Source organism: Collinsella aerofaciens (genome assembly GCF_020709435.1).
Lineage (GTDB): Bacteria > Actinomycetota > Coriobacteriia > Coriobacteriales > Coriobacteriaceae > Collinsella > Collinsella aerofaciens_AU.
The window spans coordinates 57,672-115,342 of the sequence record NZ_JAJFDP010000005.1 but is presented as its reverse complement, the minus strand read 5'-3'; the positions used below and the strand labels follow the sequence as shown (position 1 = coordinate 115,342).

44 protein-coding genes and 1 tRNA gene (2 of these 45 cut by a window edge) are annotated in these 57,671 nt (G+C 61.5%); 35 read left to right on the top strand and 10 right to left on the bottom strand.

What is annotated here, in order from left to right; translation table 11 throughout:
- The 7 genes from pknB to LK493_RS04890 all read right to left on the bottom strand — a co-directional run.
- Positions 1-1,451: the 5' portion of a Stk1 family PASTA domain-containing Ser/Thr kinase gene (pknB, locus tag LK493_RS04920; RefSeq protein ID WP_227790325.1), read on the bottom strand. Its footprint begins 511 nt before the window's first position; the window shows 1,451 of its 1,962 coding nt (coding positions 1-1,451); its start codon is at positions 1,449-1,451; its stop codon lies off the left edge, out of view.
- A 132-nt stretch (positions 1,452-1,583) separates the two neighbouring features.
- Positions 1,584-4,454, bottom strand: a complete 2,871-nt coding sequence (locus LK493_RS04915; protein WP_227790324.1) for an FtsW/RodA/SpoVE family cell cycle protein — start codon at positions 4,452-4,454, stop codon at positions 1,584-1,586.
- 16 nt (positions 4,455-4,470) lie between these two features.
- Positions 4,471-6,270 carry a Stp1/IreP family PP2C-type Ser/Thr phosphatase gene (locus LK493_RS04910; RefSeq protein ID WP_227790323.1) on the bottom strand — a complete coding sequence of 600 codons (1,800 nt, stop codon included), beginning with the start codon at positions 6,268-6,270 and terminating at the stop codon, positions 4,471-4,473.
- The gene (locus LK493_RS04905) at positions 6,267-6,683 is read right to left on the bottom strand and encodes an FHA domain-containing protein (RefSeq protein WP_006235180.1); all 417 of its coding nucleotides are present in this window, start codon (positions 6,681-6,683) and stop codon (positions 6,267-6,269) included. Before LK493_RS04905 ends, LK493_RS04910 begins: the two co-directional genes overlap by 4 nt.
- Positions 6,684-6,689: 6 nt before the next feature.
- Positions 6,690-7,703, bottom strand: a complete 1,014-nt coding sequence (locus LK493_RS04900; RefSeq protein WP_227790322.1) for an FhaA domain-containing protein — start codon at positions 7,701-7,703, stop codon at positions 6,690-6,692.
- The gene (locus tag LK493_RS04895) at positions 7,700-9,553 is read right to left on the bottom strand and encodes a serine/threonine-protein kinase (RefSeq protein ID WP_227790321.1); all 1,854 of its coding nucleotides are present in this window, start codon (positions 9,551-9,553) and stop codon (positions 7,700-7,702) included. Before LK493_RS04895 ends, LK493_RS04900 begins: the two co-directional genes overlap by 4 nt.
- A 144-nt stretch (positions 9,554-9,697) precedes the next feature.
- On the bottom strand, positions 9,698-10,414 hold the full coding sequence (locus tag LK493_RS04890; RefSeq protein WP_227790320.1) for a hypothetical protein: 717 nt from the start codon (positions 10,412-10,414) through the stop codon (positions 9,698-9,700).
- Between the two features lie 115 nt (positions 10,415-10,529).
- Here LK493_RS04890 and dnaX point away from each other — a divergent pair, with 115 nt between their 5' ends.
- Positions 10,530-12,998, top strand: coding sequence for a DNA polymerase III subunit gamma/tau (gene dnaX / locus LK493_RS04885; protein WP_227790319.1), 2,469 nt, complete (start codon positions 10,530-10,532; stop codon positions 12,996-12,998).
- A 21-nt stretch (positions 12,999-13,019) separates the two neighbouring features.
- On the opposite strand, the gene LK493_RS04880 is transcribed toward dnaX, so the two are convergent.
- Positions 13,020-13,493 (bottom strand): hypothetical protein, encoded by a 474-nt coding sequence (locus tag LK493_RS04880; RefSeq protein ID WP_227790318.1) that lies wholly within the window; start codon positions 13,491-13,493, stop codon positions 13,020-13,022.
- Positions 13,494-13,833: 340 nt separating this feature from the next.
- Between LK493_RS04880 and LK493_RS04875 the strand changes: the two genes are divergently transcribed.
- From LK493_RS04875 to arcC, 7 genes are all read left to right on the top strand, one after another.
- Positions 13,834-14,154, top strand: a complete 321-nt coding sequence (locus LK493_RS04875; RefSeq protein ID WP_006235174.1) for a YbaB/EbfC family nucleoid-associated protein — start codon at positions 13,834-13,836, stop codon at positions 14,152-14,154.
- Between the two features lie 13 nt (positions 14,155-14,167).
- Complete coding sequence (recR, locus tag LK493_RS04870) at positions 14,168-14,764, top strand: recombination mediator RecR (protein ID WP_006235173.1); 597 nt, start codon at positions 14,168-14,170, stop codon at positions 14,762-14,764.
- 243 nt (positions 14,765-15,007) lie between these two features.
- Positions 15,008-15,913, top strand: coding sequence for a hypothetical protein (locus tag LK493_RS04865; protein ID WP_227790317.1), 906 nt, complete (start codon positions 15,008-15,010; stop codon positions 15,911-15,913).
- Positions 15,910-17,751, top strand: a complete 1,842-nt coding sequence (locus LK493_RS04860; RefSeq protein WP_227790316.1) for a serine/threonine protein kinase — start codon at positions 15,910-15,912, stop codon at positions 17,749-17,751. The genes LK493_RS04865 and LK493_RS04860 overlap by 4 nt, the downstream gene beginning before the upstream one ends.
- Before the next feature lie 3 nt (positions 17,752-17,754).
- Positions 17,755-18,693, top strand: coding sequence for an FHA domain-containing protein (locus LK493_RS04855; RefSeq protein WP_227790315.1), 939 nt, complete (start codon positions 17,755-17,757; stop codon positions 18,691-18,693).
- 479 nt (positions 18,694-19,172) lie between these two features.
- Positions 19,173-22,712, top strand: coding sequence for a pyruvate:ferredoxin (flavodoxin) oxidoreductase (gene nifJ, locus LK493_RS04850; protein WP_148345449.1), 3,540 nt, complete (start codon positions 19,173-19,175; stop codon positions 22,710-22,712).
- A gap of 655 nt (positions 22,713-23,367) precedes the next feature.
- Positions 23,368-24,330: a carbamate kinase gene (arcC, locus tag LK493_RS04845; protein WP_006235166.1), complete on the top strand. Its 963-nt coding sequence runs from the start codon at positions 23,368-23,370 to the stop codon at positions 24,328-24,330.
- Positions 24,331-24,609: 279 nt separating this feature from the next.
- Here the strand turns inward: arcC and LK493_RS04840 are convergent, their stop codons facing one another.
- Entirely contained in the window at positions 24,610-25,611 is a 1,002-nt protein-coding gene (locus LK493_RS04840) for a C39 family peptidase (protein WP_227790314.1), read from the bottom strand.
- Between the two features lie 355 nt (positions 25,612-25,966).
- Here LK493_RS04840 and LK493_RS04835 point away from each other — a divergent pair, with 355 nt between their 5' ends.
- The 25 genes from LK493_RS04835 to LK493_RS04715 all read left to right on the top strand — a co-directional run bounded on the left by LK493_RS04835 (position 25,967) and on the right by LK493_RS04715 (position 53,997).
- The gene (locus tag LK493_RS04835; RefSeq protein ID WP_227790313.1) at positions 25,967-27,418 is read left to right on the top strand and encodes an APC family permease; all 1,452 of its coding nucleotides are present in this window, start codon (positions 25,967-25,969) and stop codon (positions 27,416-27,418) included.
- A 131-nt stretch (positions 27,419-27,549) separates the two neighbouring features.
- The gene (locus LK493_RS04830) at positions 27,550-28,827 is read left to right on the top strand and encodes a metal-dependent hydrolase family protein (RefSeq protein WP_117633809.1); all 1,278 of its coding nucleotides are present in this window, start codon (positions 27,550-27,552) and stop codon (positions 28,825-28,827) included.
- 112 nt (positions 28,828-28,939) lie between these two features.
- Positions 28,940-30,331: a sensor histidine kinase gene (locus LK493_RS04825; protein ID WP_227790312.1), complete on the top strand. Its 1,392-nt coding sequence runs from the start codon at positions 28,940-28,942 to the stop codon at positions 30,329-30,331.
- Between the two features lie 38 nt (positions 30,332-30,369).
- Positions 30,370-31,104 (top strand): LytR/AlgR family response regulator transcription factor, encoded by a 735-nt coding sequence (locus LK493_RS04820; protein ID WP_227790311.1) that lies wholly within the window; start codon positions 30,370-30,372, stop codon positions 31,102-31,104.
- Between the two features lie 92 nt (positions 31,105-31,196).
- Positions 31,197-32,141: a zinc dependent phospholipase C family protein gene (locus LK493_RS04815; RefSeq protein WP_227790310.1), complete on the top strand. Its 945-nt coding sequence runs from the start codon at positions 31,197-31,199 to the stop codon at positions 32,139-32,141.
- A gap of 101 nt (positions 32,142-32,242) precedes the next feature.
- Positions 32,243-33,502, top strand: a complete 1,260-nt coding sequence (locus LK493_RS04810) for an MFS transporter (RefSeq protein ID WP_227790309.1) — start codon at positions 32,243-32,245, stop codon at positions 33,500-33,502.
- Between the two features lie 171 nt (positions 33,503-33,673).
- Positions 33,674-34,861 (top strand): glycosyltransferase, encoded by a 1,188-nt coding sequence (locus tag LK493_RS04805; RefSeq protein WP_117803913.1) that lies wholly within the window; start codon positions 33,674-33,676, stop codon positions 34,859-34,861.
- On the top strand, positions 34,858-36,201 hold the full coding sequence (locus tag LK493_RS04800; protein WP_006235157.1) for a histidine kinase: 1,344 nt from the start codon (positions 34,858-34,860) through the stop codon (positions 36,199-36,201). The genes LK493_RS04805 and LK493_RS04800 overlap by 4 nt, the downstream gene beginning before the upstream one ends.
- 72 nt (positions 36,202-36,273) lie before the next feature.
- Positions 36,274-36,990 (top strand): LytR/AlgR family response regulator transcription factor, encoded by a 717-nt coding sequence (locus LK493_RS04795; RefSeq protein ID WP_006235156.1) that lies wholly within the window; start codon positions 36,274-36,276, stop codon positions 36,988-36,990.
- A gap of 97 nt (positions 36,991-37,087) precedes the next feature.
- A complete protein-coding gene (locus LK493_RS04790) occupies positions 37,088-37,555 on the top strand; it encodes a YfcE family phosphodiesterase (RefSeq protein WP_117584170.1) in 468 nt (155 codons plus the stop codon).
- Between the two features lie 410 nt (positions 37,556-37,965).
- Positions 37,966-38,043, top strand: a tRNA-Asp gene (locus LK493_RS04785).
- A 359-nt stretch (positions 38,044-38,402) separates the two neighbouring features.
- Entirely contained in the window at positions 38,403-38,888 is a 486-nt protein-coding gene (locus LK493_RS04780) for an RrF2 family transcriptional regulator (protein WP_227790308.1), read from the top strand.
- Positions 38,889-38,909: 21 nt separating this feature from the next.
- The gene (locus LK493_RS04775; RefSeq protein WP_227790307.1) at positions 38,910-39,815 is read left to right on the top strand and encodes an HhH-GPD family protein; all 906 of its coding nucleotides are present in this window, start codon (positions 38,910-38,912) and stop codon (positions 39,813-39,815) included.
- 114 nt (positions 39,816-39,929) lie between these two features.
- Positions 39,930-40,469, top strand: a complete 540-nt coding sequence (gene rbr / locus LK493_RS04770) for a rubrerythrin (protein ID WP_117746791.1) — start codon at positions 39,930-39,932, stop codon at positions 40,467-40,469.
- Between the two features lie 272 nt (positions 40,470-40,741).
- Positions 40,742-41,374, top strand: a complete 633-nt coding sequence (locus LK493_RS04765) for a hypothetical protein (RefSeq protein WP_217750331.1) — start codon at positions 40,742-40,744, stop codon at positions 41,372-41,374.
- 433 nt (positions 41,375-41,807) lie between these two features.
- Entirely contained in the window at positions 41,808-42,242 is a 435-nt protein-coding gene (locus LK493_RS04760) for a hypothetical protein (protein WP_195364160.1), read from the top strand.
- Positions 42,243-42,365: 123 nt separating this feature from the next.
- Positions 42,366-42,896 carry a DUF6036 family nucleotidyltransferase gene (locus LK493_RS04755; RefSeq protein ID WP_195235013.1) on the top strand — a complete coding sequence of 177 codons (531 nt, stop codon included), beginning with the start codon at positions 42,366-42,368 and terminating at the stop codon, positions 42,894-42,896.
- Entirely contained in the window at positions 42,893-43,456 is a 564-nt protein-coding gene (locus LK493_RS04750) for a transcriptional regulator (protein ID WP_195235012.1), read from the top strand. Before LK493_RS04755 ends, LK493_RS04750 begins: the two co-directional genes overlap by 4 nt.
- Before the next feature lie 51 nt (positions 43,457-43,507).
- A complete protein-coding gene (gene rmuC / locus LK493_RS04745) occupies positions 43,508-44,863 on the top strand; it encodes a DNA recombination protein RmuC (RefSeq protein ID WP_022095168.1) in 1,356 nt (451 codons plus the stop codon).
- A gap of 127 nt (positions 44,864-44,990) precedes the next feature.
- The gene (locus tag LK493_RS04740; RefSeq protein ID WP_227790306.1) at positions 44,991-46,793 is read left to right on the top strand and encodes an ABC transporter ATP-binding protein; all 1,803 of its coding nucleotides are present in this window, start codon (positions 44,991-44,993) and stop codon (positions 46,791-46,793) included.
- Between the two features lie 63 nt (positions 46,794-46,856).
- Positions 46,857-47,522 (top strand): endonuclease III, encoded by a 666-nt coding sequence (gene nth, locus LK493_RS04735; RefSeq protein WP_227790305.1) that lies wholly within the window; start codon positions 46,857-46,859, stop codon positions 47,520-47,522.
- A 158-nt stretch (positions 47,523-47,680) separates the two neighbouring features.
- Positions 47,681-51,313 (top strand): transcription-repair coupling factor, encoded by a 3,633-nt coding sequence (gene mfd, locus LK493_RS04730; RefSeq protein ID WP_227790304.1) that lies wholly within the window; start codon positions 47,681-47,683, stop codon positions 51,311-51,313.
- Between the two features lie 80 nt (positions 51,314-51,393).
- A complete protein-coding gene (locus LK493_RS04725) occupies positions 51,394-52,257 on the top strand; it encodes a phosphatase PAP2 family protein (protein ID WP_227790303.1) in 864 nt (287 codons plus the stop codon).
- A gap of 45 nt (positions 52,258-52,302) precedes the next feature.
- Entirely contained in the window at positions 52,303-53,328 is a 1,026-nt protein-coding gene (locus LK493_RS04720) for a threonine aldolase family protein (protein WP_227790302.1), read from the top strand.
- Between the two features lie 78 nt (positions 53,329-53,406).
- The gene (locus tag LK493_RS04715; RefSeq protein WP_227790301.1) at positions 53,407-53,997 is read left to right on the top strand and encodes a GNAT family N-acetyltransferase; all 591 of its coding nucleotides are present in this window, start codon (positions 53,407-53,409) and stop codon (positions 53,995-53,997) included.
- Between the two features lie 396 nt (positions 53,998-54,393).
- Here the strand turns inward: LK493_RS04715 and LK493_RS04710 are convergent, their stop codons facing one another.
- On the bottom strand, positions 54,394-55,116 hold the full coding sequence (locus tag LK493_RS04710) for a GntR family transcriptional regulator (RefSeq protein WP_138341685.1): 723 nt from the start codon (positions 55,114-55,116) through the stop codon (positions 54,394-54,396).
- A gap of 205 nt (positions 55,117-55,321) precedes the next feature.
- Here LK493_RS04710 and LK493_RS04705 point away from each other — a divergent pair, with 205 nt between their 5' ends.
- Both LK493_RS04705 and LK493_RS04700 read left to right on the top strand, forming a co-directional pair.
- Complete coding sequence (locus tag LK493_RS04705; protein ID WP_227790300.1) at positions 55,322-56,314, top strand: SIS domain-containing protein; 993 nt, start codon at positions 55,322-55,324, stop codon at positions 56,312-56,314.
- Between the two features lie 342 nt (positions 56,315-56,656).
- On the top strand, positions 56,657-57,671 hold the 5' portion of the coding sequence (locus LK493_RS04700; RefSeq protein ID WP_227790299.1) for a DMT family transporter. Its footprint extends 68 nt past the window's final position; 1,015 of the gene's 1,083 nt are visible here — the first part of the coding sequence; the start codon lies at positions 56,657-56,659; its stop codon lies beyond the right edge, outside the window.

Sequence of the window (57,671 nt, the reverse complement as noted above, 5' to 3'; positions counted from 1 at the left end):
CCGGCTTCGGTGCCCTGCTCAAAGACCTGGCCCTCATCGGCCTCGTTGGCCTCCTCGGAGGCGTTGCCCTTCAGGCCAACGCTTGCCAGCGCGGCTTCTGCCTGGTCCTTGGTCAGGCCGAGAAGCTGGGGAACCTCAACCTTCTCGGAGGGCTTGGGGCCCTTGGAGATTACCAGGTTCACCTTGGTGCCCTTGGCCTTCTTGGTGTTGCCGTTGGGCGTCTGCTCGGCGACCTTGCCCTCGTCGACATCGTCGTTGTAGCTTTGGTCGATGGTGCCGACCTCGAGGCCGGCTTCCTTGATCAGCTCGACGGCAGTCTGCTGGTCCTTGCCGAGCACATCGGGCACGGTGACCTGCTCGCCGCCAAAGAGTCCCGTGGCAAAAGCCACCACGATGCCGATGACGGCAACCGCTGCCACCACGGCGGCGATGATCTTGTTCTTGTTGGATTTGGGCTCTTCGACCTCGTAGGAGCCGGTGGAGCCCGAAACCGAGCTACGGGCGGTATTCTGGCCGCTCACGCCCGAGACGGGACGCACCATGGCGCGCGTCTGATCGGAAAGCTCGCGAGTCTTGGTGGCGCCCAGCTCACCGGGGGCACCGATGATGCGCGTGGGCTCCGAGACGTTGACGGCTCGGCCCGACAGGTAGCTGTTGAGCACCTGACGCAGCTCGTCGGCGGTCTGGAAGCGGTTTGCCGGGTCTTTCTCCATGCACTTGAGGATGATGCGCTCAAGGTCGGCGTCGACACCGGAGTTGATCTGGCTCGGCGGAATAGGCAGCTCGTTGACCTGCTTGAGTGCGACCGAGATAGCGTCGTCACCGTCAAAGGGAACGCGGCCGGTGGCGCATTCATACATCACGACGCCCAGCGAGTAGATATCCGAGGTGGGGCCGAGGTCCTGACCACGGGTCTGCTCGGGGCTGACGTAGTGGGCGGTTCCCAGCACGTTGTTGTCTTGCGTGAGGTGGCTGTTCTTGGCGCGCGCGATGCCAAAGTCCATCACCTTGATGTTGCCGTCGGGCAGCACCATGATGTTCTGCGGCTTAATGTCGCGGTGGATGATCTCGTGCTTGTGGGCGACCGAAAGCGCGGAGCTGATCTGCGAGCCGATCTGGGCGACCTTCTTGGGGTCGAGGGCGCCGTGGCTCTTGATGCCGCTCTTGAGGTCGGTGCCGCGCAGGTACTCCATGACGATGTAATAGGTGTCGCCGTCCTTGCCCCAATCGTAGACGCCCACGATATAGGGGGAGGAGAGACCGGCTGCTGCCTGGGCCTCCTGCTTAAAGCGTGCGGCGAAGGTTGCGTCGCCAGCATACTGCGGCAGCATGATCTTGACGGCAACCGTGCGGTCGAGGACCTGGTCCTGTGCACGGTAGACGGTCGCCATGCCGCCTGTTCCCACCTTATCCTTGAGGAGGTATCTTCCCCCGAGGACCCTCTGTTCCATTCCTGCTCCTAACATAACTATTCGCTCAACGATGTGTGTAGTACCTACGATGTGGCCGCTAAGGCCGTGTGGCGCGTTGCCGCTAGCTCTTCGGCCGCGGCGCGCCTCGGGTGTCCGATTCGATCATGGGCATCACGCTCCCTGTGCAGCAAGCGCCGCGGTCAGGACGATGCCGGCGATCTTGGCGGCCTTGACGTCATGCTTGTCGAAATCCTCCAAGGCCACCGAGATGGCGACCGTGGGTGAATCGTAAGGTGCAAAGCCAACGAACATCGAGTTGACGTTGGTGCCGCCGATCTCGGCCGAGCCGGTCTTGCCGGCGACCTTTACGCCGGGGATCTGGGCATCGGTGCCGGTGCCGGACTGGACGACGGCAAGCATGGCCTGCTTGACCTGGTCGGCCGTGGCGGAGCTGACGGCCTGCCCCAGCGAGCGGGACTGCGTGGTCTTGACCACGGTTCCGTCCGGGGCAAGTACCTGGGCTACAAAGTACGGGTCCATGACCACGCCACTGTTAGCGATGGCGGCGGCAATCACGGCGTTTTGCATGACGGTGGTTTGCGGGCCGGGCGTGTGGTCCATGCCGACAGGCTGGCCGGCGCCGGCCCAGGCGGTCTCCCATTCGGTCATGAGCGACGGGTCGGCCATGATGGAGGCCGCGGAGGTCAGGTCCTGGCCGAGCTTTTGGCCGTAGCCAAAGGCGTTGGCAAACTGCACGAGCGTGTTTGCGCCAACTTCGTTTGCCACCTGGCCAAAGACGACGTTGGAGGACACGGCAAAGGCCTGCTGCAGGCTGATGGTGCCGTAGCTCTCGTTGGCATAGTTGGTGACCGGTGCGTTGCCGATGTCCATGGAGCCGGGCGCCTGGTAGGTGCTGGTAAGGCTAGCGGTACCGGTCTCGAGTGCCGCGGAAAGCGTAACGACCTTAAACGTTGAGCCCGGCGTGTACAGCGCGTCCATGGCGCGATTGTACATGGAGCCGTCCTCGCCGCCGCCCGTCTGCAGCAGGGCATCGATGTTGGTGTTGTCGTAGGTGGGCGAGCTGGCACATGCGAGCACCGCGCCGGTACGCGGGTCGATGACCACTACAGCGCCCTTAAAGCCCTTGAGCGCCTGCTCAGCAGCCGTCTGGATGCGCGAGTCGATGGTGAGCTTGGCGGTGTTGCCCGGCTGGGTCTGGCCCGCGAGCGACGCGATGGCGTTGTTCCAGCTGGAGTAGTCCTTAGAGCCGGTGAGCGTGTCGTTCATGACGCTCTCGATGGCGGTGGTGCCATACTGCTGGCTCACGTAGCCAACCACGTGCGCTGCTAGGTTACCGTTGGGGTAGGAGCGTACGTAGGTGCCGTCCTCCTGCTGCAGCGACTCGGCCAGCGTCACGCCGTCGGACGTGATGATGGAACCGCGCTGGATGTACTTGGAGCGGGCGATGGTGTGGTTGTTGGTCGGCATGTCCTGATAGTCCTTGGCCTTAATGACCTGGACATAGGTGAGGTTGCCGATAAGGATGGCGAACAGCGCCGTAAAGGCGAGCACCGCGCGGGTTAGACGGTTGGCGAGCGCAACGCGGCCGAGCACGCCGGATTCAGGCGTGTCGAGCAGGCGACGGCGCATGCGCGAGCCGACGGAATGGCTACCGCTGCCGTAGGAAGACGAGGTGGCAAAGCGTGTGCCCGTCGGGGCAGCGGCCGATGCGACCTGATCATCGGTGATGGCGGCCATGGTGCCGGTGCCGGTAAGCTCTGCCTCGCGTCCGGTCGCCTCGTCACCGGCGCGTAGCAGGAGCGCGACGATGATAAAGCTTGCCAGCAGCGAGGAGCCGCCCTGGCTCATAAAGGGCAGAGTGACGCCGGTCAGCGGGATCAGGCGGGTGACGCCGCCCACGATCAAAAAGGCCTGGAAGCTGATGGCTGCCGTAAGACCGGTGGCGCTAAAGGCGGCGAGGTCGGATTTAGCGCGGGCAGCTGTGGTGAGGCCACGCACGGCAAAGAGCATAAACAGGATGAGCACGGCGCCGCCGCCCAAAAGGCCCATCTCCTCGCCGATAGCCGAGAAGATAAAGTCGGACTCGACGACAGGGATGTTGTTGGCCATGCCGTTGCCGATGCCAACACCGACCAGACCGCCATCGGCAAGCGAGAAGAGCGACTGGACGATCTGGTAGCCCTGACCCTGGGCGTCCTTAAACGGATCGAGCCAAACCTGGAAACGCACCTGAACGTGAGACAGGAACTTGTAGGCGCCCACGGCTCCAACAGCTAAGAGCGCAAGGCCGATAACGACATACGAAAAGCGCCCCGTGGCAACGTAGAGCATCAGCAAGAAGATGGTGTAGAACAGCACGGCCGAACCCAGATCGCGTTCGAAGACGACGACGAGCAGGCACACACCCCACACGGCAAACAGCGGCAGCAGCAGTCGCAGGCGAGGGATCTTAAAGCCCAGGATCTTGCGGTTGGAGATGGAGAGCAGCTCGCGGTTCTCGGCCAGGTACCCGGCCAGGAACAGCACGATAAAGACCTTGGCGAACTCGCCGGGCTGGATGGTAAAGCCCGCGATGCGAATCCACAGCTTGGAGCCCGAGATCGTGGTGCCGATAAAGATGGGCAGCATCAGCAGGATGATGCCGATAATGCCAAAGGTGTACTTGTAGCGCATGACCACGTCGAGGTTTTTGACCAGTGCGAGCGTTCCCACCATCAGGGCCACCGAGACAAACAGGATGATGAGCTGTGAGATGGCGAGAGCGGGGGCGAGACGCGTCACGAACGTGATGCCGATGCCCGAAAGCACAAAGACAATGGGCAGGATGGCGGGGTCGGCACCGGGCGCCAAGATGCGCACGGCAATGTGGGCCGCGGCAAAGGCGGCAAAGAGGCCGATCGGTACGGCGAGCGTCTCAAAGGAGATGGCAGCGCCCGCGGTGAGGACGTACATCGCATACAGCAGGATGACGGGGAACGCCGAGGCGATGAGCAAGAGCAGCTCGGTGTTGCGGCGACTCATAAGCGGCACTCCCTTTCTAATTCTTATCGGAGGCTTCGGCCTCGGCGGACTGTTCGGCGGTTTTCTCGGAATCTGATTCGGAGGTCGATCCCTGATTGGTGTTGTCGCGAATCGTTTGCGCGTCGATTACCTGGCGGGTCTGCTCCTCGTCGATCTGGTGGCGGTACTTGGATATCGTGTCCTGCGCATCGTCGACACTTGTTTGCGGAATGCCCGCCTTGAGGCGGTTTTGCGTGTCTTCGGGCAGGTCGGACAGCTTGATGCTGGTTTCGCTTTCGAGCCAGTGGAGCTTGAGTCCGAGTGGCTTGCCGGGCAGGCCGCGCCAGACGGCGACATTGCCCTGGTAGGTACCAAGGTAGTACGAGCCGGTGATGCCCGCGTAGGCCCAAATTGCCGCTGCCAGCACAAAGACGATGCCCAGGACCACGCCGATGGTGATATTGCGGCGACGCACGCGTTGCGCCTCGCGCATGACGCCATCGTCGACCAGGTCGACTACTACTACGGTCACGTTGTCGTGGCCACCGGCGGCAAGCGCGGCGTCCACCAGGTTGTCGACGCAGATCTGCGCGGTCGAGGACTGCGTGGCAATGTTCTCGATATCGCTATCGGGAATCATGCTCGAAAGGCCGTCGGAGCACAGGATCAGGCGGTCGCCCTCCTCGATATGCAGGGTAAAGTGGTCGGCGTACATGGCAGGGTCCGAGCCCAGCGCGCGGGTGATGACCGAGCGGTTGGGATGGACGCGGGCCTCGTCGGCCGTAATCTCGCCGGCGTCCACGAGCTCTTCCACATAGGAGTGGTCGCGGGTCACGCGAATCAGCGTGCCCTCGTGGAGCAGGTAGGCGCGCGAGTCGCCCACGTGGGCGATGGCGAGCGTGTCGTTTTCGATATAGGCGCAGGTGGCCGTGCAACCCATGCCGGGCTTGCCCAGGCCATTCAAGGCGGCCTCGATCACAGCGGCGTTGGCGGCCTCGACAGCTGCAGCCAGGCGTGCCGCATCGGCAGACTGCGGGGCTGTCTTGGCGATGGTCTCGACGGCGATGGAGGATGCCACCTCACCGGCGGCGTGGCCGCCCATGCCATCGCACACGCAAAAGAGCGGCGACTGCACCAGGTAGGAATCCTCATTGTGCGGGCGCACGCAGCCAACGTCGGAGCGGGCGCCCCACATGAGCTGCGTGGTGGTGCCGGCATCATAGGTCGAGTCGGTTTCGATGCGCTCCTCGGCCAGGGGCTCAAAGCTCATGGTCGAGCCGGGGTCTTTGAGCTTGGCCTCAACGGCGGCAACGTCGATTTCGGCGGTGTCACCGGGAGAGACGGTGTCGGTCACGGCGTTTGATTCGGAATCGCCGGTGTCCGGGGAGTCGGGCTCCTCGGAAACGCGGGCGGTCGACTCGTCGTCTTGCGGGCTGACGTCTATAGGCTCGGGCGCCGACGTAGACGCGGGCGCAACCTCGGATGCCGGGGCTATGGGAAACGCCGGCGCGGCGGGCTCGGGTGCCGCAAACACCGCAGCGCTCTCGTTGATTGCCGCGGCGACGGGCTCTGCAAAGTGAGCCGGCGCCGGGGTTGCTTCGGGCGCTGTGGGCTGTTCCGCAACATGTGCGCCGATGGGCGCCGCTGCGGCATCCTCTTCGTCCTCGTTATCGGCTAGATCCGAAATATCATGCGTTACATGCGAAAGAGGCAGGGAGAACACGGTGTCCTCGGGCTCCACGGGTTTGGAGCCCGCCGGAGCGGCGTGGGCCGGCACAGCTGTGGCGGCAGCCGGTGCCTCGGTCATAGTTGCGGACTTGCTCTCCTCGTCGATCATCGACGGTTCACCTTCATGACCACGTCGCCAATCTGGACTTCGTCGCCCTCACGCAGCGTCGCGGGCTCCACGAGCTGGCGGCCGTTGACGAGCGTGCCGTTAAGCGAGTTGAGGTCCTCGATGATGAGCGCCGGGCCCTGCAGCGAAAAGCGCGCATGCGAGGCCGAGACGAACGGTTCGTTGATGCAGATGTCCGAAGATGGCGAGCGACCGACGATGACGGGGCCGAGCATGTCTACGTGGATGCCGCGGATACCGCGCGGACCCTTGTCCACATCAATCGTCCAGATAGCCGAGTCGCGGCGCTGCCCGCGCACAAGTCCCACGCCGGTCTTCATGACGGCGAACAGGAAGATATAGAGCAGGGCGACCAGGACGATGCGGCCTGCAAAAAGGACGATATCGATGTTCATAAGCGACTATCCCCTAAATTCAAAGGTGCTCAGGCCAAACGTCAGCAGATCGCCGTTGCGCAGCGGGCAGCGCGTAATGCGGCGGTTGTTGACGAGCGTGCCGTTGGTGGAATTGAGGTCCTCGATCGACCAATCCGAGCCCGTAAAGGTGAGCTGGGCGTGGCGGCGCGACACGTTGGGGTCGCGCAGGGCAATGTCGGAAACTGAGCGCTCGCGACCGATGGTCACCTGTGCGGAGGTGATGCTATGGCTCTCGCCGCTCACGACGTCGACGAGCTGGGCGAGCGGGAGCTGCGGGGCGCGAGTGCTCGCCATGTTGGAGGCGATGCCGGCTGCGGCGCCTAGGCCCACGGCGGCACCGGTCGCGGCGGCTCCGCCCATGCCGGCAAGCGCGTCGCGCGAGACGGTCTGCGGCACCGGGATGGGTGCGGCGGCGGGGTCGGGGACGCTAGGCGCGAAGGGGTCTGCCACGGCAAGCGGGTCGGGAGCGGCGGCGCGAGGCGTCGGCTGCTGCTGGGGCATGGCGGCGGGGCGCTGCTGCTGCGGGGCAGCAAACTGCTGCTGGCCGGCGCGCGGGGCGCTGGCGGCGCGGCTTGCGGCCGAGTTATTCTGTCCCAGGCCGTTTTGGTAGGCGCGCTCTTCCTCGTACAGGCGGCCGAGCGTGGGCGCATCGACGTTCTCGGCAAAGACCGAGAACTTGCCGGCGCGCAGCTGCGGATCGATCATAAAGCGCACGAGGGGCTCGCCGACAAAGACATAGCGGCGCTTTTCGGCCTGCGCCTTCACAAACTCGCGGACCTCGCGCGAAAGCTCGGGGTAGAACGGGGCGAGCATGGGATCGTCGTCGGCGGCGATAAGGATGGTATAGAGTGCCGGCGCCGTGTTGACGCCGTTGATCACCAGAGTCTGATCCTCCATGTCGCGAGCAGCCTGCTTGGCAAGCTTCTTAAAGGAGAACGGGGCACGGGTGGCACCGAAGATGCCGGCCACGTGGTCCTCGAAGATGTTCAGGAAGTTCACGAAAGATCACTCTCCGTATAGGTTCTTTGGTATCCGAGCAAATATAGGCATATCCCAACGATTATAGAGGATAGGATTCCCGCAACCGCCGCCTTGGCGATGACCGCGGCTGCAAGGCTGGCAATTTCCATATGGTGTGCAAGACAGGACGCCGCTGCGCAGCCGATGCCGGTGACAGCGATGGCGGCGATTGCGGCAAGGTTTGAGCCCTGATCGGCACGCTTGGCATGGGCATTGAGCAGCGCGGATGACGCTGCGGCAGTTGCCGCGACCAGCACAAAGGCAGCCCAAAGGAGCGGGTCTCCCAGCGCTGCGGCAACGTTACCGAGCCCCAGCACGCCTCCGGCTGAAAGCGCGACCGTGGCCAGACGGGCAAAAAGCGCGCCCATGCCCGTTGCCGCGGCGGCGCTTGCCGGGCCGAGCCAAAATGACGCGACGCCGGCGGCGACCCCAGCTGCCAGGAAGGTATTGCCGGTCAGACAGCCAAGCGCGAGTGCACAGGTGAGCGCGGCGCTCGCGGCAGCCTCGGTGCGACCCCAGGCGATCCACCAACCGGACATGGCAGCGGCAAGGATCACCGCGACGGGCAGCATCGACAGGATGCCCTGCGCCTGCATGGTGGCGTTGGCCATGAGCACCAAAAAGCCCACAGCCGAGATGGCCGAGCCAATCTGGGGGGCCAGGCCAGCCGCCGCTCCGATCGCGATGGCCGCAATGACCAGGCCGGGAAGCGCCGCGACCCCGGCCGTTTGCATCAGCAAAAAGCTAAAGGTGCCGCACGTTAGCGCCGAGATAGCGCGCATGGTGTAGTCGCGCGCATGGCTCCAGCGCGTGCCCGCCCAGCCGAGCGCGGGGTCGACCTCGATGGCGTCGTCCTCGTAGTGCGACGGCTCGATATCGTCGAGCTCCTGCTCGTCATCCGAAAGTTCGCCGACCATTTGCTCCAGGCTGCGACGGCCTTCGCGCACGCTGCCCAGACCGGCAAGGAGCTGGTCGCAAAATGCCTCGATGCTGTTGGGGCGGTCTTGCGGCATGGGGGAGAGGGCGCTCATGAGTGCAGCCTCGGCTCCCGGGGGAAAGTGCGGGATGAGCTCGCTGGGGTAGGTGGCGCCGCCGATGATGCGGTCGAGCGAGTCGCCGGGCGTGGCGGCCATAAAGGGAGCGCTGCCGCACAGGCCCTCGTAGATCACACAGGCGAGGGCAAAGACATCGGCGCGCTCGTCGACTGTACCGGTCTCGATATCGAGCTGCTCGGGCGGCATGTAGCCGATGGTGCCGCCGCGCGAGCCGCCAAAGCCGCCGGCAGACGACAGCCGCGCCATGCCAAAGTCGGTGAGCTTTACATTGCCCGAGTGGTCGATGAGCACGTTGGCGGGCTTAATATCCAGGTGGAGCACGCCGTTGCTATGGGCGAAGGTGAGCGCCTGGCCCAGCGCGTCGGCAATTGCCGCGGCCTCGTCAAAGGTGAGCGAATGGCCGTCAACTCGATGCAAAAACTCGGCCAGCGACATGCCATCGACATATTCCATAACTAGGTAGGCATAGGCTGTGTCGTGCGTAAAGTCGATGACCTGCACGATGTTGGGATGTTGAAGCATGGCGGCAGTGTGCGCCTCGCGCAGGACATCCATGATGTCGCTGGCGGGCATGCCGACACCGTTAATAAGGGGGATGCGCTTAATGGCGACGCGGCGGCGCAGGTGCGTGTCGCGGCAGATCTCGATGGAGCCAAAACCGCCGGTCGCAAGTGTCTCGAGCGGCTGGTACCGCTTGAGCAGCTCGCGAGAGCTGGTGCCCTCCAAAGGAACGTCCGGCGAGAACCGGGCGGTATGTTGCGAGAAAAGCGGCATGGCCAACCCTCGTGCGTTTAAAGTTCGTTTGCGAGCGGCGGGCGCGGGGCCGAGCCGTTCGCGGTGGCATAGATGCTGCTAGTGTAGCACGCTCGGGTGCATGGGGAGGATAGCGGGATGCGAGGCTGCCCGTCTGGCTTGGCCTTAGCGCTTCTTCTTGTTCTTCTTCTGCTTGCGCTGCTTGCCCTTGTTGTCCTGGGGCTTGTCGCCCTGCTTGGCCTCGGCGGCGGCCTTCTCGGCCTTCATTTTCTTCTTCTTGGTCTCGATGCGGAGTTTTTTGTTGATGCGGGCCTTGAGGAAGGGACCGAACTGCTCGGCATCGCCACGGACGAAGGTGTCCTTGGGGATCGTCACGCCCTGGTCGGCGAACATGGCCACAAAGATGCGCTCGCCGTCGAGTACGTGGTCGAGCTTGTCAAACGGGAAGAACTGCGACTTGCCGCTCTTGCCCCAAACCATCAGGCCGTCCTCGTTGGCGGCGACGCGGCGATAGCGGCCACCCATGGACTCGTCGGCCTCGACGGCGTCGATAAAGTCGCGGGCGAGCGTGTGGTGCAGGTTCTTGCTCCACCAGGCCAAAAAGGCGCCGAACACGATCAACACGACGCCGAACTTGATCCAGCTGCCGCCGGCCACCAGCATGCCGATGCCGATGAGCGCGGCAACTGCCGCGGCGACATACAGCGAGCCGCGACGCCTGGGCGAGGCGACCAGGCGGGCGAAGTCGGTGACCAGGTCGTTTTCGTACCGATACTCGTTGAGGTACAGAATGCCGTCGTCGGCTGCGGCCTGCTCCTCGAGCGCGACCTCGACCTGGTCGGCTGCTTCGGAGGGAACGAGGTTGCTCTCTGCGTCTGCCATGCTCTTTGGACTCCTATCGCGGCGGGCTCGCCGTACGGGTTATTATGGATGCAGTATGCCGTGCGACCGCATGGCCGCCGCGGCAACAAGACTCAGTATACCCGGGGGAGCACCCATGGAATCGTTGTACCGAAAGTATCGCCCGCTCACCTTCGACTCCGTGGTGGGCCAGCAGCATATCGTCTCGACGCTCGAGCACGCCATCACCGAGGGGCGCCTGTCCCATGCGTACCTGTTCTGCGGACCGCGCGGCACGGGCAAGACCACCATGGCGCGTATTCTTGCCAAGGCGCTGCTCTGTCGCAATGCCGAGGCGGCGCGCGCCGAGGGTGCGAGCGGCTGCATGCCCGACGGCACCTGTGAGGAATGCGAGCTCATCGCCGAGGGCAACCACCCCGATGTCTACGAGCTCGATGCCGCAAGCCGTACCGGCGTAGACAACGTGCGCGAGGAAATCATCAACTCCGTCAACTTTGCCCCGGTGCGTGGCAAGTACAAGATCTATATCATCGACGAGGTCCACATGCTCACGACGGCGGCGTTTAACGCGCTGCTCAAGACGCTCGAGGAGCCGCCGGCGCACGTGATCTTTGTGCTGTGCACCACCGACCCGCAAAAGATTCTGGAGACAATCCTCTCACGCTGCCAGCGCTTCGATTTCCATCGCATCGGCAACGAGGATATCGAGCGCCGCCTGGCATACGTGTGCGAGCAGGAGGGCTTCGATTACGACGACGAGGCGCTGGCTATCGTGGCGCGCCATGCCAAGGGCGGCATGCGCGACGCGCTCTCCACGCTGGAGCAGCTGAGCGTTTTTGGCAACGGCGCCGTGCATGCGGACGATGCCCGTTCGCTTTTGGGCGAAGTTTCGGACCAGATTCTAGGCGAGTTTGCGCGCGCCATTGCTGATCGCGATGTCGCCGAGCTGTATGGGCTCATTCGCGCACAGGTCGAGGAGGGCAATGACCTGCTTGAGCTGACGCGTGACTTGGTGGCGCATGTGCGCGACGTGTATGTTGCCTGCGTTGCCGGTGCCCGTGCCGAGCTGTTTGAGGGCGGCTCCGAGCAGGCCGAGGCGCTTGCTGCCGAGGCCGCTGCCTTTGGCGAGCATCCTGCCGACCGCCTGGCCCGTGTGCTGACAGTGCTCGACGATGCCGCACTGGAGATGAGGGGTGCGAGCGACGTGCGCCTGGTGCTCGAGATTGCCTGCACGCGTCTGGCACGTCCCGAGGCCGATTTGACGATTGAAGCTTTGGCTGAGCGCGTAGCTCGCTTGGAGGCCATGGTTGCCAACGCCGCCGTTCCGGCGAGCGTGGCTGCTGCTCAGGCCGCCGCGCCTGCAGCATCCGTACCCGCTGCTGCCCAGCAGCCGACGCTAATTTCGGGCGTCCGTGCTGCTGCTCCGGCGGCATCCGCTGCCCCTGCTGCTACGTCCGCGCGCCAGGGCGGTATGCCTTGGGACCGCGGCGCTGCTGTTCCGGCTGCCCAGCCTGCACCCAAGTCCGCGGCTCCGGCTCCCGCGCCCAAGCCTGTAACGCCTGCACCTCAGCCCGTTGCGGCTCCGGCTCCCGTGCCTGCTGCATCGACCGTGCCGGTGTCCAAGCCCAACAACGCCGCCCAGGTTGCCGCCGCCGGTGCTGCCGAGACCCCCGCGGTCGAGGACGCCGGCGAGCTCCAGCGCAAATGGGCCGAGGTCGTCGAGCGCGTCAAGGCTCGTCAGGCTTCCTACGCAGGCCTGCTGCTCAACGCCCGCGCCACGGCCGACGACGGCTCCAAGCTCACGGTTTCGTTCCCCGCGGGCTCGACCTTTGCTATCAAGATGCTCGGTCGCGCCGACACACAGTCGGTGGTTCTGCCGACAGTCAGTGCGGTCTTCGGTCGTCGTACCGTCGACTATGTCCTGGATGGGGGTGGCACGCCGGCTCCTCAACATGAGGAGCATTCTCCATCTGCACGGGCTGCGGTATCTGCGGACCCGCAACCCGTGTCCTCGGCGGCCCCTGCATCCTCGAGCGCCAGCGCTCCGCAGCAGCAAGCGACGCCGGTGATGGCACCGACCCCGTCGGCGCCTAAGCCCGCCACGCCCAAACCGGCCGCTCCGGCTCCCGCGCCCAAGCCCGCTGCCGCGCCTGCGCCCAAGTCATCCGACCTGGCTAAGGCCCCCTGGCTGCGCTCCGACAACCCTGCCGGCGCTCCCGCTACGGGCAAGCTCCCGACCGAGCCCGCGCCCCGTGCGCCCGAGCGCTCTGCCGCCCCCAAATCTCAGCCTGCCGCGTCGTCTGCGCCGTGGGAATCCGAGCAGGTTCCCTACGACGATGCCATGGTCGGCGGTTTTGCTGCCGATGCCGGCGGGGACGATCTGCCGCCGTTCGACGTGCCGGGTGCGGCGTCCGCGCCCAAGCCCGCTGCAGCTGCCCCCAAAGAGGAGGACGCCCCCGCTGCCCCTTGGGAGTCCAACCCAGGCGCGGGCAGCCCCTTCGGCCACCAGGGCGCAGCCCCGAGTATCCCGCAGACCGAGGACGAGGCCAAAGCCCTCATCCGCAGCGTCTTCGGCCAGGCCACCATCTTCAAGCCGGTGGAGTAGCTGCGCGGGCGGGCATACTGCTCAAGAAGAGAACTCTTTGTCCGGGCGCATCTGTATTTCGGACATGTGTAATGTGGTGCCGCGTATATCGCATTCGAGTAGACAGGTACGTGACGGTCGGCCTAGGATGCTGAGGTCGATACGATACGTTGCATGGCTGTCCGTGTACTCGACTTGCTCGGCGCTGACGGTTGCTCCGATTGTCGAGAAAACGCCTAGTTCGGCATCGACAATCTTGGAGTTCTTTATCTTGACCTTGAACTCTTGGTAGAGGGATGGGCTGTTGTAGTAAACGGTTCGGGTTCCGTCGGTGCACTCATCGGTCGCTTCCCATTTGACGACGGGCTGGCCCGAGCTGGCTACCAGCAGTTCTGCTCCAAAGGCTATAGCATGGGTGATGACAACCAGCAATGCCCAGCCGACAAAGAGATAGAGAACCACATACATAACGGGGTGTTTTGAGCGGATGTTTTGGAGCACGTCGGGGGCATTCATGGGGCACCTCCAAATTGCTATCTGCGGCAATCAAATTATACCCCACCGCCATGAGCGCCGCCTCGAGTAGTGGCTCGGCATTTAGCCATTTAGCGGTACGCATTAAATGTCGGATTCCGGCTCTACAAGATTTAGCTTTCAATATTATGCAGATGCGAATTATTCGACTTTGCATAATCTTTGGGCGCGGCTTGCACTCCAGGACATGTATATCGACTGAGGTAGCGCGACCGCCCCGCTCGCTGGCCGCGCGCCGTGGTACGATTTTTGAGTTTGAAAGTCCCGCCGCGCTCCGGCTGCCCTTGCAGCTTGTCGCGCGGCCGCACGTAAAGGAGCCATTATGGCCGGTATGAACATGCAGCAGATGATGAAGCAGGCTCGCAAGATGCAGGAGCAGCTTGCCGCCGCGCAGGAGAACCTCAAGTCCCAGACCGTCGACGCCTCTGCCGGCGGCGGCATGGTCAAGGTGACCGTTAACGGCGAGATGGAGCTCGTCAACCTCACCATCGATCCCGATGCGCTCGATCCCGAGGACGTCGATATGCTGCAGGACATGATCATGGCTGCCGTCAACGAGGCCGTCCGCGGCGTCAACGAGCTCGCCAACAAGCAGATGGGCGCCATCACCGGCGGCCTCAACATCCCGGGCATGCCGTTCTAAGACACGCATATATATGAGTGCGAATCACAGTCTGCAAAAACTGCTCGATGAGCTGGGTCGTCTGCCGGGCATTGGTCCCAAGTCGGCCCAGCGCATCGCCTATTACCTGCTCGAGGCCGATGCCGAGGAGGCCCGCCGCCTGGCCGAGGCCATCCTGGAGGTCAAGCAGGAGGTCCACTTTTGCAGCCGTTGCTTTAATTACGCCACGGCCGACGAGTGCTCCATCTGCCAGGACCCGATGCGCGATACCACTCGCATTTGCGTGGTGGGCGAGCCGCGCGACGTCCAGGCAATCGAGCGCACGGGCAGCTACCATGGCCTCTACCATGTGCTGGGCGGCGTGATCAGCCCCATGGACAAGATCGGTCCCGAGCAGCTGCATATCCGCGAGCTGCTGGCGCGCCTGGGCCACGAGGACATCCACGAGGTCATTATCGCCACCAACCCCAACATTGAGGGCGAGACCACGGCGAGCTACCTTGCTCGCACCATTAAGCCATTGGGCGTTGAGGTATCGCGTCTTGCGAGCGGCCTTCCCGTGGGCGGCGACTTGGAGTATGCCGACGAGCTTACGCTTGGCCGCGCTATCGAGGCCCGCCGCGCGATCTAGACGGCGTCAGCTCCATGGCATGTCCCGTCGACCTGCCGCACGGGGCACTCATAATTGGGCGCACGTTCATGCATTTGTTGTTCAACAAACCTGCTTTTCATCCGCTTATCGCGTGGATGGGTCCGTCTGCACCTCGTATTTGCCCATTCGTTGCGCAACCTTTTGGGTTCGCTGATACACTCAAATGTGAATATGAAAGAATGCGCCGCTTTTAAGCGGCGTGTTTTTGTTGGAGGAGAACGCATGCGGCCCGGGGGTACTCAGACAAAGCATGGCGCCGCGGTGCGCATGCGACGCCGGCTGGGCCTGGCGCCTTGGGCGTATGTGCTGCTGTCTTGCTCGCTCGTGCTGGTCATAGCCGGTGTTTCGGCTTATGGCATGACGGTGCCGTCCATGGTGCAGGCGCATGCTGCGCGCGAGCTGCATATTGGGCGCAAGGCCAAAAGCGACTTGGGAACGACAACCGGATATGCGTGGGCGAGTGTGGTCGGGCGCACCGTGTTTGGCGTCGATCCCGCGGACGAGAGCGAGCAGGCATCCAACGAGATCACGCTGGCAAACGGCAAGACCATCGTGCTCACCAACGCCAAGGTCATTACGAAGCTTTCCAATAACAGCGTGGCTTCTGTCGTTAACAAGGCGGAACAGCAGAAGGAGCAGGATTCGCAGCAGACGGGCAAGCCCGGCGGCTCGGACGGGTCCGGTTCTGGCAGCGGTTCGGCGGGCTCGGACGGCGGTTCCGGTTCGGGCTCCGCCTCTGGCGGTGGATCTAGTGGTGGCTCGACGGACGGCGGCACCGGCGGCGAGACGGGTTCGGGTGGTCTCTCGGTTGCCGAGGAAGAGAGTATCCACAGCTGGCTCGTGACCAAGTGCAATATGCTCGATGGCTATGTCGCCCGCGCCAATAGCGTGGTTTCGACCTATAACGCCACGGGCGATACCGGACCGTGCGACACCCTGGCGAATGACATGTTTGTTATCCGTGCCGAGTTCGGTCGACAAAGGTTCTCGACCAAATCTAAGTGGTATCGGCAGTATGCCAATCTGTGGGGCTGCTATACCAACCTGTGCCAATGGGTTGGGCACTACGGCAACGACGACGTCGCGCTCAACAACTTCAACACCAATCTGGCGGCGATCGCCCTATGACGAACGATCTCGCTTCTGCGGCAGCCCAGTCGCTCAACCGTGATCCCATGGTGGGCCTGCGCCTGGCGCGCGTCGACGGGTTTGAGCCGGCCGTCGCCCTGGGCACGGACGAGCTTCCCGCCTACCTGCGCCGTTTTACGATGCTGTTTGCCGATGACGCCACCATGCGCCGCGGCGGTATCGGCCGTGTGACGCGTGCCGTCAACGCGCAGGGCGAGGCCGTGGCGCTCAAGCAGCTCATCTTGCCAACGCGCGACGAATTTGATGACGATGTCGCCCACGAGGCGCTGGTCACCAAGTTCAAGGCGGCGTTTCGCGAGGAATATGAATGCCATCGTGCCCTTTCGGGCCTTAAGGGCTTTCCCCGCTTATACGGGTGGGGCGAGGTTGACGGCGTGCCCGCGATTGTCATGGAGTGGGTCGAGGGCGAGACGCTCGCTCGCCTGCGCTCGCACCTTGCCGTGGACGACGACGGCCGCCTGTCACCGCTCGTGGCGGCGCGCCTGGGTCGCGACCTGTTCGATCTGCTCTGCCGCATGAGCTTGGTGGGCGAGGGTTTTGTCCACCGCGATATCTCGCCCGCTAATATCATGGTGCGCACGGCGCGTCTGCCGCTCGATCGACAGCTTGCCGAGGGCACCTTCGACCTGTGCTTGATCGATTTTGGCTCGTCGCTGGCGCTCGAGCCCGCCTCTGCGGTGGCCGGTACCGGCGGCAAGGCGTCGTTTACGGAGCGCTATGCCACGCTGCGCCGTGCGACGGTTGCCTACGCCCCGCCCGAGATGCTCACCGATGACATTCCCGACTTACGCACGCTCCGCATGTCGCCGGCAATCGATGTATATGCTGCAGCGAGCACGGTCTACGAGTTCATTGCCGGTGTCGCGCCGTACGAAGTAGCGCCGGGTGCATCGGGTACTTCGGGCTCGCGCAAAAAGACGCGCGATATCGCCAGCCCTTATCGCCTCAAGATGGATACGCTGCCCGACTATCCCGTCGGCGCCCACGCGCCCGGCTGCGACTTGACGCAACTGCTGCGACGCGAGCCCGATGTGGCACTTGCCGCGGCCGAACAGGCTCAGCAGCTGGGGCTCGATCCAAATTCCGAGGATCTGCGCGATGCGCTGGCGTTTGTCGACGCTCAGCTGTTCGATGTGGTGATGGCCTGCCTGTCCTGCCATCAGGAAGATCGTCCCGAGCCGGCTGCGGTGGAGGCGGCGCTCTCGGCATTTTGCGACCACTATGCGCAAAATGTCGCCCGCTCGCTTCGCGCCGAGCCGCTCATGCCGTGCCCGATGGAGGCATCGGGGCACACAGCCCGGCGTGCGGCGATGGTTGGTGCGACGGCGGCAAGCGGCGTGCTTTGGACTGTGGTCGTGGTATCAGCGGCGCTGTTGGCGTCGGGCGCCCATGTGACGCTCGTCGTGGGACCGCTTATGTGGTCCGGGAAGCTGCCGGCCATTATCGCCGCACTGGCGTTGGCGCTGCCGGGCATGGTGGGCATCGCTGCCGGGGCCTTGGCGCGCGACCGTCGTGTGGGATTCCTGCAGGGTGTGTTGGCCCTTTCCGCCTGCGAGGTTCCGGCGCTGGCCGCACTCGCATGCGCCGTGTTTTCCCAGCATGCCGTGGCGGGTGGCCTGGTGGCCGCCATAATTGCAACCTATGCGCTCACGTGGTTTTTGCTGGCGATGGGGTTTGCCTTTGAGCTTCCCGTCGTGTCAGCACGACGTGCGAAAATTTCCATGGCGACGCCGCTTGCCGGCGGAGCCGCGGCTGCCCGCGCCTTTGGCGGGCCGGCCGAAGTATCCGACACTATCTCTGCGACCAAGGAGGGCTAAGCCATGGCTTCTCAAGCTGAGCTCACCCCGTGCGGGGCAATGTTTGACATCTTTAAGCGCGCAGCGCACCTGAGCCATATCGAACTGTGCGGCCTGGTGCTCTCGAGCCGCCCGCTCGCCGACGGCCGTAGTCCGCAGAGTCGTGCCGCCGATCGCTCCTGGGTTTCGCGCTTTATCGTGCGCGCACCGGTCGGCACGCTGCAGGAACGTTATTTTGCCGATTGCGGCACCTCGGCCGCGCGCATTATGTCGCAGCTGGCCCTGCGCCGTCGCAACCCCATGGACGCCGCGGCCGTGACCAATATGGTGTGCGGCCCCGCTGGCGAGCCCATGGTGCGGGCACTCGAGGAATGCCACCAGGACACGAATCTCTATCGCAATGCGCTCGAGCGCCTGTCGCAGGCGGCTGAACTCATGCCCGCCGAGCGCGCCGAGGCCATCCTGGTGCTGTTTGTCGCCGTGGGTTGCTCGGCAGATGTACGTTCGTCGGTGACCTATGCCATCGACTACGCTCATGCGACCTGTGGCGGCGCCACGTCGACGCCGCGCTCGCTGAGCACATCTTCGGTCGCGGGCGAGCACGAGGTCGCGCCGGCGCATCCGCTGGGACTGCTGCGCGTGCAAAACGGCTACGTGGTGAGCGCCCCGCGCTGGATTCAGCCGAGTGAGGAAGGTGTCGAGATCGGCGCCCTGGCAACGGGGGAGGGCGACATCACCGACGTCGGTGACGACGTCTCGGCCCGCCATGCCCATATCTGGTGCGACGATTCTGGCACATGGTTTGTCGAGGACCTGTCGTCCACGAACGGCACCGTGGTGGTAAACGGGGCCACGAGCGTGTGTATTCAAGTAGAGCCCGGCCGCTCCGCCCGGCTCAGCCCCGGCGACGAGCTCAAACTCGGCGAATCCACCACCTATGCCATCCTCCTCGGCGCCCTCTAGCTCATCCCCCCAATGAGTTGCGGTGAAATAGGGACTGATTAAGGCCGTTAACAGCAAAAACAGTCCCTATTTCACCGCAACTGCTGTGGGGTTCCAGGGGACTGTGCCCGTCGGTGCCGGGCGCACAATAGTCACCCGAGGTAAACCTTTACCGGCCACCTATATTTGCCGAAATTACACTTGACGGCGGGGTACAATAAACCCGCATGCGGATTTCCGTTGCGGGCGCTTCCCATCGCCGGGGCGTGCCCGGGAGCATCCGGCATGCGGCCTTTGCGGCGCTCGGTCATGTGCAAGACGGGTAGCTGGGCTTGTGGAGCGCGTGCAGCCCTCCTCGCCTCGGCATGCCTTCTCTCCACGCCATGTACCTGCTGCTGAGCCTGCCTGCCAGATGATTGGAAGCAACAGCGAAAATCCCATCACGCCAACATCCCGGCGATCGCCGGGGCCTGTATACCTATATGAGAGGAGAGGGGTATATGGCGCGTAAGTTTAAGTCTATGGACGGCAACGAGGCGGCCGCATATGTTTCGTATGCGTACACCGAGGTAGCGGGAATCTATCCCATTACGCCGTCCAGCCCGATGGCCGACCATGTCGACCAGTGGGCGGCCCAGGGTCGCAAGAATATCTTCGGCACCCCGGTCAAGGTCGTCGAGATGGAGTCCGAGGCAGGTGCAGCCGGTACCGTTCACGGTTCGCTGGGCGCCGGTGCTCTGACCACCACCTACACGGCTTCTCAGGGTCTGCTCCTGATGATCCCGAACATGTACAAGATCGCGGGCGAGCAGCTCCCGGGCGTCTTCCACGTCTCCGCGCGTTGCGTCGCTTCCCACGCCCTGAACATCTTTGGCGATCACTCCGACGTCATGGCCTGCCGCCAGACCGGTTTCGCCATGCTCGCCGAGGGCAACGTCCAGGAGGTCATGGACCTCTCGCCGGTGGCTCACCTTGCCGCCATCGAGGGTAAGACCCCGTTCCTTAACTTCTTCGACGGCTTCCGCACCAGCCACGAGATCCAGAAGGTCGCCATGTGGGACTACAAGGATCTGGCCGAGATGTGCGACATGGACGCCGTCCAGGCTTTCCGCGACCACGCGCTCAACCCTGAGCACCCGCACACCCGCGGCAGCCACGAGAACGGCGATATCTTCTTCCAGAACCGTGAGGCCTGCAACAAGGTCTACGACGAGCTTCCCGCCGTCGTCGAGGGCTACATGAAGAAGATCAACGAGAAGCTCGGCACCGATTACGGCCTGTTCAACTACTACGGCGCTCCCGATGCCGACCGCGTCGTCGTGTGCATGGGCTCCTTCTGCGACGTGCTCGAGGAAGTCATCGACTACCTCAACGCCCACGGCGAGAAGGTCGGCCTGGTCAAGGTCCGTCTGTTCCGTCCGTTCTCCATCAAGCACTTCGTCGACGTTCTCCCCGAGACCGTCCAGAAGATCGCCGTCATGGACCGTACCAAGGAGCCGGGTTCCATCGGCGAGCCGCTCTACCAGGACGTCGTCTCCGCTCTCTACGAGGCCGGCAAGACGGGCATCAAGGTCGTCGGCGGCCGTTATGGCCTGGGCAGCAAGGACACGCCTCCCGCGTCCGCGTTCGCTGTCTTCGAGGAGCTCAAGAAGGACGAGCCCAAGCGCGAGTTCACCATCGGCATTGTCGATGACGTGACCAACCTGAGCCTGCCCGAGGCCGAGGATACGCCCAACACCGCAGCCCCCGGCACCATCGAGTGCAAGTTCTGGGGTCTGGGTGGCGACGGTACCGTCGGCGCCAACAAGAACTCGATTAAGATCATCGGCGACCACACCGACAAGTACGTCCAGGCCTACTTCCAGTACGACTCCAAGAAGACCGGCGGCGTCACCGTATCGCACCTGCGCTTTGGTGATTCTCCGATCCGTTCGCCGTACTACGTGACCAAGGCCGACTTTGTCGCCTGCCATAACCCCAGCTACATCGTTAAGGGCTTCAAGATGGTTCGCGACGTCAAGCCGGGCGGCACCTTCCTGGTCAACTGCCAGTGGAGCGACGAGGAGTTCGCCGAGCACATGCCCGCCGTGGCCAAGCGCTACATCGCGAACAACAACGTCAACGTCTACCTGATCGACGCCATCGACCTAGCTGCCAAGGTTGGCATGGGCAAGCGCACCAACACGGTGCTCCAGTCCGCCTTCTTCGCGCTGGCCAAGGTCCTGCCCGCCGAGGACGCCCTGCAGTACATGAAGGACGCGGCTACCAAGTCCTACATGAAGAAGGGCCAGGCCATCGTCGACGCCAACCACAAGGCCATCGATGCCGGCGCTACCGCCTTCCGTAAGTTCGAGGTTCCGGCCGACTGGGCTACCGCCGAGGATGCCGCTCCCGTCGAGCTCTCCGAGGAGACCAAGTCCGCCATCGCCCAGCAGGTCAAGAACCTGCTCGAGCCCATCGATCGCATGGACGGCGACAGCCTGCCTGTTTCCGCCTTCGTCGATTGCGCCGACGGCCAGTTTGAGCTGGGCGCCTCCGCATACGAGAAGCGCGGCGTCGCCGTGGTCGTTCCCCACTGGGATGAGACCAAGTGCATCCAGTGCAACCAGTGCGCCTACGTGTGCCCGCATGCCACCATCCGTCCGTTCGCGATGACCGAGGACGAGGCTGCCGCCGCGCCCGAGGCTACCCGCACGCTCGACGCCATGGGCCCCAAGGCCAAGGGCATGAAGTTCACCATGGCTGTGTCCCCGCTCGACTGCATGGGTTGCACCAACTGCGTCAAGGTCTGCCCCAAGGGCGCCCTCGAGATGGTTCCCACCGAGCAGGAGATGGACCAGCAGCCCGTTTGGGACTACATGGTCGAGAACGTCTCCGAGAAGAAGGAGCTCATCGCGGCCAACGTCAAGGGCAGCCAGTTTAAGCAGCCCTACCTGGAGTTCTCCGGCTCCTGCGCCGGCTGCGCCGAGACCGCCTATGCACGTCTGGTGACCCAGGTCGCCGGCGACCGCATGTTCATTTCCAACGCCACCGGCTGCTCCTCCATTTGGGGCAACCCCGCTGCCACCGCTCCTTACTGCAAGGACAAGGACGGTCACGGCCCGGCGTGGAACAACTCCCTGTTCGAGGACAATGCCGAGCACGGTCTGGGCATGGCCGTCGGTTACGAGGCCGTCCAGCACAAGCTGATCGCTGCTACCCAGGACATCATCGCTGCCGATGGTCCGTCCGATGAGCTCAAGGCTGCCGGCCAGGCTTGGATCGACTCCGTCAACGACGCCGAGGCTTCCAAGACCGCTGCTGCTGCCTACGTTGCCGAGCTCGAGAAGTGCGGCTGCGACGCTTCCAAGGCAATCCTCGCCGACAAGGCTTACCTCACCAAGAAGTCCTTCTGGATCTTCGGCGGCGACGGTTGGGCCTACGACATCGGCTTCGGTGGCCTGGACCACGTCCTGGCTTCCGGCCACAACGTCAACGTCTTCGTCTTCGACACCGAGGTCTACTCCAACACCGGCGGTCAGGCCTCCAAGGCCTCGAACCTGGGCCAGGTCGCTCAGTTCGCCGCTGCCGGTAAGGTGACCAAGAAGAAGTCCCTGGCCGAGATCGCCATGAGCTACGGCTACGTTTACGTGGCGCAGGTCGCCATGGGCGCCAACCCGGCTCAGACCCTCAAGGCCATTCACGAGGCCGAGGCCTACGACGGCCCGTCCCTCATCATCGGCTACAGCCCCTGCGAGATGCACTCCATCAAGAAGGGTGGCATGCAGAACTGCCAGGCCGAGATGAAGAAGGCTGTCGAGTGCGGTTACTGGAACCTCTTCCGCTTCAACCCCGAGGCTGCTGCCGGCAAGAAGTTCTCGCTCGATTCCAAGGAGCCCGCGGGCGGTTATCAGGAGTTCCTGATGAACGAGGCCCGTTACGCTTCGCTGACGCGTTCCTTCCCCGAGCGCGCCGAGGAGCTCTTCAAGGAGAACGAGCAGGCCGCTATGGATCGCTATCAGCACCTGCTGAAGCTCAAGACGGTGTACAACGAGGCCTAGGTCTCCCGCCGCAGGATCTGAGGGCTAACCTTCGCGGACGTCCTCGGACATGAAAGAACCCCCGCTGCGCACTACGTGCGGCGGGGGTTCTTTCGTCCTGCGGAATGTCCGCGAAGGTTAGCCCTCAGATCCTGCTACGACTACGTCCTTGGATTGTGTGGGCGGATGAAGGACGTAGTTGGTCGGGTATTCCGTCCCCTTCGCTGTTTCGCGGCTTTGCCGCGAAACCTCGCGCCACTTTGGGGATGGATGGGGGACTTGGCCGTTGCCGCTTTTTCGGAGCTCTTCTTTATTCCTTTTGTTGGATGAAAAGCCCCTTGTTTTTGCAGGGGTGCATACTCGACTTATATGTGCATAGAATCTCGTATAGTGCGAGTAAGATATTGCGCTGTCTGTTTTGTGTTTAGCAAAGATATAGTTTGCATAATCTGGTCTAATCCCTGCTCTATTAAAATAAAGTTGCACGTAAATGGCGTAGATATGCTTGAGCTGGGGTTCTGTACGCTGAGCGGATAAAAACGACCGTTCACCGTTCCGCTATTTTCAAAATGAATAAAATGAGCGATAAAGAGAATATAAACCTTAATAAACTCGCGTATCGCACGGACGCGGGTTATTAATGGGTTGTAGGCCTTTTACAGAAAGGATTCCAGCAATGTCTAAGCCTCTTGGCAAGCCCGATCGTATTGTCGTCGCCCTTGGCGGCAACGCCCTCGGCAACAACCCCGTCGAGCAGATCGAGGCCGTGAGCAACACCGCCCATGCCCTCCTCGGCCTCATCGAGCAGGGCAACGAGATCATCATCACCCACGGCAACGGCCCGCAGGTCGGCATGATCCAGAACGCCTTCGCCGCTGCCCACGATGCCATCGGTACCCCCGAGATGCCGCTGCCCGAGTGCGGCGCCATGTCCCAGGGCTACATTGGTTATCACCTGCAGCAGGGCATCGGCCGCGAGATGCACAAGCGCTATAAGCGTTGGCACGCCGCCACCGTCGTCACCCAGATCGAGTGCGACCCGGATGATCCCGCGTTCAAGAACCCGACCAAGCCGATCGGCCCCTTCTACACCGAGGAGCAGGCCAAGGAGTTCATGGCCGAGGATCCCTCCAAGGTCTTCGTCGAGGATTCCGGCCGCGGCTGGCGTCGCGTCGTCGCTTCCCCCGATCCCAAGAAGATCGTCGAGGCTGACTCCATCCTCAACCTGCTCGACAACGAGTTCATCGTCATCGCCTGCGGTGGCGGCGGCATTCCCGTCGTCCGCGACTACGAGAACAAGGGCTGCTACAAGGGCGTTCCCGCCGTCATCGACAAGGACCTGGGCGGCGAGCTGCTGGCCGAGGACTGCGATGCTGACGTTCTGTTCCTGCTGACCGCCGTTGAGCATGTTGCCATCAACTTTGGCAAGCCCAACCAGGAGGAGCTCGAGGACCTCACCGCCGACGAGGCCGAGCGCCTGGCAGACGAGGGTCAGTTCGGCAAGGGTTCCATGGAGCCCAAGGTTCGCGCTGCCATCAAGTTCGCCCGTTCCCGCAAGGGCCGCACCTGCATCATCGGCGCTCTGGACAAGGCCGCCGAGACCATGGCTGGCCTCTCCGGTACCCGCATCCACGAGTAGTCTCTACTCTGTTGCCTCTCTCGTGGGCGCCAGGCAAAGCGCCCACAAACTAGCCTCTCTTCATGAGCCCCGCAGTCCGCTCCGACTGCGGGGCTTTTGTTTCAACCCGGCACTTAGGGACGTTCCTTTCCTGCCGGCAGCCTAGGGCTGGTCATTGGGGACAGACTTAAATGCGTGGCACCGATCAACTGCGGAAAGCGCATCCCACAATGAGTGTCCAAAGCGGGGCACAGTTTCCCAGGTACTCATTTAAGTCTGTCCCCAATGAGTGCCCAATGACTAGTAGTAGGCCCACATGGCTTCGACTTCGTTGAGGACCTCTACGACGCCCCAGCGGCGGGCGCTGCGGCTGGCCGAGTTAGGGTCGTAGACGCCAATCTGGTTGGCATCATCGATACCGTAGAGCACGATGTAGTGACCCACGTTGGTAAAGGTGCCGGGGCGCACTGCGGCGATGATGGGCGCACCCGAGCGAAGTGCTTGGGTAATCGATTCGCGATCGTTATAGAGCTGTGTTCCGTTGAGCCCCAGCTGCCACGCACCGCCTGTCATAAACGACCACTCGGTGGCACCAGTGGGGGCGTAGTTGCCGGCTTCGGCCAGCGCGCATATATCGACCGGCGTCTTATCGGTATGGCCGGTCTTAAAGATATAGACCATGGTGAGGCAGGTAGGACCGCAAGCGTTTTCGCGAATAGTGCCACCGGCATAGGGCAGCTCCGACCATGCGGGGTCAATTTGGTAGATGTGGGGCATGGTGCCGGCCTGCCATTGCGAGCGTGGGGTCGAGAACGCAAAGGAGTAACCGGGTGCGACGGGAGCTTTAAGCAGCTTGTCCTCGGCAGTGGGCTCAAGACCGGCTGATCCGTGGGAGATACAGGATCCCAAAAACACAAAGACGAGGCAGGCGGCGATGGAGCAAAGCGCAAGGCGTAGGCGGCGGGCCGGAAGCGCGTGGCTTGTGGTGTGCGACGCGGGGTGAGGGGCGGAATTGCCGAGATCGCGTTGAGGTCGCGAAAAGGAGCGCTTGACGTAGTAGTCGGTCTTACGGCGATCGTAGCGGCGTGGCTGCGATGTGTCGGTCTGACGTTGGCGTGTGCTCGTACTGACGCGGTCTGACTGCTGCACGGTACGGCTTTGCTGCCGCGAAGAAGCCCCGGGCTGCTCTTGGGGGCGCTGCGGGTTGTCGTTGTCGGAGGTGCTTCTGGGCGTTGGCGTGGTGCGGCCGGCAAGGCGCACGCTTTGTGGCCGTTGGTCGCCGTCATTGTATCCGTATGCCATTCGAATCACCTTGCCTCATGTGTAACTTGTCTATCCTACATAAAAAGATGCACGACACATGGGCATGTGCGCCAAAAGCCTGACAAATGGTATGAACGTTGCCGCGCCGCGCGCCAAGCGCCACGGCAACAGGTATTCAAAAGCAGACAAGATGAAAGCGTCCAAGACGAATGACGTCTCCCGCCGTTCGTCCCAAAAACGGTGCCGCTCGTTTTGCAGTTCTGCCTTCGGTCGAGCTACAAGCGGAGCTGCTGCGCCAAGGCCGTATCTTAAAGCCACGAAATAAAAGAGCGCGGCAAAACAGACCGCGCAAGGGGTGACGTCAAGGGGCGTCAAAAAGGAAAGGAGGGGAACAATGGCGGACAAGAACGCAGAAGTTGCAGTCGAGGATAACGGCGGCATGAAGAAAACGCTTTCGCTCTGGAACTTCTTCACCATCGGTTTCGGTGCCATTATCGGTACCGGTTGGGTTCTGCAGGTCGGCGACTGGATGGTCGTGGGCGGCGGTCCCGTTCCCGCTATGATCGCATTCCTCTTGGGTGCAATCTTCCTCGTGCCCGTCGGAGCTGTTTTCGGTGAGCTCACGGCTGCTATCCCCATCTCGGGCGGCATCGTCGAGTATGTCGATCGTAGCTTTGGCCGTACGCTGAGCTACATCACCGGATGGCTTTTGGCTCTGGGCAACGGTATCCTGTGCCCGTGGGAGGCCATCGCCATTTCGACCCTCGTGTCCGAGATGTTCGGCAGCCTGCCCGGTCTTGAGTGGCTGCGCGCCGTCAAGCTCTACACCATCCTGGGCGCCGACGTTTACCTGTTCCCGACGCTGATCGCGCTCGGCTTTGCAGTCTACGTCATCTTCCTTAACTTCCGCGGTGCCAGCTCGGCCGCCAAGCTCCAGGCCTTCCTGACCAAGGCCCTGCTCTGCGGCATGCTGCTCGCCATGGGCGTCTCGCTGTTCACCGGCTCGCCGGACAACGCCATGCCCGTGTTCTCCCAGGTCACCGGCGCTGGCGGCGGCAAGGCCGCTACCGAGGGCGCCAGCCTGTTCGCCGGCATCGTGTCGGTCCTGGTTCTGACCCCGTTCTTCTATGCCGGTTTCGACACCATTCCTCAGCAGGCTGAGGAAGCAGCCGAGGGCCTCAACTGGAACAAGTTCGGCAAGATCATCTCCCTGGCCCTGCTGGCCGCCGGCGGCTTCTACATGGTCTGCATCTACTCGTTCGGCACCATCCTCGACTGGCATGAGTTTGTTAAGAGCCCGGTTCCCGCGCTTGCCTGTCTCAAGGGTATCAACATGCTCCTGTACCTGGCCATGCTCGTCATCGCCACGCTTGGACCCATGGGCCCGATGAACTCCTTCTACGGCGCCACGAGCCGCATCATGCTCGCCATGGGCCGCAAGGGCCAACTGCCCGAGAAGTTCGCCGAGGTCGACCCCAAGTCTGGCGCTCCCAAGCTCGCCTGCGTCGTTCTGGGCGTCATCACCGTCATCGGTCCGTTCTTGGGCAAGAACATGCTCATCCCTCTGACCAACGTGTCGGCTCTCGCCTTCATCTTCTCCTGCGGTATGGTCGCCCTCGCCTGCCTGCGCATGCGCTTTACCGAGCCCGACCTGCCTCGTCCCTACGAGGTGCCCGGCGGCAAGTTTGGCATCGGCCTCGCTATCGCTGCCTGCGCCATCATCATCGGCCTGCTCGTGATTCCGTTCTCTCCCGCCTCCCTCAACATGGTGGAGTGGAGCATCGTGATCGGCTGGCTGGCCGTCGGCCTGGCTCTCATGGCCTTCACCAATTCCCGCAAAAAGTAACGCCGAGCCGGGGCGGATCAGGTGCGCGGGACCCTCTCTTCCGCGCACCGAACCCGGCACCACTTGGGTAGCTTTGTGAGGCCTTAACCCAACGCGGCCTCGCCCACTATATGGATCCATAAGGAGGAACCATGTCCACTAAGTATGCAATCGTTGGCGGCAAGCTCATCGACGGTACCGGTGCCGAGCCGGTCGAGAACTCCCTCGTCCTCGTCGACGACAACGGCAAGATCGAGTACGCCGGCGCTATGCAGGACCTTCCCGAGGGCGTTGAGGTCATCGACGCCGCCGGCAAGACCGTCCTTCCCGGCCTGATCGACACCCACCTGCACTTCTCGGGCAACCTGACCGACGATGACACCGATTGGGTCATGCAGCCGCTCCTCGAGAAGCAGGCCGTCGCCGTCAAGCAGGCCTACGACTGCCTCACCCACGGCCTCACCACCGTCTGCGAGATCGGCCGCTTTGGTATCCAGATCCGTGACTGCATCGACAAGGGCGTCTTCAAGGGCCCGCGCGTTCTGGCCACCGGCCTTGGCTTCTGCCGCGTTGCCGGCCACGGCGACTCCCACCACTGCAGCCAGGAGCTCAACAAGGAATCGCACCCCTGGGGCGATCAGGTCGACGGTCCTTGGGATCTGCGCAAGGCCGTCCGCCGTCGCCTGCGCGAGAACCCCGATGCCATCAAGATCTGGGCTACCGGTGGCGGCATCTGGCGCTGGGACTCCGGCCGCGACCAGCACTACTGCTCCGAGGAGATTCAGGCCGTGGTCGAAGAGGCCAAGATGGTCGGCATCCCCGTGTGGAGCCACTGCTACAACAACCACGCCGCTGCCTACGATTCCGTTCGCTTTGGCTGCGAGCAGCTGATTCACGGCTTCGATATCGATGAGCGCACCATGGACCTCATGGCTGAGCAGGGCACCTTCTTCACCCCGACGATCGCCTTCCTGCCCACCTGGTACGCCACCTATCCGCCCGTCTACGTTCCCGAGCTGCACGACAAGTACGAGGGCACCCTGGTCGAGAAGGAGCTGCAGCGCAACTACGACTGCCTGCGCGAGGCCAAGAAGCGCGGCGTCGTCATGACGATCGGCTCCGACTCCTTCTCCTTCGTCACCCCGTACGGCACCTGCTCCATCGAGGAGATGTACGAGTTCGTCGACAAGATCGGCTTCACCCCGGTCGAGACCATCACCTGTGCCACCCTCAACGGTGCCAAGATGTGCCACATCGAGGACGAGACCGGTTCCATCGAGGCCGGCAAGTGCGCCGACCTGCTGGTCGTCAACGGTGACGTCGCCGCCGACATCCACGTGCTCAACACCGACAACATGGACGTCATCATGAAGGACGGCTGGATTGTCGAGGCCGGCACCTTCGGCGAGGCAAACAAGTACAGCGCCTAAGCTACCGTTCATCGATGGCTGGATGTAAAACACAGTATTTGATTGCATAATGCAATGGAGAGGGTCGCTTGCGGCCCTCTTTATTGCTATGGGGTGCGTCAGTAAGAAGGAGATGACGGTGGATCTCAATAGGCTGATTCTGGGCAAGAGCTACAACTCTACCAAGGTCTTTCGTACCGCTCAGCATGTGGTTCAAGCCATCTTGCTCGGTATTGTCGTTCCGTTGCTTATCCTACTGCTCATCTGGGATCTAACCGATAATCCCAATCCCGTTCCGGCCGTTGTCGTCATTGCCGGCTTGGTCATGCTGTGCTTCTTCTTCTCGTACGTCTTTGTCGTTCCCGACGACCTTACATCGAGCGCAACCGACCGCACGCTCGCCATCGCTTCAAAAATATTCGCCTACACGTCGCGCGGCCTTACGCCCGAAGCTGCCCTGGGCGCCTCTAAGATCATCCTGTCCGAAACTATCGCCTCTGCCATCTGCTTTACCGACGGCAAGCAGGTGTTGGCAAGCTGGGGCGAGGACTCGGCAAAATGCCCCGCGGGCACCCCGGTGGTACTGCGGACTACGCTCAACGTGATCAACAGCGGTGAGCAAAGCGTGTTCTCGCGCGATGCCTCGACCGAGACGGGTTGCTACTTTCCGCGCCTGCGCGCCGGTATTGTCGCACCGCTTACCGTGCGCGGGCATTGCGTGGGCACGCTCGAGCTGTATTATCCCCGTCTGAGTAGCATCGATATGCGCCAGACGGCGCTTGCCTCGGGCTTTGCCGACCTCATTTCCACGCAGCTTGCGAGCTTTGAGCTCGAGCGCCAGGACGAGCTTACGGCCCGCGTGGAGCTGCGCGCCTTGCAATCGCAGGTCGATCCTCATTTTCTGTTTAACGCCATCAGCACTATCGTGTCGCTCGTACGTACCGAGCCGGACAAGGCCAGGTCGCTGCTGATCGACTTTTCCAATTACTACCGTCAGACGCTTTCCGATTCCGATACCCTCACAACGCTCGAGCACGAGGTGGAACAGGGCACTCGTTATATCAATCTTATGCAGGCTCGTTATGGCGACGGCCGTCTGCGCGTCTCGGTCGATATCGACTTTGAGGTGCGCGATTGCATGGTGCCGCCGTTCATCTTGCAACCGTTGCTCGAAAACTGCATCAAGCACGCGCAGCGCGAGACCGAGCCGCTTTCTATTCATGTTAGGGCTTTCGAGACCGATGACGGTTTGGAGATCATCGTCGAGGACGATGGCATCGGTATGAGCGAAGAGGTCTGCGCGCATCTGTTTGAGCAACATCGCCGAGAGGAGCCCGAGAGCATTACCGCCGACGGCTCCGTCAAGCGAGGTTGCGGCCTGGCGCTCTTCAACGTGCTTCAGCGCATCCATTTCTTTTACGGAGAAGATTCCGGCATGCGCGTGAAGTCCCAAGAGGGCGTGGGAACGCAGGTCATCGTCGAGCTGAACGGCGAGCCGCATGAGCCGGCGCCGTTGACGGCGTAGCACGCGGTTGGATTGAGAGAAAAAGAGGGGAAGCACATATGTCCGAAGGCTGGAACATCTTGGTGGTTGATGACGAGCCTCCCATTAGGGCTGAGCTACGCTATCTGTTGGAAAAGGATACGCGTGTGGGCCAGATTGCCGAGGCGGGCAATGTCACCGAGGCCGTGGAGTCGATTCTCTCGAACAAGCCCAACGTGTTGTTTTTGGACATCACGATGCCCGGCCGCTCGGGAATTGAGCTTGCCGAGACGCTGCAGAACCTAAAGACGCCGCCGGTGGTTGTGTTTGTGACGGCGTTTGCCGAGTTTGCCGCCGATGCGTATAACCTTGATGCGGTCGACTATGTCGTCAAGCCGGTCGAGGACGCACGCCTGTCAAAGGCACTCGACAAGATCGAGGCAGCCTTGGGTGCCCGTCGTGTTATCCACGCTCCGCGCCAGCCTTTACGTCTGACGGTGGACCGCAGGGGCAAAAAGGTGTTCATTCCCGCCGCAGACGTCTGCTACTTTGAGGCGCGCGCCGATTTTTGCAACGCCATCTGCGCCGAGGGAACGTACCTGATCAATGAGTCGATCTCTTCGCTCGAGCGTCGCTTGGGCTCCGAGGGCTTTATTCGCGTTCATCGCAGCTATCTGGTCAATTTGGAAGACGTGCACAATGTTGAGATTGGCTCCACGGGGTTGATGGAGCTCAGGCTCGACCGCGTGAGCTCGACGGTACCGGTGTCCCGTCGTCGTGCCGCCGAGGTCAAGTCGCACCTGGGGCTTGCGTAAAAGGCTTGCGTGCCGTCGTTTACCATCGCAGGTTTGGCATGGGCGCGCGGTGGGCATAATGGGTGGCATCGAATGAAATCGAAAGGATCATTATGCCCGCGCTTATCACCCATCATCTGTTTGGCGAGGAAAGCATCGACCGTCTTCCACAGGGCGTCATCACGTCCGATGAAGAGCGCATTGCCTTTATCTTGGGCAACCAAGGCCCCGACCCGTTTTTCTTTCACATTCTGACACCGCGTGTTTCCGACTGCACGCTGCTGGCGCAGGTCATGCATCGGTCGCGTATGTCTCGCCAGTTCGCGTGCCTGCGCGACGGCGTGTCGCATCTGCTGCCGCGCGACGCCAGCTTGGGTCGCGCCTTTGCGCTGGGCCTGCTGTCTCATTACGTGCTCGACCGCAACGCCCATCCCTTTGTCTATGAGCAGCAGTTTGGCATCGTGGAGTCCGATTCAGAGCTTGAGGATTCGAGCAGTCAGGTCCATGCCGTGATCGAGAGCGACCTGGATGTACTGATGCTGCAGCTTAAACGCGATGGCGCTACGGTCGACGATTACCCGCCGGCGGGCGAGATTGTCACTACCGATCGCATCAATCGCGTGGCCGGCGTGCTGATGAGCTATGTTGCCGGACGCGTGTACGGCATTGACATTCCAGCGGGGGAGTACGGTGCTGCCGTTGCCAATATGCAGCGACTTTACCGCGCGATTGAGCCGGCCGGCTCCGCAAAGACGCGCGCGATCTCGCTGGTTGAGGGCTTGGTGCACGACTACTCGCTGCTCGACGGCCTTGCCCATCGCGTGACGACGGAGCTGCCCGAGCGCACCGGCAACCTGGGCCACCTGACATGGAAGAACCCCTTTACCGATGAGGTCTCGACTGAGAGCTTCCCCGAGGTCTTTGAGCGCGCGCTGGTCGATTACGAGTGCACGGTCGCACGTTTTATCGAGACCGGTGACATGGATGCCGTGACCAGTCACGTCAACTACAGCGGTCGCGTGCTCAATGCCGATGAGGAGTTCGACCGCGAGGAATAGGGCCCGTGCGTGCCCCTTTGCCGAATCCTTACCGGCGGTTCTGGACAATTGGGGTACGATGAACTAACTGCATATCGGGCGAATACGAAGGGTCCCTGTCCATGAAATACACCAAGCTCGAGCGTAACTGGGTCATGTACGATGTGGGAAACTCGGCCCTCGTATTGCTCAATACCTCGGTGGTGCCCATCTACTTTAACGCCATCAATACCGGTGCTTCCTCGGCAGACCTGGTGGTCGCCTGGGGCAACGCGCAGACGATTGCCTCGCTGGTCATTGCCATGCTCATGCCCATTCTGGGCGCGCTTGCCGATTACGCCGGCAACAAGATCAAGTTCTTCTTGGGCTTCTTCCTCACGGGCCTGGTTCTTTGTCTGGCGCAGGCTATCCCAATGTCCGCCATGGCATTTTTGACTGTGTACGTGCTGTGCACCATCGGCCTCAACTCTTCTATGACGTTCTACGACGCCATGCTGCCCGACATTACCACCGACGAGCGCATGGACGCCGTGTCCAGCTCGGGCTATGCCTGGGGCTACATCGGTTCCACCGTGCCGTTCGTCATCTGCCTGGCGCTCATCATGGGTGGCCCCGCTCTTGGCGTCCCTACCATGCTGGCAACGCGTCTGTCGTTTATCATCACTGGTGCCTGGTGGCTCATCTTTACCATGCCGCTCATTCGCACCTATAAGCAAAAGTACGGTCGCGAGCGCGGTCCCGAGGACACTATCGGCCACATCGTGGGCGGTGTGTTCTCCGAGGTCGGACACACCATGCGCGAGATCGCCCACAACAAGACCGTGCTGGTCTACATGATCGCGTTCTTCTTCTATATCGACGGTGTGCACACGGTCATTTCCATGGCAACCAGCTACGGATCGGCCTTGGGCATCGATTCGACCCAGTTGGTCCTGGCGCTGCTCGTTACGCAGTTCGTGGCCTTTCCGTCCGCCATCATCTACGGCAAGCTCGCCGGCCGCGTGGGCACGCTCAACATGATCTTGGTGGCAGTCGCCGCCTATATGGGCATTGTGCTGTTCGCCGCGTTCTTCCTAAAGACCGCCTTTGAGTTTTGGGTGCTTGCCATTATGGTCGGCCTGTTCCAGGGCGGCGTGCAGGCGCTCAGCCGTAGCTACTTTGGCCGCATTATCCCCAAGGAAAAGTCCAACGAGTACTACGGCTTCTTTGACATCTTTGGTCGTTATGCAAGCGTTATGGGCACCTTCCTGGTGTCGGTCGTCACCTCGCTGACCGGCAACCCGTCGCTGGGCGTCCTTTCCATTGGCGTGCTGCTGATCGTTGGCTTTATGCTGCTGGTCCGCCTGTCCCGCACGACTCGGGCGGCAGAGCATGCCGCATAGGAGCGAGCGGCTATTGTGCCTGTCCACGGTACTCTTTTGGGGTTATCCGCAATAAACATTGCGACTTGCGAGCAATGATTTGCCCAAGTGGGTATGATGGAATCAGCTAGGTCGCGGGGCGTCGCCTGTGTTTGGCGGCGCCCCGTTTTTGTGTTGCAGGGAGGGTAAGGCATGAACGCCACGGTCGTGATTCCAACGTATTGGGCGGGCGATGACGCTTGCGCAAACGCCCCTGGCACCTATGACCATTCGACGCGACTCAACGCCGACAATCCCGAACTCGACCGCTGCCTGGCCTCGCTTGAGCAGGTACGTGACATCCCGCGCATCATCCTTTTGGTGGTCTGTCCCGTTTCTGCCACAGCCGATGTGTCGCTGCGCGTGCACGAGATTGTCGACGCGCATCCCACGCTCAAGGTCACCGTTGTCACCAACACCCAGGCCTCGCGCATCGCAGACCGGGTTGCTCAGATCGCGCCCAAGGGTTCGGGCGAGTGCGTGAGCCTGCGAGGCTACGGTGCCATCCGCAATATGGGGCTAGCCTGCGCCGCTGTGCTGGGGCATGACGCGGTTATCTTTTTGGATGACGATGAGACTGTCATCGACGCCGACTTTATGAAGCGCGCGACCTATGCGTTGGGGCAGCAGACGCGTCAGGGCTTGCCGATCTTGGTCAAGAGCGGCTATTTCTACGATCGCGACGGCTCGCCGCTGGCTCCCACGGACAAGGCGGGCATCTGCCATCGTTGGTGGACCAAGCGCATCGAGTTCAACCGTTGGATGAAAAAGGCGCTCTCGGGCACCCGCATCTCGCGCTCCAACTACGTGTGCGGCGGTCTGATGGCCCTGCACGCCCGCGCCTTTACGCGTGTGGCCTTTGACCCGTTTATCACCCGCGGCGAGGACTTGGATTACCTCTTTAACATGCGCATGTTTGGCTACGACGTGTGGTTCGATAACGAGTGGACCGTGCGCCATCTGCCTCCGGAGTCCGAAAAGCGCTCACCGCGCTTTATGCAGGATGTATACCGTTGGTACTACGAACGGGCCAAGTTGACATTCGCCGCGCATCAAAAGGAGCTCATTCCCGTTACGGCGGCATCGCTCATGCCCTACCCGGGCCCGTGGATTTCGCGCGAGCTCGACGACCGCGTGCGCAAGACCGCTATGGTCCGCAGCGTGTTTACCCGCGAGCATGAGGGCTACCTGCGCATTTGGCGCCATGGTATCGGCGAGGCAAAGGCCTATGCGCGCCAAAACGCTGCAAGCTACCTGCGTTTCCAGAGCTTTTGGCCCAAGATCATGGACGGGCTTTGGCGTGACGCACAACTGATCAGTATCCTGGAGGGGGCCGAATGATCGACCGCCGCGCCCAGCGCGATAGTTCAATATCAATCTTTCGCATCATTGCCGTTGCCTGCGCCATTTGCGTGCTGGTGTACTTTATTTTTGCCTTGGTGACCGGTATCGAGCCGATCGCCACGGTGATTGCCTGCGCGCTGCTGTGCATCTTTCTGTGCATCTTTATCTTTTTGACGCTCAATCCCGATTCGGTGCGCTCCCAGTACACCGAGGAGACGCTCTCGGTGGCCTCGGCCATGCTCGAGGACATTAAGGGCGGTCTGACGCAGGAGTCGGCGCGTTTGGTGTGCCGGCGCATTTTGCCCGAGACGCGCGCCATGACGGTGGCCATCACCGACGAGGACAACGTGCTTGCCTGCGCGGGCGAGTTTGAGGAAAAACTGCTGCCCGATACTCCCATCCACACGCTTGCCACACGCTACGTTATCGAACATGGCATCGTGCAGTCGTTCAACCGTATGGTGGATGTCGTGGGCTCGGACGGCTCGCACAACCAAGTCCCCGCCGGCATTATCGCCCCCATCAAGGTGGGCGATCGTACCGTCGGCACGCTCAAGTTCTACTACAAGACCCCGCGCGCCGTCGACCGTACCCAGTATGCGCTTGCCTCGGGCTTTGCCGAGATCTTGTCCACGCAGCTCGCCATCCACGAGCTCGAGGTGCAAAAGGAACTCACGGCGCGCGCCGAGGTGCGTGCGCTGCAGGCGCAGATTAACCCGCACTTCCTGTTCAACACGCTGAACACCATTGCATCGTTTACGCGCACCGACCCGCTGCGGGCCCGCGAACTGCTTCGTGAGTTCTCATCGTTCTATCGTGCCACGCTCGACAACTCGGGATCGCTTATTCCGGTCTCGCGCGAGGTCGCACAGACCAAGCGCTACCTTACCTTTGAGAAGGCCCGCTTTGGCGAGGATCGCGTGCTTGCGACGTTCGATGTGTCCGAGGACGTGGAAGATACGCTGGTGCCGGCGTTCGTGATCCAGCCGATTGTCGAGAACGCCGTGCGTCATGGTATGGGCGATGACGACGCCCTGAGGATCGACGTGACCGTTCACCAAGACGGCGAGGATGCAATCTTGATTGCCGTGGCCGATAATGGCGTGGGCATGGATGAGGGTACCGCCGCCAGACTGTTTGACGAGCGTTCTGCCCGTCCCGACGCCAGCTCTCCCCAGGGTGGCGGCGCCGGTGTGGCCATGCACAATATTTCGGAGCGCATCCATCGCTTTTATGGGCCGCACTCCTATACGCGTGTCGAATCGGCGCCGGGCAAGGGCACCAAAGTGCTCCTTCATCTTGATTTGTCAGAGAGCATCTTTGACATTCAAGAGTAAAATAATAAGTTATGGGTTTAACGCTAGTTGGCGGATGCCCGACGTAGTTAGTTGACGAAAGGTTTTATCCCTATGCTGCGTGCGATGATTGTGGATGATGAGGCGCCGGCTCGCTCGGAGCTTCGCTTCCTGCTCGAGCAAACGGGCAAGATCGGCACGATCACTGAGGCGTCGAGCGTCCGCTCCGCCATCGAGATGCTTATGGAAAGTCGCGTAGATGTCGTGTTTCTCGATATCTCGATGCCCGGTGCCTCGGGCCTGCAACTTGCCGAGGCGCTGCATAAGCTCAAAAATCCGCCGGCGATCGTGTTTGTGACTGCGTATAGTGACCATGCGGTCGAGGCATTCGACGTGGATGCCGTCGATTATCTGATGAAGCCGGTCGAGGAAGCTCGCTTGGATCGCGCGATCGAGAAGGTCATGCAACGCGCCAAGCCGGTTACGGACAGCAAGGTGACCATCGAGCGTATCCCGGTGGAAAAGGGCGGCCGCAAGGTGCTCATTCCCGTGGACGACATTCGCTTTATCATGGCCAAGGACGATTACTCCTGCATCTATACCGTCGATGATCGCTTTTTGTCGACGACCTCGCTGGCGCAGTTTGAGGCCAAGCTCTGCGACTTTGGCTTCTTCCGTGTTCACCGCCGCTATATCGTCAACTTGGCGTGCGTCACGGATGTGGAGACGGTGCCCTCGGGCGCCATCCAGCTGGGCATTACGGGCGTCGACGAACGCGTGCCGGTTTCGCGCCGCCGCGTCGTGCCGCTTAAGAAGGCCCTGAGTCTCTAGCACACTGGCCCCGCAGCCCTGTAGACCTATCGTCTGCGGAGCCGTGGGGCCTTTTTGTATGTATCTGCCGAATCGTTTTTTTTGCGGAAGGGATCCCATGAACAGTGCAAGCGCCAAGCGTATCGACATCATCTCGGACACCCACGGCTATTTATCGCCTGCGCTCTTGGATGAGCTTGAGGGCGCGGATCTGATTATCCATGCCGGTGACCTTACGTCGGAGATGGACTACGAGCACCTATGCACTATCGCCCCCGTGCGGGCCGTACTGGGCAACAACGATTACTACCGCGACTACGGCCCCGATGTAGACCGTCTTGCGCTCTTTACCTACGAAGGCCTCAAATTCGCCGTAGCCCACTACCGCGAAGACCTTCCGGTGGGATCCGTAGACGTAGCCATCAACGGCCACACCCACGTAACCAAAGAAGCCCAAGTGGGCCGTTGCTTAGTCCTCAACCCGGGCAGCGCCAGCTACCCCAGAGGCACCCGAGGCCCCACCATGGCCAGAATGCTAGTAAAAGACGGCAAGATCCTAAGCACTAAGTTTATTGACCTAGACTAACCGCAACAAAAACGGGGGATGCACAACGCATCTCCCGTTTTTCTTTGAGCCAAAGTAAGAAGTTCAACAAGATCCATCAGACCAACCCCGCCGAGGAGCACGCGGGCTAGCCGCGCAGCGGCGCACGCCCGCAAAACTGGTTAAATAATGTGACGGCAGGGAGGGTCTCCGGGGCTGAGGGCGGGGGTTAAGTTTGTCGCGAGTTCCGCACGCAAAGGAAAGCACTTAATGTGCTTTCCGTCTTGCGCAGGACTGTAGAGCAGCAAACTTAACCCCCGCCCTCAGCCCCGGAGACCCTCCCGGATGGCCCTGAAAAATTTTTTCAAAAAAGTTGTTGCGCGCCGGACAGACTTCTGTGTATACTAATCCCCGCAGCGCACGCGAGCGGAAACAAACGCGAACGCCTGCCTGGGGAGTTAGCTCAGTTTGGTTAGAGCGCCGGCCTGTCACGTCGGAGGTCGCGGGTTCGAGCCCCGTACTTCCCGCCAACGCAATTAAAGCCACGTCTTCGGACGTGGCTTTTTGCGTTTGATGCACTTTGTTTCGATAGAACGATCGCCCCGGTGCATCTTCGCCCAGAATCCCCGCGCCTTCGGGAACGCAAGTAAAATCTAATAAGTATATCTGTCTGAACAACAGCTTTGTTGCGCAACACCTGTTCTACGAGACAGGGGGTTAGGTTATACTAAATTGCACTGTGCGCCGCACCTGATGCATTTCGCTCCAAGCGCGGCACTCAGTGGATATCCGATTTACCATTTGGATGTCCTGGCGGTCATTTAGCGTCTCGACACAAGCTCGGCCCCGGAGCTCGTTCGAGCTGTTCGTATTCCTTGAAAGGGGAAAAATGGACATATCGAGGAAGACTGATTACGCCCTTCGTATGCTGGCGATGCTTGCTGAGGATCCGGAGCGTTTGCTTTCTGTTCGCACCGCTGCCGAAGAGGTCAATGTCCCGTATTCGTTTGCCCGCTCGATTCAGCACGGTTTGGTCCAGGCCGGTATTGTGGAGAGCCTGCGCGGCGTCCACGGTGGCATGCGTCTCAAGGTCAGTCCGGACGACGTCACTATCCGCCAGGTCGTCGAGGCCGTTCAGGGTCCTATGGTTATGAACGATTGCACCGCGCCCGATGGTGACTGTGCGCGCATGGGCGCGTGCTGCTATCATCCCCTGTGGGCCGGAGCCCAGGCGTTGATGCGCGACTACCTCGATTCCGTTTCGCTCGGCGACATCGTCGCTCGCCGCCAGTTCCCAGCCGTCGATCCCAAGTTCGCCGACCGCGAAGCGTTTCCCGAGTATGCCACCTGCGCGTGCGCTTACCGGGAGGAATAGCGCCGCATAAGGAGCATAGCCATGATTCAGGACCCCTTTCGTTCGATGATTCGTTCGGAAGGGGTCTTGCGTTATCGCGACCTTCCGTGGCGCCGAACGCGCGACCCGTACATCATTTGGCTTTCTGAGGTCATGTTGCAGCAAACACAGGTGCCGCGTGTGGAGGCGCGCATGCCGGTGTGGCTCAATCGTTTTCCGACCGTGCAGGCGCTTGCCCAGGCCGCGCCTTCGGATGTTTTGGACGCTTGGCAGGGGATGGGCTACAACCGACGCGCTCTGGCGCTTCACGGGGCCGCTCAGCGCGTTGTAGAGGACTGGGGCGGGGAGTTTCCGCGTGAGACGCGTGACTTGGTCACTCTGCCTGGTATTGGCCCGGCAACGGCGCAGGGTATCCGGTCGTTTGCGTTTGATCTTCCGGGCGTGTATCTGGAGACCAACGTGCGCACGGTCTTTTTGCATCATTTCTTTCCCGATGTGCCGGCCGTTCCCGATCGCGAGCTGGTGCCGCTGATCCAAGCTGCCTGTCCGGCGGTCCCCGGTGCGGCGGCGGACGAGATTACGCCCTTTGCCGCGCCTCAAGACGATGCCGACACGCCGCGCGCGTGGTATTACGCATTGCTGGATTACGGCGCGTATCTTAAAAAGACACTGCCCAATCCGTCCAGGCGGTCGGCGGGCTATAGTCGTCAGTCCAAGTTTGAGGGCTCGCGCCGCCAAAAGCGCGCGCATATCGTGCGTATGTTGTTGGCAGCGCGCGATGGGCAGCCGGCGGGGATTACGCTTGCTGATGCCGTGGTGGGCGTTAACGAGATGGAAGCGGCAGCCGGTCGCGGGCCGGTCGAGTGCGACTTGATCGCGGGCATTCTAGCTGACCTGGAGCGCGAGGGCTTTTGCCGAGCCGAGGACGATCGTTGGTTGAGTGTGTAGCCCGCTCAAATCTGAAGAACGGGATTGTAAGGTTTAAATTCGCGGCTTGAGGGCATCCTAAAGACAAGGTCGCTCAAAGCCTATGGGCGGCACGTGTTGAAGGGAAGTACACCTATGGATTTTGAGAATTCCCAAACCAAGAAGAACCTCGAGACCGCTTTTGCCGGTGAGTCCCAGGCACACACCAAGTATCGCTACTACGCATCTAAGGCCAAGAAAGACGGCTACGTTCAGATTTCGAATATCTTTGCCGAGACCGCAGGCAACGAGTCCGAGCACGCCAAGCTGTGGTTTAAGTATCTGCACGACGGCGTCGTCCCCGATACCCTGGACAATCTGCGCGATGCCGCCGCAGGAGAGAACTACGAGTGGACCACGATGTACGATGAGTTTGCCAAGACCGCCGAGGAGGAGGGCTTTGCCGAGATTGCCGCAAAGTTCCGTGGTGTCGCCGCCGTCGAGAAGGCCCACGAGGAGCGCTACAACAAACTCGTCGAGCGCATCGAGTCGGGCGAGGTGTTTGAGCGCGAGGGCGTGAAGGTGTGGAAGTGCCTGAACTGCGGGCACCTGCACGTTGGTGCCGAGGCGCCTGAGGTGTGCCCGGTGTGTAACCACCCGAAGGCGTACTTTGAGGAGCAGGTGGTGAACTACTAGCGCTTGGCGCTAGCGTGAGCTGGGCCGGGAGGGCCGGACTACCTTCCCTCCTCGCTCACGGCTTCGCAGGGTCGCGTTGAGGGAAGGTAGTCCGGCCCTCCCGGCCCGCTTTGGGTCGTCGCGTGCTCGCTACAGAAAAGCTGATAAAAAAGTTTGTGTGCCGCCCCTTATGGGGCGGCACGTTTTTGTGGGGGCCGGTTGGGGCGGTGACGTTGCTTAGAGGGTACACTGGGTAGCGTTGGCTATTCGTTTCCTCTTGTGAGGTGTTGGTTATGGGTAAGAAGTCTCGGGCTCGGGTTGCTGCGGCGGGAACTCGCAAGGATCCTGGTCGTCGGGTTGCCGAGGGTGAAAAGGCCAATCGTGCTGAGAAGGGCAAGAAGGTCGGTGCGCATGCTCATCCTGAGTGGGCGCCCCATTTGAATTCGGCTAGTGAGGACTTGACCGCCAAGCTGTTTACGATGGTCGAGGTCATCTTGGGCGTGGTGCCTGTGGTGGTCATTGGCCTGTTCCTGGCCTCTAAGGATGCCACGAGCGTGGATAAGCTCACCGAGGTCTTTTCGCAGGAGCCCTCGATGGTGGTCACGTTTATTTCTGCGTGCCTGCAGCCGTTTGTGGCGTACATGCTGTACATGATTTATCGCAAATACTGCGAGGGCGATGCGGGCTTTGCCGCCGGCAACCTGATCGGTCTTTTGTGCTCCGAGATCCTACTGCTCAATATCCCGGGCGTCATCGGTATGGGCATCTTGCTGTGGCGTGTTTGGCGCAACGTTGCCCCGCACTTTGAGAGTTGGCTGTTTGAGCGCCGCGTAATGGGCGTGCTGGCAGACATCGCCGGGTCGCTCGTGATTCTCGTCTTGGCATTTATGTGCGCCACCGCCGCCCGCGGTCTCGCGGGCATGTAGTCTGTTCTCACCGACCACGGGGCGCAGGGCGGGGAAACCTTCCCCTCTCGCTCACGGCTTCGCAGGGTCGCGCGAGGCAAAGGTTTCCCCGCCCTGCGCCCCGGCGTTGAGTCGTCGCATGCTCGTTACAGAAAAGCTGATAATAAGTTTGTGTGCCGCCCCTTTGGGGCGGCACTTTTTGTGTGGGGTCCCGGTCTCCACAATTTTCGTCAAGCTATTGGTTAGATTTTGGTCAGTTGGCGTAAGGGTGGAAGGCCAAAAGATTGTTGGCGAAAAAAGCTCAGAGAAAGTGCTGGTAGGGGAGTTGTTGAGCTTTTCGACAGCTTTTGAGCAGAAGAAACTTTGTGGCTATTGCCGGCGATTGCGTTGTCGCGGTCATGGCGGTGCGGGATGCTGGTCGTAAGCGTCGAATGCTCCGATTTTGGAGGCCAGCATGGATCTGTTTCTTGAGACTCCGCAGCAACAAGCCGAGCGCATGTTGCGCCAACAGCAACGGCTTATAGAGATGCAAATGCAAGGGGCGGCAGCCCAGCCCTTTGCGCAAAATGTCGTGCCCGCTGCTGTACCTGCAGCTGTGCCCGGGTGTAAATCGGCGCCAGAGGCCTATTCCGTACAGCAAGATTCATATGCGCAGGAGCTCGCGTTCGACAAGCGTCGTGCGCGTCGTCGCCGTGTGGGCCAGCGCTTGCGCATATTGGCGATGATCGTGCTCATCCCGTTAGGGCTTGCGGCCATCTTTCTGGCGTCGTATGCCCTCACGTGCATCCTCAACGGCGCATCGCCCAACGAGGTGCTCCAACATCTGTCAGCCCTCGGCCAGCGCCTAGGCGATGTCATAACAACAATCCGCGCCGGCTGGGAGAGTTAGCGTTTGTCACATTAGGACTTCTAGGGTGTAGGGATTATCGCCATGAGTAGAATCCTCGCATCCTGTGGGTCCTGTCATGCGACTTAATAGTATTATTGAAGATGAATAATAATAGGATTTGTTATGTATAAGCAGGATTTAGAACAGACTCTTTTGGGCATTGACGAAGAGGCGGAGCTGGAAATAGGTCCAAGAGACGACAGGCCGAACGTTGTATTGGTGGGAGGAAGCGCCTTCATGCTAAACGATGTGACGAATCGTTCGGTTACACATGACATTGATGTGTTTGAGGCAGATAGGTGCCTCCGCGAGATCATAGCTCGATACCCCGAGGTGAATGGTATGGCGGTGGCATATTGTAATCAGATGCCGTTCAATTACGAAGATCGTTTGATTCCCTTGGATATTGGGGCGCGTTTTATCAGGTACTTTACGCCATCCTTGGAGGACCTGGCGGTAATGAAGCTCTATGCCTGTCGTCCGAACGACATCATCGATCTTCATAGTCAGGCATTCGTCGACCGACTTGATTGGGGGTTGCTCGAACGGCTTATATTCGACGAGGGAGAGGCGCTGGCGTCGTCGCCTTCGGAGCGGAGTTATCAAGAGATGGTCTGTGCATACAGGCAATACAAAAAGGAGGTGCTCGGTTGAATCTGACCTTTGAGGGATTCTTAAAAGGCTATTGCCGAGAGCTATCCGGACAGCGGTCGCTGAGTTTTAGAAAATTGGTTGAGCAGGCGACGACGGATGCGCCGCGCGTGGCGGAGCCTCTGTTTTTGCTCGCTTTGGCGCAAGGAAAAGCCGAATACGTTCTGGGTTTATCCGAGGGCTCGTGGATGGAACGGGATTACCGAGACGTTTTATCCTTGTACGGTCAAGCGGGTAGCATGGCGTCTCTATGCGCCAAAAGTGAGCTCCCAAATCGTTATGCCAACGTTTGGCGTGCGTATAGAGCGGTGAAGGAAAAGCCGGCGGCCGATAGAAGGGTGAACGCCCTGATGAGAAAGAAAACGCTGGAAGCATTGGAGGAATCGGGTGTAACGCGCTATGGCCTCTGCCGTGCTCTGCACCTGAATAAAGGAAACGTATACGCATACTTGGCCGGCGATGACTCAAAGGTGAGCAGGAAAACGGCGCGCCGCATTATGGAATATGCGGAGGAGAGGGGCACCCAAGAAGGGGCCGGGCGCCCGGTGTGTGTGGCGGGGTAAGATTGATCGCGGTTTTGATTGGTGCTCGATTGGGTTTGTTGGGCGGAGTTTATGTCTGCTATTGATATTGTGCTTGTTGTGATCGCCTTGGTGGCGGTGGGGGTTGCTGTGGCTTGCGCCCTCCAGCTCAAGAGCCTGCGTGCCGAGTTGCGGGAGCGTGGCGACAGTAGCGCGGAAACGCTGGCAGCACTCGAGCAGGCCAACAACGCGCTCGATGCCCTGAACGTCGCGCTGGCCGAAACTCGCCGCACGGCCAATGCCATCGCGCAGCAGCAGACGACAGATGCGGCCGTGGAGCAGCAACGTTACCTGACCATCGCACGTGAGTTTTCGCAAGCTGGTGACCGGATGGATGACCTGCGCCGCGAGACGGCCCAACAGCTCGGTGCCAACCGCGAGGGTATCGAGCATCGCCTGGACAAGGTGCGCGAAACGGTCGATGCTCAGCTGGGCGCCATCCGCAAAGACAACAACGTGCAGCTCGATCAAATGCGTGCGACGGTGGACGAGAAGCTCTCCCGCACGCTCAACGACCGACTGTCGGCATCGTTTAAGCAGGTGAGCGACCAGCTCGAGGCCGTGTACAAGGGCCTGGGCGACATGCAGTCCATCGCCACCGGCGTGGGCGACCTTAAGCGCGTGCTGGGCAACGTGAAGGCGCGTGGCATTTTGGGCGAGGTGCAGCTGGGTGCAATTCTGGCGGACATCCTTACGCCCGACCAGTATCTGGAAAACGTCGCCACCAAGCCCGGCGCCTCGGAGCGCGTTGAGTTTGCCGTCAAGCTGCCGGTGGACGAGGGCGATCCCGTGCTGCTGCCGATCGACTCCAAATTCCCGGGCGACGCGTACGAGCACTTGCTCGACGCGCAGGAGTCGGGCGATGCGGAGACCGTGGCGGCTGCGCGCAAGACGCTCGACACCATGGTCAAGCGCGAGGCAAAGGACATTTGCGAAAAGTACCTGAGTGTGCCGGCAACGACCAACTTTGGCATCATGTTCGTGCCGTTTGAAGGGCTGTACGCCGAGGTCGTCAGCCGCTCCGGGCTTATCGAGACCCTGGGCCGCGACTATCACGTCAACGTTGCCGGCCCCAGCACCATGGCGGCCATTCTCAACAGCCTGCAGATGAGCTACCAGACGTTTAGGCTGCAAAAACGCACCGACGATGTACTGCGAGTGCTCTCCGCCGTCAAGGCCGAGCTGCCGCGCTATCAAAAGGCGCTGCGCCGCGCCCAGCAGCAGATCGAGACCGCGGGTAAAACGGTCGAGGGCATTATCACCACGCGCACCAACGTCATGGAGCGCAAACTCAAGGATATCGACGCGCTGGAAGACGCCGACCAAGCCGATGAGATCTTGGGACTCACGCCCGCGGGCCTTTCCACAGACCAAGAAGACGAGGACTAATTGCAACAAGGCAGCGGGGCACCGGCGCAAACGCGGGCACCCCGCTGCCTTTCACATCGCGCTTGCCTGAAGTGCGCTTTAGTGTGCAACAATGGCGTTTCGCCCTATCAGACGCGAAAGGAAGCCCATGTCTCAGAGAAACACCAGTCCGCTGAAACGCTCCACCGTGCGCCGCACGCTGCAGCGGTTTTGGGGTGTCACGCGCACGCAGCCGCTGATTGTCTTTCTCTCGGTGTTCTCGTCGGCGGGCTACATCTTTTTGCTGACGTTTGCCAATACCTATGTGATGGCCCTCATTGTCGACCGCGTTCAAGCCGGTCCCGTGGCGGGTGACCAGGTGTTTGAGGTCTTCGGCCCCTATATCCTGGCGCTCGTACTCGTTAACCTGGTGGGTCAGATCCTCTCCAAGCTACAGGACTACACCGTCTACAAGCTCGAGATCGCAGGCAACTATCACCTGGCGCGTCTATGCTTCGACACGCTCTCCAACCAATCCATGACATTTCACACCAGCCGCTTTGGCGGATCACTCGTGAGCCAGACGAGCCGTTTTATGAGCGGCTATACGGGGCTGGTGGACGTGACGGTGTATTCGCTCATCCCCACCATCACCTCGGTCGTCTGCACGGTGGCGGCGCTCGCTCCGGTGGTGCCGACGTTTACCGTGATCCTGGTGGGCATCATGGTCGTCTACATTGCGTTTGTCTGGCTTATGTACAAGCGCATCATGCCGCTTTCGGCCGCGACGTCCGCCGCGCAGAACAAGCTCTCGGGCGTGCTCTCCGACGCGGTCACGAACATCTTGGCCGTCAAGACCTGCGGGCGCGAGGACTTTGAACGCGATCTGTTCGACGCCGCCGATCGTGCCGCGCGCGATGCCGAGACGGTCTCGATGCACGCCATGATGCAGCGCAACTTTACGACCTCGGGTCTTATCGTCATCACCATGGCCGTGGTGAGTGTGTTCGTGGCGGGCGGCAACGCGTGGTTTGGCATCTCGGCCGGCTCGCTCGTCATGATCTTTATCTATACCTATAACCTCACCATGCGCCTGAACTACGTGAGTTCCATGATGCAGCGCATCAACCGCGCTTTGGGCGATGCGGCCGAGATGACGCGCGTGCTGGACGAGCCATGTTTGGTGGCAGACGACCCGGACGCCCCTGAGCTCAAAGTGACCGAGGGCGCGATTGATTTTGAGCACCTGAGCTTTGCGTACCGTGACGCTGCGGCGGGCGAGACCGTGTTCGATGACCTGACGCTTCATGTGGCGGCGGGCCAGCGCGTGGGCCTGGTGGGCAAATCGGGCTCGGGTAAGACGACGCTCACCAAATTGCTGCTGCGCCTAGACGATGTTCAGGGCGGTCGCGTGCTCGTGGACGGCCAGGACGTCTCGCGCTGCACGCAGCAGAGCCTGCGCCGCCAGGTTGCCTACGTGCCGCAGGAGGCGCTGCTGTTCCATCGCTCCATTCGCGAGAATATCGCCTACGGACGCCCCGACGCCACCGACGAGCAGATCCGCGAGGCGGCTCGCTTGGCTAATGCGACCGAGTTTATCGACCGCTTGCCCCGTGGCTTTGACACCATGGTGGGTGAGCGCGGCGTCAAGCTCTCGGGCGGCCAGCGTCAGCGCGTGGCTATCGCCCGCGCCATCCTAACCGACGCGCCGATTCTGGTGCTCGACGAAGCGACCTCTGCCCTGGACAGCGAGTCCGAGGCGCTGGTGCAGGAGGCGCTCGAAAACCTGATGCGCGGGCGCACCTCCATTGTGGTGGCGCATCGCCTGTCCACCGTGGCGGCGCTCGACCGCATCGTGGTGCTGGCGGACGGCGAGATCGTCGAGGATGGTACGCATGCACAGCTCGTCGAGGCGGGCGGCGAGTACGCGAGCCTGTGGAGCCGCCAAACCGGCGCATTCTTGGAGGCGTAAGCGTCTCGGACGTGGGACAATTGTGCCCATAAGTTTATTGTGCCGTTGAGCCGAGGAGTCGTTATGCCACGCGAGACCAATGCCGCCAAGCGCGAGCGCGCCATCGAGGTGTGCGAGCGCCTCAACCGTCGCTATGGCCCGGTCGAGTGCTTTTTGGACCACGAGAATCCCTTCCGCCTGCTGATCGCGGTGCTGCTCTCGGCACAAACGACCGATGCGCAGGTCAACAAGGTGACGCCGCGGCTGTTTGCCCAGTGGCCCACGCCCGAGGCCATGGCCGGGGCGAGCGTGACTGACGTGGCGGACACCATCAAGTCGCTTGGCTTTTATAAGAGCAAGGCCAAGCATGCCGTGGAGGCCGCGCAGATGATCGTTGCCGATTACGGCGGCGAGGTGCCGGCCGACATGAAGGAACTCGTGAAGCTGCCGGGCGTGGGACGCAAGACGGCGAACATCGTGCTCAACGTGGGGTATGGCATCGTAGAGGGCATTGCGGTGGACACGCACGTCAACCGCATTGCGCACCGCCTGATGCTGAGTCCCAAGACGCATGCAAAGGAGCCGCTCAAGACCGAGCAGGATTTGCTCAAGATTTTGCCGCACGAGTATTGGGAGTCGGTCAACCATCAGTGGATCACCTTCGGTCGCGAGATCTGCGACGCCCGCAAACCCAAGTGTGACGAGTGCCCGCTGGCAGATTTGTGCCCCAGCGTGCGCGTAGCGGGGTAGGGCGGAACGCATTTTCGTCTGGCGTTTTTTTGCGGGGCTGGGTTTGCCCTTGAGCCGGAGTCCTCTCCATGCGCTACCATGACGGACAATGTATTTGACGTACGACCCGCCGAGCTTGCCCCGGCGGGCTTTTGGCGTTGCGATGCCGGAGGAACAGCATGCTCATTCACCGTATAGCCGCGCAGCTCTACACTGCCGAGGCGCTGCAGACCGTCGAGGCCGGACTCGATGCCGGCGAGGACGTGACGCTGGCCGTGTCGCAGTCGGGTCGCACGCTTATGGCGGCCGCCCAGTTTGCGCGCCGTCCGCGCCCGACGGTCTACATTGTGAGTGGCGAGGATGCGGCCGATCGCGCCGCGCGCAGCCTTGCCGCCTACGTGGGCCTGGCGCACGTGTGCCGTTTTCCCGAGCGCAAGGACTATCCGTGGCGCGAGCAGGCGCCCGACGACGCCGTGGTGGCGCAGCGATGCGAGGCCCTGGGACGCATCGTGCGCGGGGACAACTGCATCATGGTTGCCTCGGCTCGCGCGTTGCTGCGCTGCGTGCCGCCGGTCGAGAGTCGCTACTGGGAGTCCACTACTTTTGCGGTGGGCGAGGAGATTCCTTTTGATGAGGTACCGCAGCGTCTGGTGGGCATGGGCTACACCAATGCCGGCGCCGCCGATGCGCCCGGTCTGTTCCGCGTGCACGGCGACACCGTCGAGGTGTTTCCCGCGCAGGAAAAAGCGCCCGTGCGCATTGAGTTCTTTGGCGATGAGATCGATCGCATCCGCCGCATGGTGAGCTCAACGGGGCAGACCATCGGTAACGAAGACAGCATCGAGATCTTCCCCTGCCGTGAGCTGGCGCTCACCGACGAGGCCGTCCACAACATGCATGTGGCGCTCTATCGCGCCAGCCAGGACGACAGCAAGTTGGCGGCGCTGCTCGAGATGGTGGATGCACGCATCGTCACGCCCGAGCTCGACCGCTTTTTACCGGTGATGTACGGCCAGACCGTAAGCCCGTTGGCGCACGTGAGCGGCAAGGCGCTCGTGGTCCTGTCCGAGCCGCGCTCGCTGTTCGACGACTGCCTGCGCGCCTACGAGGATATTGAGGCCCGTGCCGGCGAGGCAGGGATTGACCGCCTGGATGGTCTGTACGTGCGCGCCCAACAGCTCGATTTTGGTGCCCAGCAGCGCCTGAACTATGTGAGCCTCATCCGTGCCGGCGGTGCGGTGACGGCCGAGCTCAAGATTGAGCAGCCGGCCATTGCGGGCTCGGACAACCGTTTTATGACGCGCATTCAGGAAGTCGTGGGCAAGCGCTATGCCTGCGTGTTTGCCATCCCCGATCGCGGTGCGCGCGAGTCGATGGAGCTCACCTTTGGCGATGAGGGTATTACCTTTGAGGAGTCGCTGACGGCTGCGCCCGAAAATGCCGGTGCTATCGGCGACCGCGTGCGCGTGGCAGCGGCGGATTCCGCCGACCGTGCCGCACGCCAGGAGGCCCATGCTTCCATTCGCGAGCGTAAGGCCGACGCGCTCAACGCCCGCTCGCTCGAGGCGGGTGCCGCCCAGGCTGCCGCCGGCGCCGCCGTGCCCACTATTTCGCGCGGACGTGTGACCTTTGTCGATGCCGCCTTGCCGCAGGGCGTGGTGGTGCCCGATGCCAACCTAGCCGTGTTCTCGATCGCCGACCTCAACGCCCGCATGGACGCCAACCGCGCGCGCAGCCGTCGCAAGGTTGACATTACGCAGATCACCTTCCCGTTTAAGCCGGGCGACTACGTGGTGCACGCCACCCACGGCATCGCGCTCTTTAGCGAGATCGCGCGCCAGGAAGTGGGCGGCAAGGAGCGCGATTACTTTTTGCTGGAATATGCCGACGGCGACAAGCTCTACGTGCCGCTCGAGCAGGTCGACCGCATCACACGCTATGTTGGCCCCGACGGCGACAAGCCGCGCCTGACCAGGCTCAATACCGCCGACTGGACGCGTGCCACCAACAAGGCACGCAAGAACGCCAAAAAGCTGGCGTTTGACTTGGTCGACCTGTATACGCGCCGCTCGTCGATTACCGGTATCGCCTGTCCGCCCGATACGCCCGAGCAGATCGAGATGGAGGAGAGCTTCCCTTACGACGAGACGCGCGACCAGCTGGAGGCCATCGCCGACATTAAGGCCGACATGGAGGCGCCCAAGCCCATGGACCGCCTGCTGTGCGGCGACGTGGGCTTTGGCAAGACCGAGGTCGCCCTGCGCGCGGCCTTTAAGTGCGTGGACTCCGGCCGCCAGGTCATGGTGCTCTGCCCCACGACCATTCTGGCCCAGCAGCACTACGAGACCTTCTTTGAGCGCTTTGCCCCGTTTGGCCTCGAGGTCGAGGTACTCAGCCGCTTCCGCACGCCGGCGCAGCAAAAGCGCGCGCTCAAGGCGTTTGCCGAGGGCACGATCGATGTGCTCATCGGCACGCATCGTCTGCTTTCGGCCGATGTGAACCCCAAGAACCTGGGCCTGGTGATCATCGATGAGGAACAGCGCTTTGGCGTGCAGCACAAGGAGCAACTCAAGAACCTGCGCGAGCAGATTGACGTGCTCACGCTTTCGGCAACGCCGATTCCGCGAACCATGCAGATGGCCACGAGCGGCGTGCGCGACATGAGTCTGATCACGACGCCGCCGACCGGGCGTCGTCCCGTGATCGTGCACGTGGGGGAGTACGACCCCGACGTGGTGAGTGCGGCGATTCGCCTGGAGGTGGGCCGCGGCGGTCAGGTGTATTACGTGTCCAACCGCGTCAAGACTATCGACGACGCCGTGGCGCGCGTGCACGAGGCCGCGCCCGAGGCGCGCGTGGGCGTGGCGCACGGCAAGATGAGCCCGCGCGAGGTCGAGGACGTGATGATCGAGTTTGCGACCAAAAAGATCGACGTGCTCATCGCCACGACCATCGTGGAGAGCGGCATCGACAACGCGACCGCCAACACGCTGATCATCGAGGATTCGCAGCGTCTGGGTCTGGCGCAGCTTTACCAGCTCAAGGGCCGTGTGGGTCGCTCTGCCACGCAGGCCTACGCGTACTTTATGTTCCCGGGCGAGCTGCCGCTCACCGAGGAGGCGACGGCGCGCCTGACCGCGCTTTCCGAGTTTCAGGATCTGGGCAGCGGCATGCGCATCGCCATGCGCGACCTGGAGATCCGTGGTGCCGGCTCGCTTATGGGCGCCGAGCAGCACGGCAACCTGTCGAGCGTGGGCTTCGACCTGTTTACGCAGATGTTGGGCCAGGCAGTGGCCGAGGCGCGCGGCGATGATGACGCCGGCGTGGAGGCGGCGAGCGTGGGTATTAACCTGCCGGCCGACTACTTCTTGTCCGAGGAGTACCTGCCGGCGGTGGACCAGCGCGTGCTCGTGTACCGTAAGCTCGCAGCGGCCGAGGACCTGGAGAGCATCGACGAGGTGCAGGAAGAGACCGAGGCCGCGCATGGCGAGCTGCCGTTGGCGGGACTCAACCTGTTCAATCGCGCGCGCATCCGCATTCGCGGCGAGCGTCTGGGGCTCGAGAGCGTCACGCTCAGTGGCGGTCGCATCACGTTTTTGGGCGTCGACGTGCCTAAGAAGGTGGCCTTTGAGCTTAAGACCCGCTATGGCGCGGTGAACTTCCCCAAGAGCCGCAAGCTGTCGGTACCCTACAAGGCAGGCGCCGGTGCGGGCAGCGGCCTGGGTCGCGGTCTCGACGCCAACGACGGCACCGGCCCGGTGGCCGCGGCGCTCATGCTGCTGCAACAGCTGGGCGCTAGCGACGACGACTAACAAGTAGGGGGCGTGGCGGGATGAAGTTGTCTTTGTCCTGCCACGTTGCAGGTTGATTCCAGCCCCATCGAAAGGAAAGCATGTTCGGGTACATCTATAAGAAAGATGCCGCCATTATCGCGGTTGTCCTGTGTCTTTGTCTGGGCGTGGGCAGTTTCTTCGATTATCAGATCTCGAGCGCGCTGTTCAATATCGGCAGCATGTACGGCCGCTTTATCGAGGCCGCCGGCGAGCTGCCGTTCGAGCTGACGGCGAGCATCGCGGGCGTTATGCTCGTGCGCGCGGTGCGTCCCGACTCCAGGGGGAGCAAATGGCTCGCTGTGCTCGGCATCCTCGTCAACGTTGGCCTGACCGGCTACGAGATCGTTTCGTCCCTGAGGGTTGGCGGCAAACTCATCGCGGCTCAGTTGGTGCTGACGTTTGTGCTGGTCATCGTCGCCAACCTTATCGTCTATCGCCTCACGCGCACGACCGAGCCCGACGAGCTCACACGCTGGGCGTTGATGGTGCTTGCCGTGTGGGTCGCTCAGGCCATCATCCTCAACGTGATCGTCAAGCCGCTGTGGTCGCGCCCGCGCATGCGCGTGATCGAGGTCACGCCGGGGCTCAATTTTCAGCCGTGGTGGGTGATCGGCAATCCCGACAAGTGGACCTATATCGCCGCCGGCGTAATCAAGGACGGCTTTAAGTCGTTCGCGAGCGGGCACACCGCGCATGCGGCGATGGGTCTTATGCTCGCCGGACTTCCCGCGGTGGCCTTTAAGGAAAAGCCCTCGCGCCGTCGGGTGGTCTTTTGGACGGCGGCTGTGGTCGCGGCGCTCGTCGCCTTTGGCCGCATCGTGATCGGAGCGCATTTTTTGAGTGACGTGAGCTGCGGTTTTGCCCTGGTACTGGCACTTGAGTGCCTTGCCGCGCGCATTGCCTATCCCAACGGCGTACAATAGCTCCGTTTGAATCATCTGGCCGATACCCGGTAAGAGAGGATTGCCATGCTCGCGTTTAACAACGATTATTCCCACGGCGCACATCCGGCAGTGCTGCAGGCGCTCGTCGACACCAACATGGAGCCGCAGCCCGGCTACGGTACCGATGCGCACACCGAGCGTGCCAAGCAGCTTATCCGCGAGGCCTGTCAGGCCCCCGATGCCGACGTGTTTTTTCTGGTGGGCGGCACGCAGGCCAACGCGACGGTGATCGACATGCTGCTTGCGCCCTACGAGGGCGTCGTTGCCGCCGAGACCGGCCACGTCGCCGGGCACGAGGCGGGCGCTATCGAGTTTGGTGGTCACAAGGTGCTCACTATCCCCGGCTACGAGGGCAAGATGCACGTCGAGGATCTCGAAAACTATTTCCAGGTGTTCTACGAAAACGAGAGCCATGAGCACATGGTGTTCCCGGGCGCCGTGTACGTGAGTCTATCGACCGAGTACGGCACGCTGTATTCCAGGGCCGAGCTCGCGGCGATTCACGCGGTGTGCCAGAAGCGCGAGATTCCGCTATTTGTGGACGGCGCTCGCCTGGCCTATGCACTGGCGGCCGATGAGTGCGACATTACCCTGCCCGAGCTGGCGCAGCTGTGCGACGTGTTCTACATCGGCGGCACCAAGTGCGGCGCGCTCTGCGGCGAGGCTGTGGTGTTCTGCGGCATGCACGCTCCGGCACATCCCATTCCGCGCATTAAGCAGCACGGCGCGCTGTTGGCCAAGGGCCGCCTGACGGGCGTGCAGTTTGAGGCACTCTTTACCGATGGCTTGTATTTTGAGATTGGTCGACAGGCGATCGAGACGGCTCAGGCGCTGCGTCGTGTGCTGCACGAGCGCGGCTACCAGTTCTTTTTGGAGACGCCCACAAACCAGCAGTTTGTGATTCTGCCCAACGAGGACATGGCGCGCATTCGCGAGCACGCCTCGATCGAGTACTGGGAAAAGTACGACGAGACCCACACGGTGGTGCGCTTTTGCACTAGCTGGGCCACGACGCAGGAGGATATCGACGCGTTGGCGGCTGTCCTGTAGCCTGATGTAATGACGAGGGGCCGCCTTGCGCTTGGGTTTGGCGCAAGGCGGCCTTTGTTTTTGAGGGAGAAGGGTTGTATGACCGAGATGTTCGAGCCGACGATTCGTCTGGCGACGCCCGATGATGCGCCGGCGTTGCTTGCCATCTATGAGCCGTATGTGCGCCAGACGGCGATTACCTGCGAATACGAGGTGCCGAGCGTTGAGGAGTTCGCCGGGCGCATCGAGCGTACGCTCAAGCGCTATCCGTATCTGGTGATGGAGCTGGACGGGCGTCCGGTAGGTTATGCCTATGTGAGTCCGCTCAACAGCCGCGAGGCATACGACTGGTCGGTCGAGACATCGATCTACCTGGCGCGCGATGTGCGCCACGGCGGGCTGGGTCGTATGCTGCACGACGCGCTCAAGCAATGCCTGATTGCGATGGGCATCACCAACATGTGCGCGCTCATCGCCGTGCCGCACAACAAGGACGACGAGTATCTGACGCATAACAGTCAGGATTTCCATGCCCATATGGGGTATCGCCTGGTGGGTGCCTTCGACCGCTGCGCCCAAAAGTTCGGCCGCTGGTACGACATGTGCTGGATGGAGCTGGTCCTTGCCGAGCGCACACCCAACCAACTCAAACCAACCTGGTTCCCCGACCTTCCCAAACCTACCATTTAGGGACAGGTTTATTTTGGCCGCTTTATAGCGTCAATTCACCGCGAGAAGTACGGATTCACGCGTCTTTTGATGCGGATGGGCTTAATTTGGCTTCGATTTGGGTCCGTTTGGCTTCGATTCGAACTAAGTGAGTAGACTTTTTGGCGCAGGTCGAGCACAAGGCGTATCTGCCTTAGTAAAACCGCAGGTCACGGAGGTGACAGTTTTTGGTGTGCTCGACAGGTCACGAAAAGTCTACTCACTTAGATTTGCGGTACTGGATATTCTGAGCAGGAACAGTTGAGCTTGGACGGCGCGTATTGCCAGGCGATGTTGGCATTTGTGCCATGCTGGCTTGAGATTTAATAAAACCGCAGGTAAAACGTTCATCAGGTACAGTTTGCCTCGTTTGGTGCGCTAGCCGATGGGCTCGGTGTATTTGGCGCGGTCGGTGCGCTGGATGCGCTTGGAGACGTGGAGCGGGCGGCCGTCGGTGTCGTAGACGTAGTCGGTGATCAGGATCAGCGCCTGCCCGCGCTCGACGTTGAGCAAAAACGCCTCGTTTTGCGAGGCGTAGCACACCTCAAAGGTCTTATGCCCCTGTGCCGGCGCGCGATGGAACTCCTGTCGCAGCGTGGCGTAGAGCGAACCGTTGATATCGCGATCGATGAGTGCCTCGAAGCTTGGCGGCAGATAAGTGGTCTCCAGGCACAGCGGCGCATCGTCCAGATAACGCAGACGGACAAGTTTGACGAGCTTGCTGCCCACGGCGGCATCAAAGAACTTAGCTATGCTGCCGCCCGCCTTGGTAAAGCCCGAGTCCACGGTGCGCGTGGTGGGCTTCATGCCCTGGCCTTCGACCTGCTTGGTATAGCTCGAAAACACCAGGTTGTTCTCATGGAGCGCGGGCGTGTCGGCCACAAAGGCACCACGTCCGCGCTCGGTGCGAACCAGGCCCTCATCAACGAGCACCTTAAGGGCATGGCGCACGGTGCTGCGCGACAGCCCCGATTCGTCCATGAGTTCCATCTCGGACGGCAGCTTGTCTCCGCGCGCGTAGGTGCCGGCGGCGATGCGGTCGCGCAGCATGCCCGCCAAGCGCTCGTATTGGCTTAGTTTCTTTTTAGATGAGACGCTCATATTGCCAACCTATATCTAACTTGTATGCCTAACTAAGCAAGCATGTATTCAATACAAGAACAAAACTGCTGGTAACGAACAATCGAAAACCTTACCAGCAAAATTTCTAAGACAAATATAGCATACAACTAGTCGACATAACCAAAACATGTATGTAACTTGTATGCCATCGAGAGCATCAAACGAGAAGAAAGGCTGATGCACGATGACTACTCAGGAACAGGTTAAGGATGTCGTCTCCCAGGTTTTGGCTGACAAGGCTGACAAGGGCGGCATCAAGCGCGTCGTGTGGATTGGCGCTGGCGGATCCAACGGCGGCAACTATCCTGCCCAGTACTTTATGGAGCACGAGGCCACGCAGGTCGTGAGCTCCAGCTACACCAGCAACGAGTTCGTGCACGCAACCCCTGCCTACGTCAACGAGAACACCTTGGCCGTCGTCGTGTCCATGCGCGGCACCAAGGAGACCATCGTCGCCGCCCAGGTCGCCAAGGACCACGGCGCCAGCACCATCGCGATCTATGTCGACGAGTCCGGCCTCACCGAGGTCTGCGACCACAAGATTCAGTATGACAGCCTGGCCGTCGATGAGTCCTGCATGGGCCGCACCAACTCCGCCGTCGTGACCATGATCGCCATGGAGCTTACGCAGCAGACCGAGGGCTATGCCGAGTACGAGACCGCTATGGCCGCGTTCGACTTGGTCGACCCCATCTATCGCAAGGCCGTCGAGTACACCCGTCCGCTCGCTGCCAAGTGGGCCGAGCAGAACGCCGACAAGCCCTGCATCAACGTCATGGCCCAGGGCCCGCTCTTTGGTGCCGCCTACGTCTTTAGCATCTGCAACGTGCAGGAGATGCTGCAGATCGACTCTTGCACCATCAACACCTGCGACTTCTTCCACGGCCCCTTCGAGATCCTGGACAAGCGCACCTCGCTGTTCCAGCTCATCAGCGTCGGCCGCAGCCGCTGCAACGACGAGCGCGGCATCCGCTTTGTCAACCAGTACGGTGGCGAGCGCGTCTATCAGCTCGACGCCAAGGAGCTCGGCCTCAACGACATCAAGGACAGCGTGAGCGAGTACTTCAACCACCTGATCTTTGCCCCGATCCTCAACAACGTGTACATGCGCGCGCTCTCTGCCGTCACCCACAAGGACTACATGACGCGCCGCTACATGTGGAAGCTTGAGTATTAGTTACGGCGTTTTACCAAACGCCGTAACCGCTCGACGCTGCGCGGGCCGCATTTGGTCAATCTGGCGTTCAACTTCAAGGGCGCGACCAGAAGGTCAGCGCCCTTTCGTTTCACGCCACCTTGCCTCAAATGCGGCCCGCTCGCTGATTTATGCTCAACCAGCGGCGCTTTAGTCGTTGGGGACGTTCTTAAATGGCTAGTCATTTAAGAACGTCCCCAACGAGTACCCAATGAGTATGCTGGGAAGCAGATTTTTCCGTTCGGCGATTTGTGTCTTGAAAAATGTATATAACGACTATAACGTAGTGTGAAACATATTGGAAACAATACCGAGGAGGCTGCGTTGAAGAAAAGCAATCTGGGCTATGTGCTGGTGCTGGTCGCCGCGCTTATGTGGGGCAGCATCGGAATCTTTGTAAACGGCATCTCGGCCATGGGCGTTTCGTCCCAGAGCATGGCTGCCTTTCGCTTGTTGGTCGGAGCGCTTATCTTGGCGCCGGTCCTGATGTTTATGGGCTGCCGTCCGGGTGAGGGGTCTACCGTGGCTCAGGGTCCGCTGGCGCTGTTCAAGGCAAGCCCTAAAGAGCTTGTTCCCTGCGCGCTTGTCGGTATCGTCGGTTTGGCCGCCGCCAACACCTGCTATTACGAGTGCATGGGCGAGGTCGGCATGTCCACGGCCTCGGTGCTGCTCTACACCTCGCCGGTGTTTGGCGTCGTGCTCGGACGCGTGCTTTATCGCGAGGACGTGACCCCCAACAAGCTCGTTGCCATTGTCTTTAACATCGTTGGCTGCGTGCTTGCAGTGACAAATGGCGACCTTTCCGGTTTCCATTTTTCGGTTTGGGGCGTCACGTCGGGCGTGATTGCAGGCCTTTGTGGTGCGTCGCTCGCGGTGTTTAGCCGGATAGCAACCAAGACGGTCCACCCGCTGGCTGTCACGTTTTGGGGCTTTGTTTTTGGCGGTGCGGTTATGGCGGCTATCGCGGCTCCGTGGCCGGATGTCGCCGCGGCAATGTCGCCACAGCTGCTGCTGCTGTTCCTTGGCTTTGGACTCATCCCCACAGCCGTGGCTTACATCTTATATATGCAGGGTCTGTCCATGGGGCTCGAGACATCGAAAGTTCCCGTCGTAATGTCATTCGAGACGGTCGTCACCGTACTGCTGGGCATTGGTGTCTACGCCGAGCCCGCCGGCGCGATCAAAGTCCTGGGCATCGTGCTGGTGCTCGCGTCCATCCTGATTATGAACACCGACTTCTCTAAGCTGCGCAACAGTGTGTTTGTCGGTCATGTCATTGAGAGCATGACCTTTAAGCCCAACGCGTGGTGGACGGAGAAATCGCAGGACATGGATCTGT

Bases quoted from the DNA above. Each gene is read 5' to 3' on its own strand.
- LK493_RS04865 (WP_227790317.1), top strand. From the start codon at position 15,008: ATGCGGCCCGGGGGTACTCAGACAAAGCATGGCGCCGCGGTGCGCATG.
- LK493_RS04800 (WP_006235157.1), top strand. From the start codon at position 34,858: ATGATCGACCGCCGCGCCCAGCGCGATAGTTCAATATCAATCTTTCGC.
- LK493_RS04910 (WP_227790323.1), bottom strand. From the start codon at position 6,270: ATGATCGACGAGGAGAGCAAGTCCGCAACTATGACCGAGGCACCGGCT.
- LK493_RS04895 (WP_227790321.1), bottom strand. From the start codon at position 9,553: ATGCCGCTTTTCTCGCAACATACCGCCCGGTTCTCGCCGGACGTTCCT.
- rbr (WP_117746791.1), top strand. From the start codon at position 39,930: ATGGATTTTGAGAATTCCCAAACCAAGAAGAACCTCGAGACCGCTTTT.
- nifJ (WP_148345449.1), top strand. From the start codon at position 19,173: ATGGCGCGTAAGTTTAAGTCTATGGACGGCAACGAGGCGGCCGCATAT.
- LK493_RS04905 (WP_006235180.1), bottom strand. From the start codon at position 6,683: ATGAACATCGATATCGTCCTTTTTGCAGGCCGCATCGTCCTGGTCGCC.
- dnaX (WP_227790319.1), top strand. From the start codon at position 10,530: ATGGAATCGTTGTACCGAAAGTATCGCCCGCTCACCTTCGACTCCGTG.
- LK493_RS04835 (WP_227790313.1), top strand. From the start codon at position 25,967: ATGGCGGACAAGAACGCAGAAGTTGCAGTCGAGGATAACGGCGGCATG.
- LK493_RS04890 (WP_227790320.1), bottom strand. From the start codon at position 10,414: ATGGCAGACGCAGAGAGCAACCTCGTTCCCTCCGAAGCAGCCGACCAG.
- LK493_RS04790 (WP_117584170.1), top strand. From the start codon at position 37,088: ATGAACAGTGCAAGCGCCAAGCGTATCGACATCATCTCGGACACCCAC.
- LK493_RS04740 (WP_227790306.1), top strand. From the start codon at position 44,991: ATGTCTCAGAGAAACACCAGTCCGCTGAAACGCTCCACCGTGCGCCGC.
- LK493_RS04805 (WP_117803913.1), top strand. From the start codon at position 33,674: ATGAACGCCACGGTCGTGATTCCAACGTATTGGGCGGGCGATGACGCT.
- LK493_RS04780 (WP_227790308.1), top strand. From the start codon at position 38,403: ATGGACATATCGAGGAAGACTGATTACGCCCTTCGTATGCTGGCGATG.
- LK493_RS04765 (WP_217750331.1), top strand. From the start codon at position 40,742: ATGGGTAAGAAGTCTCGGGCTCGGGTTGCTGCGGCGGGAACTCGCAAG.
- rmuC (WP_022095168.1), top strand. From the start codon at position 43,508: ATGTCTGCTATTGATATTGTGCTTGTTGTGATCGCCTTGGTGGCGGTG.
- LK493_RS04705 (WP_227790300.1), top strand. From the start codon at position 55,322: ATGACTACTCAGGAACAGGTTAAGGATGTCGTCTCCCAGGTTTTGGCT.
- mfd (WP_227790304.1), top strand. From the start codon at position 47,681: ATGCTCATTCACCGTATAGCCGCGCAGCTCTACACTGCCGAGGCGCTG.
- LK493_RS04715 (WP_227790301.1), top strand. From the start codon at position 53,407: ATGACCGAGATGTTCGAGCCGACGATTCGTCTGGCGACGCCCGATGAT.
- LK493_RS04880 (WP_227790318.1), bottom strand. From the start codon at position 13,493: ATGAATGCCCCCGACGTGCTCCAAAACATCCGCTCAAAACACCCCGTT.
- LK493_RS04725 (WP_227790303.1), top strand. From the start codon at position 51,394: ATGTTCGGGTACATCTATAAGAAAGATGCCGCCATTATCGCGGTTGTC.
- LK493_RS04820 (WP_227790311.1), top strand. From the start codon at position 30,370: ATGTCCGAAGGCTGGAACATCTTGGTGGTTGATGACGAGCCTCCCATT.
- LK493_RS04775 (WP_227790307.1), top strand. From the start codon at position 38,910: ATGATTCAGGACCCCTTTCGTTCGATGATTCGTTCGGAAGGGGTCTTG.
- LK493_RS04825 (WP_227790312.1), top strand. From the start codon at position 28,940: ATGACGGTGGATCTCAATAGGCTGATTCTGGGCAAGAGCTACAACTCT.
- LK493_RS04795 (WP_006235156.1), top strand. From the start codon at position 36,274: ATGCTGCGTGCGATGATTGTGGATGATGAGGCGCCGGCTCGCTCGGAG.
- LK493_RS04760 (WP_195364160.1), top strand. From the start codon at position 41,808: ATGGATCTGTTTCTTGAGACTCCGCAGCAACAAGCCGAGCGCATGTTG.
- LK493_RS04815 (WP_227790310.1), top strand. From the start codon at position 31,197: ATGCCCGCGCTTATCACCCATCATCTGTTTGGCGAGGAAAGCATCGAC.
- LK493_RS04840 (WP_227790314.1), bottom strand. From the start codon at position 25,611: ATGGCATACGGATACAATGACGGCGACCAACGGCCACAAAGCGTGCGC.
- LK493_RS04720 (WP_227790302.1), top strand. From the start codon at position 52,303: ATGCTCGCGTTTAACAACGATTATTCCCACGGCGCACATCCGGCAGTG.
- LK493_RS04755 (WP_195235013.1), top strand. From the start codon at position 42,366: ATGTATAAGCAGGATTTAGAACAGACTCTTTTGGGCATTGACGAAGAG.
- recR (WP_006235173.1), top strand. From the start codon at position 14,168: ATGAGTGCGAATCACAGTCTGCAAAAACTGCTCGATGAGCTGGGTCGT.
- LK493_RS04855 (WP_227790315.1), top strand. From the start codon at position 17,755: ATGGCTTCTCAAGCTGAGCTCACCCCGTGCGGGGCAATGTTTGACATC.
- LK493_RS04860 (WP_227790316.1), top strand. From the start codon at position 15,910: ATGACGAACGATCTCGCTTCTGCGGCAGCCCAGTCGCTCAACCGTGAT.
- LK493_RS04830 (WP_117633809.1), top strand. From the start codon at position 27,550: ATGTCCACTAAGTATGCAATCGTTGGCGGCAAGCTCATCGACGGTACC.
- arcC (WP_006235166.1), top strand. From the start codon at position 23,368: ATGTCTAAGCCTCTTGGCAAGCCCGATCGTATTGTCGTCGCCCTTGGC.
- nth (WP_227790305.1), top strand. From the start codon at position 46,857: ATGCCACGCGAGACCAATGCCGCCAAGCGCGAGCGCGCCATCGAGGTG.
- LK493_RS04915 (WP_227790324.1), bottom strand. From the start codon at position 4,454: ATGAGTCGCCGCAACACCGAGCTGCTCTTGCTCATCGCCTCGGCGTTC.
- LK493_RS04710 (WP_138341685.1), bottom strand. From the start codon at position 55,116: ATGAGCGTCTCATCTAAAAAGAAACTAAGCCAATACGAGCGCTTGGCG.
- LK493_RS04810 (WP_227790309.1), top strand. From the start codon at position 32,243: ATGAAATACACCAAGCTCGAGCGTAACTGGGTCATGTACGATGTGGGA.
- LK493_RS04875 (WP_006235174.1), top strand. From the start codon at position 13,834: ATGGCCGGTATGAACATGCAGCAGATGATGAAGCAGGCTCGCAAGATG.